At 71.1% G+C, this 57,671-nt stretch carries 42 protein-coding genes (2 of these 42 only partly in view); 19 read left to right on the top strand and 23 right to left on the bottom strand.

All coding sequences use genetic code 11. The features are described from left to right. The 4 genes from ACFV2X_RS12330 to ACFV2X_RS12315 form a co-directional block, all read right to left on the bottom strand. A protein-coding gene (locus tag ACFV2X_RS12330) for a hypothetical protein (protein ID WP_385614832.1) crosses the window boundary here: on the bottom strand, nucleotides 1–1,069 show its start. It extends 1,541 nt beyond the left edge of the window; the window shows 1,069 of its 2,610 coding nt (coding positions 1–1,069); it begins with the start codon at nucleotides 1,067–1,069; its stop codon lies off the left edge, out of view. Nucleotides 1,070–1,139: 70 nt separating this feature from the next. After that, nucleotides 1,140–2,900, bottom strand: a complete 1,761-nt coding sequence (locus ACFV2X_RS12325) for an AAA family ATPase (RefSeq protein ID WP_385615069.1) — start codon at nucleotides 2,898–2,900, stop codon at nucleotides 1,140–1,142. A 139-nt stretch (nucleotides 2,901–3,039) separates the two neighbouring features. Next, nucleotides 3,040–4,509, bottom strand: coding sequence for a hypothetical protein (locus ACFV2X_RS12320; protein ID WP_385614830.1), 1,470 nt, complete (start codon nucleotides 4,507–4,509; stop codon nucleotides 3,040–3,042). A 228-nt stretch (nucleotides 4,510–4,737) separates the two neighbouring features. Next, nucleotides 4,738–6,240 (bottom strand): glutamate synthase subunit beta, encoded by a 1,503-nt coding sequence (locus ACFV2X_RS12315; RefSeq protein ID WP_385614828.1) that lies wholly within the window; start codon nucleotides 6,238–6,240, stop codon nucleotides 4,738–4,740. A gap of 223 nt (nucleotides 6,241–6,463) precedes the next feature. Between ACFV2X_RS12315 and ACFV2X_RS12310 the strand changes: the two genes are divergently transcribed. The 3 genes from ACFV2X_RS12310 to ACFV2X_RS12300 are packed head-to-tail and all read left to right on the top strand — an operon-like array spanning nucleotide 6,464 to nucleotide 8,462. After that, the gene (locus tag ACFV2X_RS12310; protein ID WP_385614825.1) at nucleotides 6,464–6,895 is read left to right on the top strand and encodes a septal ring lytic transglycosylase RlpA family protein; all 432 of its coding nucleotides are present in this window, start codon (nucleotides 6,464–6,466) and stop codon (nucleotides 6,893–6,895) included. A gap of 14 nt (nucleotides 6,896–6,909) precedes the next feature. Further along, entirely contained in the window at nucleotides 6,910–7,566 is a 657-nt protein-coding gene (locus ACFV2X_RS12305) for a cell wall protein (RefSeq protein WP_385614822.1), read from the top strand. Further along, nucleotides 7,563–8,462, top strand: a complete 900-nt coding sequence (locus ACFV2X_RS12300; protein WP_385614819.1) for a MauE/DoxX family redox-associated membrane protein — start codon at nucleotides 7,563–7,565, stop codon at nucleotides 8,460–8,462. Before ACFV2X_RS12305 ends, ACFV2X_RS12300 begins: the two co-directional genes overlap by 4 nt. Here ACFV2X_RS12300 and ACFV2X_RS12295 read toward each other — a convergent pair. Next, a complete protein-coding gene (locus ACFV2X_RS12295; RefSeq protein WP_385614816.1) occupies nucleotides 8,459–11,899 on the bottom strand; it encodes a SpoIIE family protein phosphatase in 3,441 nt (1,146 codons plus the stop codon). The two genes, ACFV2X_RS12300 and ACFV2X_RS12295, sit on opposite strands and share 4 nt — an antisense overlap. Before the next feature lie 195 nt (nucleotides 11,900–12,094). Between ACFV2X_RS12295 and ACFV2X_RS12290 the strand changes: the two genes are divergently transcribed. Continuing rightward, entirely contained in the window at nucleotides 12,095–12,841 is a 747-nt protein-coding gene (locus tag ACFV2X_RS12290) for a ribonuclease BN (protein ID WP_385615066.1), read from the top strand. A 125-nt stretch (nucleotides 12,842–12,966) separates the two neighbouring features. Beyond that, a complete protein-coding gene (locus ACFV2X_RS12285) occupies nucleotides 12,967–13,464 on the top strand; it encodes a hypothetical protein (protein ID WP_385614814.1) in 498 nt (165 codons plus the stop codon). A gap of 63 nt (nucleotides 13,465–13,527) precedes the next feature. Here the strand turns inward: ACFV2X_RS12285 and ACFV2X_RS12280 are convergent, their stop codons facing one another. From ACFV2X_RS12280 to stsA, 5 genes are all read right to left on the bottom strand, one after another. After that, nucleotides 13,528–14,337 (bottom strand): ABC transporter permease, encoded by an 810-nt coding sequence (locus ACFV2X_RS12280; protein ID WP_385614811.1) that lies wholly within the window; start codon nucleotides 14,335–14,337, stop codon nucleotides 13,528–13,530. Then, nucleotides 14,327–15,277 carry an ABC transporter ATP-binding protein gene (locus tag ACFV2X_RS12275; RefSeq protein WP_385614808.1) on the bottom strand — a complete coding sequence of 317 codons (951 nt, stop codon included), beginning with the start codon at nucleotides 15,275–15,277 and terminating at the stop codon, nucleotides 14,327–14,329. The genes ACFV2X_RS12280 and ACFV2X_RS12275 overlap by 11 nt, the downstream gene beginning before the upstream one ends. Next, nucleotides 15,274–15,624: a PqqD family protein gene (locus ACFV2X_RS12270; protein WP_385614805.1), complete on the bottom strand. Its 351-nt coding sequence runs from the start codon at nucleotides 15,622–15,624 to the stop codon at nucleotides 15,274–15,276. The genes ACFV2X_RS12275 and ACFV2X_RS12270 overlap by 4 nt, the downstream gene beginning before the upstream one ends. Nucleotides 15,625–15,636: 12 nt before the next feature. Then, nucleotides 15,637–17,055 carry a StsB family radical SAM/SPASM domain sactipeptide maturase gene (stsB, locus tag ACFV2X_RS12265; protein ID WP_385614803.1) on the bottom strand — a complete coding sequence of 473 codons (1,419 nt, stop codon included), beginning with the start codon at nucleotides 17,053–17,055 and terminating at the stop codon, nucleotides 15,637–15,639. 84 nt (nucleotides 17,056–17,139) lie between these two features. Then, a complete protein-coding gene (stsA, locus tag ACFV2X_RS12260) occupies nucleotides 17,140–17,277 on the bottom strand; it encodes a StsA family sactipeptide RiPP (protein WP_370656695.1) in 138 nt (45 codons plus the stop codon). 393 nt (nucleotides 17,278–17,670) lie between these two features. Here stsA and ACFV2X_RS12255 point away from each other — a divergent pair, with 393 nt between their 5' ends. From ACFV2X_RS12255 to ACFV2X_RS12230, 6 genes are all read left to right on the top strand, one after another. Further along, the gene (locus ACFV2X_RS12255) at nucleotides 17,671–18,432 is read left to right on the top strand and encodes a Mut7-C RNAse domain-containing protein (RefSeq protein ID WP_385614800.1); all 762 of its coding nucleotides are present in this window, start codon (nucleotides 17,671–17,673) and stop codon (nucleotides 18,430–18,432) included. Nucleotides 18,433–18,634: 202 nt separating this feature from the next. Next, the gene (locus ACFV2X_RS12250; RefSeq protein ID WP_385614798.1) at nucleotides 18,635–19,804 is read left to right on the top strand and encodes an acetyl-CoA carboxylase biotin carboxylase subunit family protein; all 1,170 of its coding nucleotides are present in this window, start codon (nucleotides 18,635–18,637) and stop codon (nucleotides 19,802–19,804) included. A 286-nt stretch (nucleotides 19,805–20,090) separates the two neighbouring features. Then, entirely contained in the window at nucleotides 20,091–22,835 is a 2,745-nt protein-coding gene (locus tag ACFV2X_RS12245) for an alpha/beta fold hydrolase (protein WP_385614795.1), read from the top strand. Nucleotides 22,836–22,897: 62 nt separating this feature from the next. After that, nucleotides 22,898–23,848: an NAD-dependent epimerase/dehydratase family protein gene (locus ACFV2X_RS12240; protein ID WP_385614792.1), complete on the top strand. Its 951-nt coding sequence runs from the start codon at nucleotides 22,898–22,900 to the stop codon at nucleotides 23,846–23,848. A gap of 23 nt (nucleotides 23,849–23,871) precedes the next feature. After that, nucleotides 23,872–25,851: an aminotransferase class I/II-fold pyridoxal phosphate-dependent enzyme gene (locus tag ACFV2X_RS12235; RefSeq protein WP_385614790.1), complete on the top strand. Its 1,980-nt coding sequence runs from the start codon at nucleotides 23,872–23,874 to the stop codon at nucleotides 25,849–25,851. Between the two features lie 30 nt (nucleotides 25,852–25,881). Next, on the top strand, nucleotides 25,882–26,310 hold the full coding sequence (locus ACFV2X_RS12230) for a hypothetical protein (protein WP_385614788.1): 429 nt from the start codon (nucleotides 25,882–25,884) through the stop codon (nucleotides 26,308–26,310). 54 nt (nucleotides 26,311–26,364) lie between these two features. Here ACFV2X_RS12230 and ACFV2X_RS12225 read toward each other — a convergent pair whose 3' ends face one another. Then, nucleotides 26,365–28,146, bottom strand: coding sequence for a carbamoyltransferase (locus ACFV2X_RS12225; RefSeq protein ID WP_385614786.1), 1,782 nt, complete (start codon nucleotides 28,144–28,146; stop codon nucleotides 26,365–26,367). A 445-nt stretch (nucleotides 28,147–28,591) separates the two neighbouring features. Between ACFV2X_RS12225 and ACFV2X_RS12220 the strand changes: the two genes are divergently transcribed. From ACFV2X_RS12220 to ACFV2X_RS12205, 4 genes are all read left to right on the top strand, one after another. Further along, nucleotides 28,592–31,192, top strand: coding sequence for a beta-L-arabinofuranosidase domain-containing protein (locus ACFV2X_RS12220; RefSeq protein ID WP_385614783.1), 2,601 nt, complete (start codon nucleotides 28,592–28,594; stop codon nucleotides 31,190–31,192). 59 nt (nucleotides 31,193–31,251) lie between these two features. Next, the gene (locus ACFV2X_RS12215) at nucleotides 31,252–34,656 is read left to right on the top strand and encodes a glycosylhydrolase-like jelly roll fold domain-containing protein (RefSeq protein WP_385614781.1); all 3,405 of its coding nucleotides are present in this window, start codon (nucleotides 31,252–31,254) and stop codon (nucleotides 34,654–34,656) included. Nucleotides 34,657–34,768: 112 nt separating this feature from the next. Next, nucleotides 34,769–38,269, top strand: a complete 3,501-nt coding sequence (locus tag ACFV2X_RS12210) for a family 78 glycoside hydrolase catalytic domain (RefSeq protein WP_385614778.1) — start codon at nucleotides 34,769–34,771, stop codon at nucleotides 38,267–38,269. An 11-nt stretch (nucleotides 38,270–38,280) separates the two neighbouring features. After that, nucleotides 38,281–41,229, top strand: a complete 2,949-nt coding sequence (locus tag ACFV2X_RS12205) for a glycosyl hydrolase (RefSeq protein WP_385614775.1) — start codon at nucleotides 38,281–38,283, stop codon at nucleotides 41,227–41,229. Nucleotides 41,230–41,262: 33 nt separating this feature from the next. On the opposite strand, the gene ACFV2X_RS12200 is transcribed toward ACFV2X_RS12205, so the two are convergent. After that, entirely contained in the window at nucleotides 41,263–42,426 is a 1,164-nt protein-coding gene (locus tag ACFV2X_RS12200) for a PP2C family protein-serine/threonine phosphatase (RefSeq protein WP_385614772.1), read from the bottom strand. 150 nt (nucleotides 42,427–42,576) lie between these two features. Here ACFV2X_RS12200 and ACFV2X_RS12195 point away from each other — a divergent pair, with 150 nt between their 5' ends. After that, on the top strand, nucleotides 42,577–43,365 hold the full coding sequence (locus tag ACFV2X_RS12195) for an Fpg/Nei family DNA glycosylase (RefSeq protein ID WP_385614769.1): 789 nt from the start codon (nucleotides 42,577–42,579) through the stop codon (nucleotides 43,363–43,365). A gap of 28 nt (nucleotides 43,366–43,393) precedes the next feature. Here the strand turns inward: ACFV2X_RS12195 and ACFV2X_RS12190 are convergent, their stop codons facing one another. The 6 genes from ACFV2X_RS12190 to ACFV2X_RS12165 all read right to left on the bottom strand — a co-directional run bounded on the left by ACFV2X_RS12190 (nucleotide 43,394) and on the right by ACFV2X_RS12165 (nucleotide 49,812). After that, nucleotides 43,394–45,250, bottom strand: a complete 1,857-nt coding sequence (locus ACFV2X_RS12190) for a transglycosylase domain-containing protein (protein WP_385614766.1) — start codon at nucleotides 45,248–45,250, stop codon at nucleotides 43,394–43,396. Between the two features lie 148 nt (nucleotides 45,251–45,398). Next, complete coding sequence (locus tag ACFV2X_RS12185; RefSeq protein ID WP_385614763.1) at nucleotides 45,399–46,682, bottom strand: sensor histidine kinase; 1,284 nt, start codon at nucleotides 46,680–46,682, stop codon at nucleotides 45,399–45,401. Nucleotides 46,683–46,684: 2 nt separating this feature from the next. Continuing rightward, nucleotides 46,685–47,521, bottom strand: a complete 837-nt coding sequence (cseB, locus tag ACFV2X_RS12180) for a two-component system response regulator CseB (protein WP_385614760.1) — start codon at nucleotides 47,519–47,521, stop codon at nucleotides 46,685–46,687. Further along, nucleotides 47,518–48,231: a hypothetical protein gene (locus ACFV2X_RS12175; RefSeq protein WP_385614757.1), complete on the bottom strand. Its 714-nt coding sequence runs from the start codon at nucleotides 48,229–48,231 to the stop codon at nucleotides 47,518–47,520. The genes cseB and ACFV2X_RS12175 overlap by 4 nt, the downstream gene beginning before the upstream one ends. A 64-nt stretch (nucleotides 48,232–48,295) precedes the next feature. Beyond that, complete coding sequence (locus ACFV2X_RS12170) at nucleotides 48,296–49,267, bottom strand: CU044_5270 family protein (protein ID WP_385614754.1); 972 nt, start codon at nucleotides 49,265–49,267, stop codon at nucleotides 48,296–48,298. Continuing rightward, on the bottom strand, nucleotides 49,264–49,812 hold the full coding sequence (locus ACFV2X_RS12165; RefSeq protein WP_385614751.1) for an RNA polymerase sigma factor: 549 nt from the start codon (nucleotides 49,810–49,812) through the stop codon (nucleotides 49,264–49,266). The genes ACFV2X_RS12170 and ACFV2X_RS12165 overlap by 4 nt, the downstream gene beginning before the upstream one ends. A gap of 105 nt (nucleotides 49,813–49,917) precedes the next feature. On the opposite strand from ACFV2X_RS12165, the gene ctaD reads away from it, so the two are divergent. After that, nucleotides 49,918–51,579, top strand: coding sequence for a cytochrome c oxidase subunit I (ctaD, locus tag ACFV2X_RS12160; protein ID WP_385614748.1), 1,662 nt, complete (start codon nucleotides 49,918–49,920; stop codon nucleotides 51,577–51,579). Beyond that, nucleotides 51,576–51,917 carry a hypothetical protein gene (locus ACFV2X_RS12155; RefSeq protein WP_385614746.1) on the top strand — a complete coding sequence of 114 codons (342 nt, stop codon included), beginning with the start codon at nucleotides 51,576–51,578 and terminating at the stop codon, nucleotides 51,915–51,917. Before ctaD ends, ACFV2X_RS12155 begins: the two co-directional genes overlap by 4 nt. Nucleotides 51,918–51,991: 74 nt before the next feature. Here the strand turns inward: ACFV2X_RS12155 and ACFV2X_RS12150 are convergent, their stop codons facing one another. The 5 genes from ACFV2X_RS12150 to ACFV2X_RS12130 all read right to left on the bottom strand — a co-directional run bounded on the left by ACFV2X_RS12150 (nucleotide 51,992) and on the right by ACFV2X_RS12130 (nucleotide 57,013). Continuing rightward, nucleotides 51,992–52,648, bottom strand: coding sequence for a LuxR C-terminal-related transcriptional regulator (locus ACFV2X_RS12150; RefSeq protein WP_385614743.1), 657 nt, complete (start codon nucleotides 52,646–52,648; stop codon nucleotides 51,992–51,994). 160 nt (nucleotides 52,649–52,808) lie between these two features. Beyond that, a complete protein-coding gene (locus ACFV2X_RS12145) occupies nucleotides 52,809–53,564 on the bottom strand; it encodes a lysophospholipid acyltransferase family protein (RefSeq protein WP_385614740.1) in 756 nt (251 codons plus the stop codon). Between the two features lie 110 nt (nucleotides 53,565–53,674). Further along, on the bottom strand, nucleotides 53,675–54,430 hold the full coding sequence (locus ACFV2X_RS12140) for a GNAT family N-acetyltransferase (RefSeq protein ID WP_385614737.1): 756 nt from the start codon (nucleotides 54,428–54,430) through the stop codon (nucleotides 53,675–53,677). 194 nt (nucleotides 54,431–54,624) lie between these two features. Next, nucleotides 54,625–55,278 (bottom strand): peptide deformylase, encoded by a 654-nt coding sequence (locus ACFV2X_RS12135; RefSeq protein ID WP_385614734.1) that lies wholly within the window; start codon nucleotides 55,276–55,278, stop codon nucleotides 54,625–54,627. A gap of 226 nt (nucleotides 55,279–55,504) precedes the next feature. Then, nucleotides 55,505–57,013 (bottom strand): aminopeptidase P family protein, encoded by a 1,509-nt coding sequence (locus ACFV2X_RS12130; RefSeq protein WP_385614731.1) that lies wholly within the window; start codon nucleotides 57,011–57,013, stop codon nucleotides 55,505–55,507. Nucleotides 57,014–57,290: 277 nt separating this feature from the next. Between ACFV2X_RS12130 and ACFV2X_RS12125 the strand changes: the two genes are divergently transcribed. Then, nucleotides 57,291–57,671, top strand: the start of a protein-coding gene (locus tag ACFV2X_RS12125) for an MFS transporter (protein WP_385614728.1). The gene runs 813 nt beyond the window's last position; 381 of the gene's 1,194 nt are visible here — the first part of the coding sequence; its start codon is at nucleotides 57,291–57,293; its stop codon lies off the right edge, out of view.

Below are 57,671 nucleotides of genomic sequence, written 5' to 3'. Positions count from 1 at the left end.
TGATCTCGGTCAGCACCCGTTCGATCGGATAGACCTCCTCCTGGAAGCCCCGGCGCAGCAGCTTGGACAGGTCGAAACGGGAGTAGGAGTCGCTCCAGTCGGGGACCGTCAGCAGTCGCCACGGCAGCGGGGAGGTGTCGGGGAGATGGCGGGGGGCCTTCTTGTAGGCCTCCAGCACAAGCTCTTCCGAGCAGTCCTGGCTGGCCGCCAGGACGAGAAGCGCGCCGTTCGGCAGGGGGTCGCGCTGGTGCTCGGCCAGCAGCAGATCCCAGTCCGCGCCGTCCAGCGGGACATAGTCGCGCGCCCATGTCACCTCGCGCAGCCGGGCCACCAGCTCCGGCCCGGACAGGGCCGGGGCCTTCGCCGTAGGGGCGGGGGCGGAGTCGGCGGGGGCGGTGTCGGCGGGGGCCTCGGCGTCCTGGGGGACCGAGGCGGTCTCCAGCACCGCCGCCGGGTCCGGCGCGGCCACCGCCCGGCGCACCAGCTCCGCCACCGCCGGGCGCAGCACGGGCAGTTCGGCGAGCTCGGCGAGCTCGGTCACACCGCCGTAGGTGAGTACGGCCCGGCAGGCCGCCAACTGTTCGTTCGCGTCCGCTTTGTAGCCGACGGACTTCAGGGCGTGGCGCACGACGCGGGGGAAGGGCGCGCGCAGCGCCGGGCGGAGCTCGTCCGGACCGCTGGTGTTCAGCAGATACTCCACCAGCCCGTCCGGCTCATGCCAGTCGGGGTCGTCCAGATTCCGCTTCGCGCCCTCCAACACCGCGGCGCGCAGTTTCCGGCGGTCGCCGTACCCCCGGTAGAGCCGTGGGCCCAGCGCTGTGTAGCCCAGCGCGGCAAGGCGCAGCAGCACCGGTTCGCGCTCGTGCGTCAGCGGGCACCCGGACAGAGCCCAGATCATTTCGCCGTCGCCGGTGGCGAACATCTCGTCCACCAGATAGTCGGGCAGCGGTTCCCGCCCGGCCACCAGTGCCATGGCCTCCTCGCGCAGCCGGGCCATCAGGTCCGGGGCGAGTGCGGGGCCGGCCAGCCGGAACGTGGCCGAGAGCAGGGAATCGTCGAGGGTCGCCACGCCGGGTGTTCTCCGATCGTCGAGAAGAGTGCAGGGGGAGCAAGAAGGGGGAGGGGCGGGAAGAGGAGGCTCAGGGGGTCGCGGACAACTCGGCCATCCTGGACAGCGCGCCGATCCAGAACCGCTGCCGCTCCGGGGTCTGCCCCACCAGATGGGCGGCGCGCAGCTTCGGCGGCATATGGCGCAACAGTCGCGCGACCACCTCGGCATGGCGCTTCAGCTGCGAGACCTCAGCGTTGGCGAACACCTGGTGCACCAGGTCGGTGTCATTGGTGCCCTCGGACGAGCTCTCACAGGCCGCGGCCAGCCTGGCCTCCCACTCCGCCACATCGCGCGCCAACTCCTTCAGTCCGATGACCTTCTGCCCCAGGCTCTCCGACAGCCGCGCCTCGAGCTGGGACAGCGGCACCGGGGCGTACTCCCCGTCGCCGAGGTAGATCAGCCCGGTCTCCAACGGCTGCCCGGCCAGATGCAGCTTGATCAGCCGCTCCAGGGTCCGCTTGGTGATCCACTCCCGGCCCTCGTCGTCGATATCGCTCTTCCACCACTCCAGCGCCGTCTCGGCCACCTCGCCATAGGTGTCGATCAGCCACTGATTGGCCGGGATGTCCTGCGGGCTCGCCTCGTAGCTGACCGTGAAACGGCTGGCCTGCGCCACGTTGTTGCTGCTGACCAGCAGTTTGCGGCCGAGGTGGTACGGCGGGTTCTGCAGCGCTATCTGGGCGCACAGCCCCGGAATCGGCCGGCCGGCCAGCGACCACTCCTGGGTGATCTCCATCAGCTTGGCGAAGGTGGCCTTGTCCTTGGGCCGGTTGTACTCGTCCCAGACGATCACCTTGGACTCGGGCCCCATGAGCGAGCGGCTGAGCAACGTGTCCAAGGTGCCGTCGGGCGTCGGGATCGGCACACACAGGTCCTCGACATTGGTCACCGGCAGCGAGAAATAGACCGGGTCGCGCCCCGTCTCCTCCCGGACCACCGCCTTGGTGATCTCCGTCTTGCCGCAGCCGGGCGGGCCCTGGAGCAGCACGGACCAGTTCTCCCGGACGGCGGTGCGCAAAATGGCGCGCACCGGATCCGCGATCGTCGCCGGGTTCGGGCAGCCGACGGCCGCCGCGATGCCGTCCAGGATCTCCGCCGTGCGGTCGGGGCCCGGCTTGCCGTCCGACTTCATATCGCGCAGGCGCAGCCGCTGACCGCCGACCAGCGGCAGCGCCCAGGACAAGGGAAACCCGGCGCGGGCGCAGTCCAGCACATGCTGGAGGGTGCGCGGCGACAGCAGCGAGCGCAGCCGCGGGGTCAGCCCGGCCCAGAGCCGGAACACCTCGGTCAGGTCCCAGTTTTCGTAGCGCTCGGCCAGGTTCTGCCGCCAGGCGGTGTCATTGGCGGTCACCCGCAGGGTGACCATGCGGTCCAGCACGGCCAGATCGCTGCGCCGGGCGCTGGTCTCGGCCAGTGACTCGTTGTCGGCGAGGAAGACGCCGACGCAGCCGAGCTTGCGCAGATCGTGCTCGCCGAGCGTCCAGTTGCAGGCGATCTGCATCAGCTGGGACTGAATGGTCTCGCCGGCCTGCAGCGAGTCGTCGATCAGCAGCACAAAGGGCTTACCGGGGGTGAGCTGACGCATGATCAGCTGGGTGAGGACCAGCTCACCGCTGTGCTCGTCCCGCACCGGAGCGTTGACCAGCAGATCGTCCGGGGTCAGATTGGCCGCCGGGACCAGGATCACCTCGGTGCCGGGGTGCGCCTCGGGGACGTAGGAGAGAAACGTCGACGTCTTGCCGATGCCGTGCTCGCCGAAGACCTGCCCGGTCTGCCCCATGGCGATCATCGCGCTGATGAACTGCTCCAGACGGGCGCCGCTGCCCGGCCCGGTCCGCCGCGCCGTCTTCTGCGTGCTGCTCACAGTGGTCTGTTCCCTCGTTGTGTGTCTGTCGATGTCCGAAACGGCTCGCCGGCGAGCCCGGCCGTCAGCTGTCACCGGTGACCACCCGGTGGCAGGCCATCGGCGGATCGTGCCGCTCCGGCCAGTCGTCCCCGCCGTCCGTGATCAGCCAGATCCACCGGTCGGGGTGGGCCGGGGTGACCTTGGGCGCATAGCCGTCGGTGACCATGATCACCGCGTCGGCGCGCTCCTCGAACCGCCGCCCGTTCACCTCGAGTCGGCCCTCGACATAGTCGACGACCAGCTGGAAGTTCGTCCCGCCGCCGCCGAGCACCCGCTCCCCGGGGACAAAGGGCATCACGGCGCCGTCGAAGCTCAGCCAGTGGCTCTCCACCCCGTCGGTCCGGCCCACCAGCGAGGTGATCCAGTCGACCACCTGCTGCGGCATCGAACCCGAGGTGTCCAGCGCGACCACCACCACCTTGGTGCGCTCCGCGCCCCGCCGGGAGAGCGTCGGGTCATGGCCCAGCGCCAGCAGCACGGCCCCCTGCTTCTTCGGATAGACCAGCCGCTCGCCCTCGCGCAGCTTGGAGGCCAGCACATCGGAGAGCCAGCGCCGCCACCACTCCACCCGCCGGGTCCGCGGGGTCTCACCGCGCAGCGCGGCCAGGCCCATCCGGCCCCACATGCGCTCCAGTCGTTTGCCGCCCCCGGCGGTGCGGTCCGCCAGGGCCAGCATCTCCTCCCGGGCGATGCCCTCGCCGCGCAGCGCCGCCCGCATCGCCTCGCTCAAGGTGGCGTCGACGATGGAGGACAGCGTCTCCTCGTCCATCGGCAGGCCGCGGCCCGCCCCTTGGCCCTGCTCGGCCCCGGCCAACCGCATATGGATGCACACCGCGGGCGGTACGGGCGGCCGGCGCATCCGCTTGAGCTCCCCGTACACCCCCAGGTCGGTGTCGACGAAATCCCGGTAGGACAGCGGCGTCAGGCCCTGCTCGGACAGATCGGCCACATACTGCCGGTGCACCTCGCGCGGGTCGACGCCCACCGGCTCGCGGCGGGTGCCCCCGAGGCCGTCCGGCACCTCCTGGGCGGGCAGCTCCGTACGCCCGAGACGGACCATGGCCACATGGTTGATCGCCACCTCGGCGGCCAACTCGAAGACCGGGTCGGCGCGCAGCTCCTCGTCCACGTACAGATGGCGGTGGATCAGATGGCGCGCCTCGTGGAACAGCACGAACCGCACTCCGCTCGGCCCGATCCGGACGAAAAACTCCGGGTTGTAGAGCAGCAGGCAGCTACCGTCGCCCACGGCCACCACCGCCGCGGTGTCCACCGCCGCGGTGGCGATCTGATGGTGGCACTTGGCGTACAGCCACGACCCCACCACGCTGTCCTTGACCCCGAAGTCCAGCAGCGCCGCCTCCTTGAGCCGACGGCCCTCCTCCGTCACCGCCGGATCCGCCACCTGACACTCCAGCAGCGCCCGGCGGTCGCGCAGGTCGATCACCCCCCGCGCCGCGGCATGCCGGCTCTCCCCCGTCACCCGTGCCACTGGCCCCCCATTTGTCCCGCACTGTTCCCGCATGCCGCTTTTCCGCATGCCGCGTTCCGGCGCGACCCTGCACGGCCCCGCTGCCAAGAACGTTATCCACCGGGTCTGACAGCGCCGCCCCGGGTTCGCCGCCCCGGGTTCGCCGCCCCGGGTTCGCCGCCCCGGGTCCGCCGCCCCGGGTCCGCCGCGCCGGATCCCGCCGGACCGGATTCCGCCGGGCCGCCGCGCTCAGACCACCATCGGCCGGTCGGCCGGGGTGACGGGGGCCGGGAGGGCCGTGGAGCCCGCGAGATAGCGGTCCACGGCCGCGGCGGCGGAGCGGCCCTCCGCGATGGCCCATACGATCAGCGACTGGCCGCGGCCCGCGTCACCCGCCACGAAGACGCCCTCGCAGCCGGTTGCGAACCCCTCGTCCCGGGCGATATTGCCCCGGACGTCGAGCTCCAGGCCGAGCTGGTCGATCAGGCCGCCGTCCCGCTCGGGACCCGAGAAGCCCAGCGCCAGCAGGACCATGTCCGCCCGCAGCACCCGCTCCGAGCCCGGTTCGGGCCGACCGTCCGCGTCGACCCCGACCAGCCGCAGCGCCCGGACAGCGCCCGTCGCGCCTCCCGGGCCAGGGGGTGCCCCCTCGAAGCGGATCGTGGCGGCCGAGAACAGCCGCGCGTCCACATCGGCGTCCGGGGACGCGCCCAGTTCCTGAGCCTCCTCATGGGCGGCGGACATCCGGTAGATCTTCGGGTGGACCGGCCAGGGCTGGTCCTCGGGCCGATCGGTCCCGGGCCGGACGTGGATGTCCAGCTGGGTGACGGAGGCGGCGCCCTGGCGCAGCACGGTGCCCAGGCAGTCCGCGCCCGTGTCCCCGCCACCGACGATCACCACATGTCTGCCCTCGGCCGTGATCGGCGGCCGGGTGAAGTCGCCCTCCTGGACCCGGTTGGCCAGCGGCAGATACTCCATCGCCTGATGTATCCCGGCCAACTCCCGCCCCGGCACCGACAGCTCCCGCCACGCCGTCGCCCCGACCGCGATGACCAGCGCGTCGTAACGGGCCCGCAGCTCGGCGGCGTCCACGTCGGTGCCCACACCCACGCCCGTACGGAACTTGGTGCCCTCCGCGCGCATCTGCGCCAGCCGGCGGTCGAGGTGGCGCTTCTCCATCTTGAACTCGGGGATGCCGTAGCGCAGCAGACCCCCCACCCGGTCGGCCCGCTCGTACACCGCCACCGTGTGTCCGGCGCGGGTCAGCTGCTGGGCCGCGGCCAGGCCCGCCGGGCCCGAGCCGATGACCGCGACGGTCTTCCCGGACAGCCGCTCCGGTGGCTTCGGGGTCACATAGCCGCTCTCCCACGCCCGGTCCACTATCGCCCGCTCGACGTTCTCTATCGTCACCGCGGGCTGGTTGATGGCCAGCACGCATCCGCTCTCGCAGGGCGCCGGGCACAGCCGGCCGGTGAACTCCGGGAAGTTGTTGGTCGCGTGCAGCCGCTCGCTCGCCCGCCGCCAGTCGTCGCGCGAGACCAGCTCGTTCCACTCGGGGATCAGGTTTCCCAGCGGGCAGCCCGCGTGGCAGAACGGGATGCCGCAGTCCATGCAGCGCCCGGCCTGCGCGCCGACGATCGGCAGCAGACCGCCCGGCACCTGTACCTCGTTCCAGTCCCGCACCCGCTCGGCCACCGGGCGGCGCGACGGAAGTCGGCGAGGTGTGGAGAGAAAGCCTTTCGGGTCGGCCATGGCGGCATTCCTTACCCGTGTCTGTCCGTGTCACGGACCGGCCGCGTGGTGGCGGGCGCACCGTGGCACACCACGCCTTTCCCCACTGTACGTCCGGCCGCAAGGGCGCCCATGCGGCCGCCACCTGCGGCCACCGCGCAGTCGGCGCATGCGCGATCGCCGCCCGGTGATGTTCCCCGCACGCTGGAGGAGACGCGCGGAGAGAGACGAAGGGAGCGGCGTCATGGCCTGTGGATCTCGCGGATCGACGCCCCTGTGGGCCGGCGAGGCCAGCTGGTTCTGCTGCGGCAACTCCTGGGGCCCGTGCGCGAGCACGGGTGGCGGCTCCTGTGGCACCTGCCGGTCCGGCGAGCCGCAGGCCGCGTGGCCGCACGCCTCGCGGGAGTGCTGGGAGATCACCCGGCCGGACCTGTGCGGGGAGGACATACCGAAACGTGGCTGTGGCAGCGTACTGACCGTCCGCCACCAGTGCTCCGACGCGTCGGTGTGTGTGACGATCACCGACTGCGGCCCGCGCACCAAGAGCTTCTGCTCCGAGAAGACCTGCTGCGACGGGGTCTGCCGGACCAACCGGGTCATCGACCTCACGCCTGCGGCCTTCTCCGCCCTCGGCAGCCTCAGCTCCGGCACCCTGCCGGTGCTGATCGACGAGTGACGGAGGACCCGGCCATGACCCCGCCCCGACCGGCCCCCGGCCGCCTCAAACACCCCGCGGACCACGGCAGACGGCGGTTTCTGACCACCGTGGCCCTGGGCGGCGCCACCATCGTCGGCGCGACCTCGCTGGGCGCCGTCGACGCCGACGCCGCCTTCACCGCGCCCCTTGAACCCCTGGACCCGGCCGTCGCCCGGAGCGCCTTCGTGGAGGGCCGGATCCAGCGGATCGACGGCAGTGTGCTGGACATCGCCGGATCCCACGGCGACCGGGCGCGGGTACGGCTGACCAACGCCACCAGCGTCTGGAAGGCGGGGGTCGCCACCGCCGAGGAGATCGAGGCCGGTGACGGACTCTACGCCCGTGGTGTCCCGATGCCCGATGGCACCGTCGCGGCCGACGCGGTGTGGGTGAACATCGTCAACCTCTACGCCACCGTCCGCGGCATCGAACAGGACCGGCTCCATCTGACGCACGGAACGCACCGGATCGTCGGCCATCTGTCCCCGGCCACCACCAGCGCCTCGTACGCGCGCACCGCGCCCACCTCCGATCTGTCCCGGCTGCGGGTCGGCGACGGCGCCCAGGTGCTCGGCGCGTGGCGGCCCGCGGACGGGGCCGTGGACATCGTCCGGGTCTCGGTCGGGCCGCCACCGGGGAGAGTACGGTGATCGCCCCGCCCGCCGGAGCGGCCCCGCTGCTGACCGCCGGGCTGCTCGGCTGGACCGGCGTGGCCAAGCTGTGGCGGCGCCGCCCGACCCGCCCGGCGCCGCCCGCCGCGCTCGTCCGGCTGTTGCGCGGCGCCCGCCCGGCCGCGCTCGCCCTACGGCTGCTCGGCGTACTGGAACTGCTGCTCGCCATCGCGCTGCTCACGCTGCCCGGGACCGTGGCCCCGGGGGTGGCGGCAGCCGTCCTCGGCGTGGGCTTCACCGGCTATCTGGCCTACGCCCACCGGGCCGCCCCGGGCTCGTCCTGCGGCTGTACGGGGAGCGGTACGGCCCCCGTCACCTGGCGCGCCTTCGCCCGCGCCATCGCCCTGGCCGCGGGTGGCGCGGTGGCGGCCGTGGCGGCGACGGCGGGGGAGCCCTGGTGGGCGGCGGTGGCGCGGCGGCCGGTCGGGTCGCTGTGCCTGGTCGGCGGCGGCGCGATCGGGCTCGTGGCGCTTTCGGCCGACGGCCGTGCGGGGTGGTGGTGGCGCGGCGTTCGGGCGCTTGGCCTTCGGCGGCGGGGCGCCGGGCCGCCGCTCGCCGGGCCCGTGGACGGCGGTGTGGTTCCGGTGGCCGCCACGGTCGAGCTGCTGGAGCGCTCGCTGGCCTGGCGGGCGGCGGCCCCGGTGGTGCGGTCCGCGCTGCTCGACCACTGGGACGACGGTGGCTGGCGCGTCCTCCAGTACTCCGGGATGCACGGCGGGGGCCCGGGCGCCAGACCGGTCTTCGTGCTCTTCGCCGTGGACGCCGCGGCCAGCCTGGACACGGTGGCCGAGCCCGCGGTCCGCGTCGGTGTCGTCGACGCGGACACCGGAGAGCCGGTGGCGGCCCCCACCCGGCCGCCGCGAATGCCCGGTTAGGGCCCGGCCGACGCGGCGAGCAGGGCGGTGTCGTCGTCGACGCGCCCGGGAGCGTGGAGCAGGCCCATGGACCGGTCGATGATCCGCTGCGGATCGAGCCGCTCCGACTCGGACAGCCCCGCGCAGGTCGCCCGCAGGGCCGCCAGCCCTGCGTCGACCGAGAGCCTGCTGTTCTCCACCAGACCGTCGGTGTACAGCAGTAGCCCGGCGCCGGCCGGCAGCCGCGTCGCGTGGTTCTCGGGCGCCCCCTGCACCAGCCCCAGCGGGGCGCCCGGCCGGGTCTGCAGAAAGTCGGTGGCCTCGCCCGCCACCACCAGCGGCGGAAGGTGTCCGCCCGACGCCCACCGCAGCCGGCGGGTCCGCGGCTCGTACACCGCGTACAGACACGTCGCGAAGTGTTCGACGTCCAGCGACCGCAGATACGCGTCCAGCTTGGCGAGGAGCGTGCCCGGGGCGGCGCGGTCGAGCGCGAAGCCGCGCAGGGCGGGCCGCAGCCGGCCCATCACGGTCGCGGCGTCCACGTCGTGGCCCATCACATCGCCGATCGCCAGCCCCATGACCCCACCGGGCAGCGCGATCACGTCGTACCAGTCGCCGCCGATCTCCGTACCGGTGGTGCTGGCCCGGTAGTAGGACGCGGTGCGCAGTCCGGGCACCTGGGGCAGGCGCTGGGGCAGCAGCGCCCGCTGCAGGGTCAGCGCCAGCCGGCGCTCGTTGCGGAACCGGGCGGCGTTGTCGTACGCGAGGGCCAGCCTGCCGACGAGGGATTCGAGGTGGTTCCGGTCCCCCTCGTGGTACGCCGGTCCGCGCCTGGCGACGGCCAGCGCCCCGAGCGTCCGGCCGTGGGCGACCAGCGGCATGGACAGCACGGTGTCGGGCGGGGGCGGCCCGGGACTTTCGGCGCCGAGGCTTGTCGCGAGGGCGTGCTCCAAGTCCATCGGTCCGACCGTCCGCTTGCCCGCGACGAACACGGACTGATCCGCCCGCGGGTCGGTGAAGCGGATCCGGATCTCGTCGGCGAGGGCCGGAATCAGCACCTCCTTCGCGGTCTCCAGCACCTGCGGCGGGTCGAGGCTGTCGGAGAACAGCATGCTCGCCTGGGCGAGGGAGGTGAGCGCGGCCGCGTGGCGGCGGCTGGCGGTGAGCACCTGCTCGCGCAGCCGCGACAGCTCCAGGTTGGCGCGCACCCGGGCGAGCAGTTGGCGGGCGGAGAAGGGTTTGGCGAGATAGTCGTCCGCGCCCGCCCGCAGGCCCTGCACCGTCGCCTCCTCCCCGGCCCTGGCGGTCAGCAGGATGATCGGCAGGCGGGTGGTCCGCGGATCCGCGCGCAGCGCCCGTACGAGCGCGAATCCGTCCAGCCGCGGCATCATCACATCGGTCAGCACCAGGTCGACCGGGCGTGACAGGGCGGTATCCAGGGCCGCCCGGCCGTCCCCGACCAGCAGCACCTCGTGGTCCGGGCCGAGCAGTTCCTTGAGGTAGCCGCGCACATCGGCGTTGTCGTCGGCGACCAGCAGCAGCGGCCGGCGGGCGCCGTCGCCCTCCGGCGAAGCCACCGGGGTCCGCTCCTCGGCGGGGACCGGGGCGGCGGCAGTGTCCTTGGCGTTGTCCGCGGTCAGGTCCGCGTCGCTGCGCAGCCAGTGCAGCGCCTCCCCGGCATAGGCGGCGGTGCGCTCCTGCCGGGTGGCCCCGTCATGACCGAGAGAGCCGGCGCCGGTGGTGCCCGCCGCCAGATGGGCGGTGCCGAACGGCACCTCTACGGTGAACGTGCTGCCCTCGCCCGGCCTGCTGCTCACCGAGACGGTGCCCGCGTGCAGCTCGACCAGGTCCTTGACGAGCGCGAGGCCGATGCCACTGCCCTCGTACGAGCGCGAACGCGCCCCGCGCACCTGGTGAAACCGGTCGAAGAGATACGGCAGCTCCTCCGGGGGCACCCCGGTGCCGGTGTCCGCCACGGTCAGCCGCGCCCGCTCCCCGGCGGCGGCCAGCCGCACCGTGACCCCGCCCGCGAAGGTGAACTTCAGCGCGTTGCTGAGCAGATTGAGGACGATCTTCTCCCACATCTCCCGGTCCACATGCACCGGCCCGGGCAGCGGGGGACACTCCACCCGCAGGCTGAGCCCCGCCAGGTCGAAGGCGGAGCGGAACACGGCCGCCAGCTCCGCCGTGACATGCGAAAGATCCACCGGCTCGAAGTGGCCCCTCAGCCGCCCGGCCTCCGCCCGGGAGACATCGAGCAGCGTGTTGACCAGCTTCAACAGACGCAGCGCGCTGCGCTCGGCGAGTTCGAGCTGTCTGCGTCGCTCGGGCCGGTCCTCCACCGAGAGGGCCTGCTGCACCGGCCCCAGCAGCAGGGTCAGCGGGGTGCGGAACTCATGGCTGACGTTGGCGAAGAACGTCGTCTTGGCGCGGTCCAGCTCGGCCAGCGCCTCCGCGCGCAGACGGTGCTCCTGCTGGGTGTGCGCCGCCGCCAGCACCGCGCTGACACCGCGGGCGAGCACATCGTAGAAGTCCTGGTAGGAGGCGTTGACGGGCAGCTTGGGGTTGATCCCCATGATGAGTACGCCCGCCACCTCGTCCGAGCGGAGCAGCGGATGGGCCAGTGCCTTCTCCCCCGGCCACCCGAGCAGTGAACCCGGCAGCCAGGCCGGGGCGGCGCCCTCGACCACCGCGGCCAGCCGCGCCGCGAGCCCGCCTTCCGCGGCGGGCTCCGCCAGCCGTAGGTCCTCGGCCGGCCCGGCGGCGTCCGCCGCCACGGCCGTGGCGGCGGCCAGCCGCAGCCTTCCGGGCCCTGGCGCCAGATAGACCGCGGTGAACGGCACGTCCTCCTCGCGGTGGCCGTCCAGCACCTCCGCGACCGTACGGGCGACGTCCTGCGGGGTGAGCAGCCCGGCCGTCCTGGAGCCGAGGGCGGCCAGCAGCCGCAGCCGCCGCTCGCTGAGCACCCGGGCCGTGGTCTCGGTCACGACGCACAGCACCCCGCCCACCGAGCCGTCCGGCAGCGGCATCGGCTGGAAGGAGATGTCGTAATAGGACTGCTCCAGGAAGCCGCGCCGGATGAGCTGGAACGCCATGTCATTGACCAGGATCGGCTTGCGGCCGTCCACCACGGAGTGGAACAGCGGCCCCGTGGTCGTCTCCCAGTTCTCCGGGAACACCTCGCCGCACGGCTCGCCCAGCGCCCCCGGGTGCTTGCTGCCGATGAGGGCGGCGTAGCTCGCGTTGTACAGCATCCGGAGTTCGGGGCCCCAGAACAGCGCCATCGGCTGTTCGGAGCCGAGAGTGATCCGCAGGGCCTCGGTCAGCCGGGCAGGCCACGTGTCCGTCCGCCCCAGCGGGGTCGCCGCCCAGTCGATGCCGCTCATCAGGCTGCCCAGCGAACCGCCCGCGGCGAACAGCTCCTCCACCGTCGAGTGCTGCCTCTCGGGCCCGTTCATGGAGTCGGCTCTCCTCAGTCACAGTGTGGCACAGCGGTGCCGCGATGAATCGTTGGTACGGTCTGCTGAGTGCGCGGGCCCACACCGCGGGACGACGGATCACCGCGAGACGACGAACCGCCGCGCGGCAGACGGGCGCGGCGGGACCACGATCCCCTCTGCAAACGGCTGCACGAGGCCTTCCACGCCTCCCCGATGGGGCGCGGATGGCGGCGCGGCAGCGAGTTCGAACTGCTCCACCGCGCCATGGGTTTCGCCGCGCTCGGATTCCTCACCCTCGTACCACTGCTCATCGTGGTCGCCGCGGCCGACCCGGTGAACCGGCAGGGGTTCGCCCAGTGGCTGGCCGAAGGGCTCGGGGTGTCCGACGGGTCGCGGGACGAGGTGCGGCGGCTGTTCGCGCCGCCGCGGCAGGCACTGGAGACCACCACGGCGTTCGGTCTGGCGACGCTGTGCGTGTTCGGCCTCCGGTTCGGGGCTGCGGTGCAGACCGGCTACGAGAAGGTGTGGGAGCTGCCCCCGGGCCGCTGGCACACCATCTGGCGCCATCTGGTGTGGCTCGCGGTGCTCATCGGCTACCTCCTGTTGTCCTCGCACCTGGGGCCGGGGTGGCGGCTGGGGATCGGGATCGTGGGGACGGTGACGTTCTTCTGGTGGTCGCAGCACGTGCTGCTCGGCGGGCGGATCGGCTGGGGCGCCCTGCTGCCCGGAGCGCTGGCGACCGGGATCGGGCTGTTCGGCCTGCGGATCTTCTCCCGGCTGGTGTTCTCCCCGCTGATCGCCTCGAGCGCCGTCTCGTACGGGCCGGTCGGCACGGTCCTGGTCGTCCAGTCCTGGCTGGTCGGCGTCGGCTTCGTGGTCTTCGGCGGGGCACTCCTCGGCAGGCTGCTGCACGAGGAGTGGGTGCTGATGACAAACCGGCGCCGGCACGGGAAGGGCTGACCGTACGGGGCGCCGGTCACACGGATGGCCAGGATCTGTCGCGGAGTCACGATCTTGATCGGATCCTCTCCTTATATGACACATGGGCATTGTTGGCCCTGTGCTTTGCAGAGGAGATAAGCGTCATGCATCACCTGAAGCGTGCCGGCCTCAGCGCGGCCACCGGGCTTACCGCCCTTCTGGCCTGCGCCGCCCCGGCATCGGCCGTGGGGGACGACAACCATGACCCGTCCCATCGAGAGACCGTCTTCAACCTGATCACACAGCCGGTCGACCAGAGCTTCCTGGACCTCGATGGCCTCGGGCCGAGCCAGGGCGACGAGCTCATCATCAGCGGAAACGTGCTGCAGGGCAGCCAACAGGTGGGCACGTTCAGCGAGGTGTGCACGATCACCCGGGTCGCGCCCCCCGACGAGAGCGACCTGCTGTGCGAGGGCACTCTCGTGCTGCCGCAGGGCCAGATCACCTTCCAGGGGCGGTTCACGATCATGGCCGGCGGCCCCTCGGACGTCACGTTGGCCATCACGGGAGGTACGGGCGTCTACCGCACCGCACACGGCTTCATCCAGGCCGTCAACCCGGGCGCCGCCCAGACGGAGATCGTCGTCCACCTCATCCCCTGACCAGCGGAAACACATGCGTATGGCGGACCCGGGCGGGGAGCACGCGGCCCGGGTCCGCCGGTGTCAGATCTCGCGGGCGCGAGCCATCAAGGAGCGTCCGATGAGGGCGCAGGCGACGGCCGCGATGGCGAGCAGCGTCAGCATCCAGGGCCAGGCCGCGCCGAACCCATTGAGCGCTCCGTCGCGGATGCAGCGGATCCCGTACGTCACCGGATTGGCCCAGGACAGCCAGCGCAGCACCGGGGCCATCTGCGGCGCGGGATAGAACGAGGGGCTGGCGAACAGGAGCGTTGGCGCGAGCACGTTGATGGTCACCGTGAAGCGCTGGAAATCCTTGAACAAGGTGGCGAGCAGCAGATACAGACCGTTGAACGCCATCGACGCGACGGTGATCCCGCACAGGATCGCCGCCCAGTGGCTCGGCGGCCAGCGGAAGGTGAACACCAGGAGGGAAACCCCCAGCGCGGCCAGGCTCTGCGCGAGGATCAGCAGCGTACTGACGATGAGCTTTCCCGCCACATAGCTGCCGCGCCGCAACGGATAGGACCACAGTTCCACGTCCATCCGTCCCAGGCGCTCCTGGAAGAGGGAGGTGCCCGCGGTGGTGGCCGCCGCGAGCATCGAGGAGAGCAGCAGGGCGGGGACGGCGAATTCCGGATAGCTGACGAGACGGCCCTCGTACCGCACGTCCCCGATCAGACGGGACAGGGAGGTGGCGAAGAGAAGCAGGTACACGGCGCTCGGGGTGATGGCGAGCAGCAGGTTGGTGCGGTTGCGGGTGAGCAGCAGATACTCGCGGTACATCGTCGCCGCGATGTCGCCGCGCAGCAGCGTCGGTCCCGTGGCCGGTCCCGATACGAGGTCAGCCGTCATGTCCGGCCCCCACGAGGGTCAAAAAGGCGTCCTCCAGTGACGGGGTGCGGTACTCGACCGTCCCGATGCCGATCCCCAGCGTCTCCGCACGGGTCAGCAGCGCGGGGAGGCGGGCCCGCATGCCCTGGCCCCTGACCTCGACCTCACCCTCGCCGGCCGTCACCCGCAGTGGTGGCTGAGCCCGGCCGAGCAGGGCCAGCAACGCGTCGGTGTCCTGTGGGCGCTCCGGGCGCACCAATGCCACCTGGCCGCCGAACCGCTCGGCGAGTTCGCGCGGGGCCGCGAACTCGACCAGCCTGCCCTGGTCGACCACCAGGACCCGCCGGCAGTTGCGCTCCACCTCCTCCACGTAATGACTGGTCCACAGCATCGTGGTGCCATGTTGGCGGCGCAGTTCGTGCAGCAGCGACCACACCTGGCGGCGGCCGCCCACATCCAGCCCGGCGGAGGGCTCGTCGAGCAGCAGCAGCGGCGGATCGCCGAGCAGCGCCCGAATGACCTGGAGGCGCCTTCGCTCCCCTCCGGAGAGGGTGAAGGTGAGCTGGCCGGTCTTGCCGTCCAGGCCGAAGGCGGTGAGCAGATCGTCCACCTGCCGCCGGACGTCGCGCCAGCGCAGCCCCTTGTATCTGGCGGCGGTCCGCAGATTGTCGAGGGCGGGCAGCATCATGTCGAACGGGCCGCTCTGGTGGACGACGCCGATCCCGCGTTTCACCGACCCCGTGGGCCCCGCGGGGTCGACCCCGAACACCTCGACGGCGCCCCGGGTGGGGACGGTGGCCCCGCAGATCATCTTGATGAGTGTGGTCTTCCCGGCCCCGTTCGGGCCCAGCAGGCCGATGACCTCGCCCGGTTCGATGGCGAACGACAGATGGCTCACCGCGTCGTGTGCCATGCCGTCGTACCGTTTGACCAGCTCGTGCGCATGGACCGCGGGCGTCATGCCGACGGGCCCGCGGGCCCGGACGGGGCGACGCCGTCGGTCACGTCGGCCATGTCGGCCATGTCGGCCGAGTCGGTCAGCAGAAGTCCCTGCCCCGCCAGCGTGTCCAGGAACTCGCGAACATCCCGCACGACCACGGCCGCCTGCCCGGTGTCCTCGGCGGCGTACCGCTGCGCCATCTGGGACGCGATGCCGGCCGCGTCGGCGGAATTTCCTTCGGACACGAGAAGCCATAACTCGGCACCCGTGCTGTTGAGGGTCTGGAACTCGCCTGAATGGCCGTCGTAGAGCCGCACTTCGCCGTCGTCGGCCATCCAGACGACGTCGGGGGCGATCCGATAGCGCATGGACGTATCCCTTCAGTTGACGAGGGGGAGGAGCCGACGGCCGGGGGTCTTCCAGTCCTCGTACACCGGGTGGACCGTGTCGTCCCGGACCAGGTGGGGCTGGAGCAACTGGTCCTGGTGCTCGGTGAGTTCGCGTCCGGACACCCCGGCGGCCCGCCACCAGTTGGAGATCATGGAGTGGCGCAGCATCCGGCACAGATGGCGGCCGTTGCGGTGCACATCGCCGCTCTCGGCCATGTGGTACGCCCGGCAGCCACCGCCGCAGGCCGCCCGGATGTAGCAGCGGCGGCAGTCCTTCAGGTTCTCGCCGCTGAATACGCTGTTGCCGCGCATATCGGCCAGCACCGGGGCCGCGAAGAGTTCGGTCAGCCGGTGCTCCCGTACATTGCCCGCCTTGTGTACCGGCTCGGTGACGAGTTTGCACGGATACACATCGCCCAGTGAATTTATATAGATCTCATTGCCGCCCATGCCGCAGTTTCCCCTGATGGTACAGGGCTTGCTGGCCTTGGGGCCGTCGGGGAGCAGCTTGTCGGCCATCGGATTGGTCCAGAAGAATGTCTGGATCTTCTGGAAGTCCCGCCATCCGAATTCATATCCGTCGGTCGCCGCGCGGCCGAGGTCCGAGTGGTACATGAGGCGCACCCGGCGGACCTTGAGATCGTCCACGAATTCGCAGACCTTCTCCAGGGCGTCCACGTTCTCCGGTGTCACCACGTGATTGATGACGGGGACGACACCCGCCTCGTTGAGCAGCCCCAGACCCTTGCCGGTCCGGGCGAACGTGCCCTTGCCTCGGGTCCGCTCGTGTATCTCCGCGGTGCCGCCGTCCACGCTCACGGTCACCGTGCCGAAGATCTCCGAGATCTGCCGTGCGATCTCCGCCGTGCGGATCATCGTGCCATTAGTGATCATGTTGACGGTCAGTCCGCGCTCGCGGGCGTGCGATGCGACCAGGAACAGGTCCTTGCGCAGCATCGGTTCGCCGCCCGTGAAGATCATCTGCCGTACGCCCATGTCCGCAGCCTGGTCGACGAGGTCGAGCGATTCCTCGGTGGACAACTCCCCGGGCAGGCACTTCTCCGATGAGGCATAACAGTACGGGCAGCGCAGATTGCAGCCGTCGGTGATCGCGTAATAGACGGTGGTGAGGCTCGGCTCGGGCTGGCGTACCGCCGGGCGATGGCCGGGCAGATAGACGATCCACTTGAGCACGAGCTTGGCCAGGACGCGCTCCACCTCGGCGGATCCGCTGTCGGACGACGGGGGCTCCTGGCCGCGGCTGAGCGCTTTCAGCACGGCGGATTCCGGTTCGGTGAGCACACACCAGGCGGCCAGTTCGGGGTTGGCGACCAGCCGCCTTTCCGAGTGCCGGAAATAGACGAGATCTTCGGGAACGATCAGGTCGGACCACTGTTCCAGTAGCTTCATCCTGCACCTCCCATGAGCAGGCGGGGCGCCGGCCGCGCGCCGGGCCCCGCCTGCCGGCTGACGGGGACTGCCGACAGCCGTCGGTCAGATCTCGAGTCTCGGCTCGGACTCCGCGTTACCGGACCCGGCGCCGGCACCGCCCGAACAGTCGCAGGAGCACGGCTGGTCGATGTCGAACTCGATCGGAAGCATTTCCGGCTTCACCCAGACAGGACTTTCCATGATTCGTCCTTTCTCGCGATTGGCGCTTGCGGATACCCGCTCCCGGACAGGCCGGCCCTGATTTTCGGGCGCGCTGGACGATGGGGGCATGGCGTATTCCCATCGCAAGGGCGGGCATGGGTTGTGCGGCAGATCGGCCGAACCCTCACAGCATTGGGGCGGTCGGTCGTAAGTGTCAACAGGAACAAAGCGATCCGGATGGCCGGCGATCGGGGTGCCCGAGCGGGCACTCTATTCGCGCCATTTTCCTTCCAGGGATTTAATGGCGCCCGAGAGGCCCTTGTGCTCCGCGTCCCGATCATTTCTGTATTTCGCCGGCGAGTGACAGGAAGCGACGGAAGTGACGGGAGTTATTGGATTTTCTTCCGGCCCGCGGCCTGGCATGCTGGCCATGTGAACGGACCGGAGATCCATGTCAGCCTGGCCCCCGAACTGCGGATGTTCGCCGTCCCCGAGCGACGCCGGGACCGGACCGCCGTCCGCACCGACGGGGCGTCCACGCTCGGACACGTCGTCGAGTCGCTGGGCGTTCCGCTCACCGAGGTCGGCGGGCTGATCGTGGACGGCCGCGAGACTCCGGTGTCGCATGTGCCGCGCGCGGGGGAGTCCGTTGAGGTGCGCGCGGTCGCGCGGCCGCAGCGGGTGCCGGGCGCGCCGCTGCGCTTTCTGCTCGATGTTCACTTGGGCACGCTCGCGCGACGGCTGCGGCTGCTGGGCGTGGACGCGGCGTACGAGAGCGAGGACATCGGCGACCCCGCTCTGGCCGCGCTCTCCGCCGCTCAGCGGCGGGTGTTGCTCTCCCGGGACCGGGGGCTGCTGCGCCGGCGCGAGCTGTGGGCCGGGGCGTTCGTCTACAGCGACCGCCCCGACGATCAACTGCGCGATGTGCTCGGCCGGTTCAGCCCGCAGCTCGCCCCCTGGACGCGGTGCACCGCGTGCAACGGCCCGCTCGAGGACGCCGACAAGGACGCCGTCCGCGAGCGCCTGGAGCACGGCACGCGGCGCACCTATGACGTCTTCGCCCAGTGCACGGCCTGTGAGCGCGTGTACTGGCGCGGCGCGCACCACGCCCGGCTGGAGGAGATCGTCCGGCAGGCGATGGGGGAGTTCGGCGCCCCCATTGACGACAGGCCCTCGCCTGCGCGTTTCGGTTGAGGTCGGCAAAATGCAACCACCGTATGAACCCGGGCAGGAATGGACTAAACGATTCCATTCCCACCCATGGTCCAACTTGTGACTTGTGTCACAGCCCATCGGCAAAGGATCACAACTCTGTATCCCTGTGCGACGATGCCACGGTGTTGGCCTCGACGAAGTGACTAAGCGTTTTGGTCGGCCATCATACGGGGAGGCAAGAATGTCGACGGTAATTGTTATCGGATATAGACCCGATCTCGACCAGGCTCTGCGGCGCCGAGGCTTGGATCCCTTCTATATAGCGCAGGAACCGGCGATTCCCCCGAAGGATCGACGATTCAAGCGTGTCATCGACATCGAGAACGTCCAGGAAGTATTGCGAGCGGTGCTCTCCGTGCCCATCGATGATGTGGTAGCGGCGCTGAGCGTCCATGAAATGGGCGTATTTGCGGCAATCTATCTGCGACAGCAGCTGAGTCTTCCCGGTAATACAGATTCAAAGACAGCCCTCTATTTCCGGGACAAGTACCTTCAGAAGAGCAAGCTGCCGCCTCATATCAGTCGGGCTCGCTGCCGGTACGTGTCACAGGACACCTCGTTCGCGGATCTCGCCGACGACCTGGGGAGCGTCTTCGTGGTCAAGCCGGCGACCGGCGCCGGCTCGCTCCGTACCAGCATCGTCCGTTCCCCGGAGGAGTATTCACGAGCCCTGGAGCCGTTCCCGGGCCACTCGGACGTCCAGATCGTCGCCGAATCCTTCATAGACGCCCCGGAAGTTTATATCGACGGCGTCTGGGAGAACGGCGATCTCCGATGGTCGTCCATGAGCAATTACCACGTATCACCGCTGACGGCCGCGCAAGGCGGCATCATGGCCGCCTACCTGCTGGACAAAAGGCGGCATTCAACACTGTTCCATGAGTCGGAGACACTCGCCGGCCAGGTACTCACCAGCCTGAACGCACCTGATTGCGTATTCCATTTGGAGATCTTCACCACGGAGGCGGGGCTGACTTTCGGCGAGTGCGCCATCCGCATTCCAGGAGGGCTGACCCCTCAGATGACCCAGTTGACATTCGGCGTCGACCTATTCGACGTCGAAATCAGCCTCGCGCTCGGGGAAGGGGCATCTCAAGAACTGAGCAAAAACAGGACGCCGGATCGATTCCACGGCTGCATTCTGCTGCGCCCCGGCAAGGACGGCAAGCTGACACAGGCGGACTTCGAACGCAACTTCGTTTTCGATGAGATTGATTACAATTCATCTCCTGATGCGCCGATCGGGCCATACGGCCTCGTCGGCAAGGCAATCGTATCCGACCAGGACGAGCTGAAACTGCAGAAAAAGATCGAGGACATCGTGCGCTTCAACGAGACCGGGTCCACCTGATCCGCCGGCCCCCGGAGCGAGCCGTCGGCCCGGAACGTCCGGCGCCCATGAGATCACCTCGCCGCGCTCCTCTGCGCCGCGGGCGCCACGCCGCGTCCGGCCCCGGCCACATTCACCTGTGACGCACCACCTGTGACCCGCCCAAGATCCGTGACATCCCCAGGGTCCCCATAACCATCCGTCCGTGATGGGAATTCAGCGCCGGGCCCCGTGTCGTTCGCGACACGCCGCGCCCGAGCCTCTGCCCCCTCTTGTTTTCCGTGACTTCCGATCGGAGGACTTCCCCATGCCGGATCGACTTCCTGCTGCGACGCTCCCTCAGCTGCTTGAACGTGCCGCGTCCGACGCCGCGCGCGGCGTTACCTTCATTGGTGGTCCGTTCCTGTCGTACGCCGGGTTGCGGGAGTGCGCCTGCCGGATTTCCCAAGGGCTGCGCGACTACGGCACCGCCCCGGGCGACCGGGTGCTGATCGAGGCCAATGATCCGGAGAATTTCTTCCGCGCCTTCTGGGGGTGTGTGCTCGCCGGTGTCGTGCCGTGCCCGATCGCACCGCCGGCCGACCCCTCCCGATGGCGCGCGCAACTGGAGCATCTGCGCACCCTCTTGGGCGACCCGCTGATGGTCGTCTCCAAGGCGGCCCATGGAGACCTGCCCGATATCGGCCTGCGGACCGTGACAGTCGAGGAGTTGAGCCATGCCTCGGCCGAGCACGATCAGCTCCATACGCCCGCACCGGACGATCTCGCCCTGCTGATGCTCACCTCCGGATCCACCGGATCGAGCAAGGCGGTCAGGCTCACCCACGCCAATCTGCTGGCGGCTCAGGCCGGTAAGGCGGGGGCGCTGGAACTGGGGCCCGACGACAAGTCGTTGAACTGGATCTCGGCCGATCACATCGCCGCGATCGAGGCGCATCTGCTGCCGATGTTCAATGGAGCCGATCAGGTCATGACAACTCCGGCCACGGTGCTGGCGGACCCCGTGGAGTTTCTGAGGCTCGTCGCGGCTCATCGGGTGCGCGTGACCTTCACCCCCAACTTCCTGTTCGGACAGATCAACCAGGCCCTCTCCGGGCGGCAGCCCTCGCCGGAGGAGCTGGATCTGTCAGGGGTGCGGCACATCATCTCCGGTGGCGAGGCCACCGTGACCGCCACCGTACGGACATTCCTGGGTACGCTCGCCCGCTACGGGTTGCGCGAGGACGTGATAGTGCCCGCGTTCGGCATGACCGAGACATGCGCGGGCTCCATCTTCAACCGCGGCTTCGCCACCCAGGACCTCGAGACGGAGTTCCCCCCGCTGGGCCGCCCGGTGCGGGGCCTGCGGATCCGTATCACGGGCGGCGACGGCGCGGTGCTGGCCTCCACCGACGAGCCCGCGTCGGCCGAGCCGGGCGAGGTGCAGCTGCGCGGCACGATGGTCTCCGCCGGCTACTTCGGCAATGAGGAGGCCACCGCCCAGGCCTTCACCCCCGACGGCTGGTTCCGCACCGGCGACCTGGGATACCTCGACTCCGAGGGGCGGTTGATGCTGGTCGGCCGCACCAAGGACTCCATCATCGTCAGCGGTGTCAACTATTACAGCCACGACCTGGAAGCGGTCCTCGACGAGCTGGACGGGGTGAAGCGCGGGCAGGTCGCGGCCTTCCCGATCCGGCCGGAGGGGGCCGACTCCGAACAGCTCGCCGTCGCCTTCGTACCGGCGGGCGACCCCGCCGACGATACGGCCGTCTACCGGGCCATCGTGTCGATCCGCAGCTCCACGGTGATGCACTGGGGGTTCCGCCCGCAGTTGATCCTCCCCGTCGCCGAGGCCGACCTCCCCCGCGGCAACCTCGGCAAGATCCAACGGTCGCGGCTGCGCGCGGCCGTCGAAGACGGGAGCCTGGACGCGGCGGCCCGCCGGTCGGACGAGGTCAGCACCCGGTTCCTCGGCGGCTATGTGGCGCCAGAGGGCGACGTCGAGACCGCGCTGGCCGCTATCTACGCCCGCGTACTGAACACCGAGAAGGTGCCGGCGACCGCCAGCTTCTTCGATCTGGGCGGGACCTCGCTGGACGTGCTGCGGCTCAAACTGGAGACGCAGCTCGAATTCGGCATCGACGATCTGCCCATGTCGACGCTGCTGCAGGCCCCGACCGTACGAGCGCTGGCCGGCCGCCTGCGGGGCGGGCAGGGCGACGATGCCGTCGGGGACTCCGCCTACGATCCGCTGGTGCCGCTGCAGGTCACCGGGGACGGGACGCCCCTGTTCTGCGTCCATCCCGGCCTGGGGGAGGTGCTGGTGTTCATCAACCTCGCCAAGTACTTCACCGGCGAGCGGCCGTTCTACGCGCTGCGGGCACGCGGGTTCGGCCAGGGCGAGACCCACTTCGGATCGTTCGACGAAATGGTGTCCACCTATGTGGAGGCCATCCGGCGAGTGCAGCCCAGCGGCCCGTACGCCGTCGCGGGGTACTCCTACGGCGGGGCGGTGGCCTTCGAGATCGCCAAGCGGTTGGAGGCCGACGGCGACCCGGTCGACTTCGTGGGGGTCTTCAACCTGCCGCCGCGGATCTCCGGCCGCATGAACGAGATCAGCTTCACCGACGGCGCCATCAACCTGGCGCTGTTCCTGGAGTTGATCAACGCCGCCGATATCGAGGAGCTGACCGCCACGCTCCGCCCGCTGCCCGAGCCCGATCAGCTGGCCTATCTCATCGACCACGCCCCGAAGCGCCGGCTGACCGAACTGGACCTCACTCTTGAGCGGTTCACCGCCTGGGTCGACCTGGCCCAGAGCATGGTGCACCTTGGCCGCGACTACGAGCCGTCGGGCTCGGTCGGGCAGGTCAAGGTCTTCTACTGCACCCCGCTGCGCGGTACCAAACAGGAGTGGCTGGACGACCAGCTGAGCCACTGGGACGAGTTCACTCGCGACGCCAACACCTTTATCGAGGTCGACGGGGAGCACTACACCTTGATGAGTCCGCAGCATGTGCACACGTTCCAGGCGACCTTGCGGCAGGAACTGGCCCGCGCGCTCGGCTGAGGACCGGCACTCGGCTGAGGACCGGCAGAGGCAACCGCTCATACGACCAGGAGCCGCTGAACATGCAAGGCAAGAAGATTCTCATCACCGGTGGAACCGGACAGGTCGCCAGGCCCGTCGCCGGGGCACTCGCCTCCGGCAACGAGGTGTGGTGCCTGGGCCGGTTCGGCGACGCGGACGCCCGTAAGGCCCTCGAAGAACTGGGCGCCCGCACCGTCACCTGGGACATGGCCACCGATGATCTGGAGGGCCTGCCCCGCGACTTCACCCACGTGCTGCACTCGGCGGTGCACCGGGGCGACGGCCATGACTTCGAGGAGACCACGCGCATCAACGCCGTGGGCACCGCACGGCTGATGACCCACTGCTCCGCGGCCGAGTCGTTCCTGTACGTGTCGTCCGGCGTGGTCTACAACCGGGCCGATCGGACCCATCGATACCAGGAGAGCGACCCGCTGGGCGGGGCGGCGCCGTGGCTGCCGACGTACCCCGTCGCCAAGATCACCGCCGAAGGGGTGGTGCGCGGCCTGGCCGAAACGCTCGGGTTGCCGACGGTGATAGCCCGCCTCAACATCGCCTACGGTCCGTACGGTCACGGCGGCGTGCCCATGATCCTGTTCAGGGAGATGCGCAGGGGACAGGCGTGCGCGGTGCCCCGCGAAGGGCAGAACTACTGCAACCTGCTGCACACCGATGACGTCGTCCGCCAAGTGCCGCTGCTGTGGGGCGTCGCGCAGGCGCCCGCGCGGGTGGTGAACTGGGGCGGCGACGAGGAGGTCGGCATCACCGACCTGCTGGAGTACATGTCCGAGCTCACCGGAGTGCCGGTGCGGCTGGACCGCGGCGACTACAGCAGGGAAACGGCGATCTTCGACCACGACGTCCGCCGCGGCCTGATCGGCGACTGCTCCATCGGGTGGAAGACCGGTATCGCCCGCACCCTGTCCGACCTGTTCGAGGAGTACCGCGGCCGCATCGACGAGCACATCGCCGCACACGGAACATCCAAGTGACGAAGAGGAGTGGGGATTCGAGCATGCGCAGGTCCGCAGATATCGACGCGCTTGAGCAGGTGCTGTGCGCAGCCCTCGGCTCCCGCGCGCCTGTGTGCTCTTTGGCTCGACTGGGCCAGGGCGTCCGCGCGTTCGCCGGTCTGGACCCCGCGGTGCTCGACCGCCCCACCCTCGTCGCCGGCGGGGCCCCGTACCATCCGACGAGCCCCGCCCCCACCGCCCACGCCTTCGGAGAACTGCTCCGCCGCGCCGAGGCGCTGGAGGTGTCCCAGATCCTCGTGCCCAATGTGCGCCGCAGTGATGACACCGGCCCGCTGCGGGCGGCAGGGCTCGTCCCCGTCGCCGCCGAAAGCGAGTGCGTCGTCCGGCTGCCCAGGGAGCCGGCGGCGGGCGCTTTGGACGATGTCCTGCGGGAGCGCCTTGGCGCCCAGCAACTCGGCGAACTGCGGGGCCGCCACGAGGAGGTGTCCCGTGACGTCACCTGGGAGCACATCCCGCTGAGTGACCTCGACGGGAAGCCCTGGGCGCGGGATGCCTTCGTGGAGCTCCATCAGCGCCAGGCCGAGCGCGACGAAGGCCACGACAGCCTCTACAACGCCGACGCCCTCGACGTACTGGCACAGGGAGCGCTCGCGGACCGCACCGAGATGTTCGTGTGCCGCAGAGAGAACACCGTGGCCGGGGCCGGGCTCATCACGAGGTCCCACAACGGCAGGGGGCTCTACGTCCTCACGCAGGCCCTCGACCACGACGATCCCGATGCGCGCCGCGACTTCTCCCTGGCGTCCGCGTACCGGCTGTACCTCCACGCCCGACACTCCGGCCTGGACTGGGTCCACCTCGGCCGGGGGGAGGCGCACCACATGCGGCGCCTCGGGGCGGACCTTTTCGTCCCCCTCGACCACTGGCTCCGCGCTCCCGGCCTCGCGGCCCCGGAGAAGGCGGAGGAGCAGGCGCTGTCGGAGTTCGCGACGCCCCCCGTCGCGGCGGTCCCGGTCCCGGGTCCGGCCCGCTTCCGAGCTGTGCCACGGTTCGACCAGATCGACCTGTCGAGTAACACCAACCCGTTTCTGGGTACCGATGGCAACTATCCCGACCTGGACACGGCAGAGCTTGCCCACACATATCTGACGACCATCTCGAAGCTGCCCGGTCACGACGGCGTCGATGCGCTGACCGCGGAACACCTGCTGTTCACCAGCGGGGCGGTGGACGGCGTCCTGCTGCTCCTGGCGGCGCTGGCCTCGCCGGGCGAGGGCGTCTGTGTCACGCCCCCCACCTTCCCGCTCTACAGCCACTTCGCCCGCGTCCTGCGCCTGCCCGTCACCGAGGTGCCGCTGGGTGGCGACGATCTGTCCCAGGTCGACACCGAGCGGATCCTGGCGGCGGATCCGCGGGTGACCTTCCTGTGCGATCCGGGCAACCCCTCCGGCACCAGGATCGATCCCGCACAGGTGCATGCCCTGGTGACACGCGGCCGTGGACTGGTGGTGATCGACGAGGCCTATGTCGAATTCAGCGAGAAGCCCTCGTATGCCGGGTTGGTTGCCCAGTACGACAACCTCATCGTGCTCAGGACGCTCTCCAAGGCATGGGGCCTGGCCGGAGCGCGCTGCGGGATCGCCCTGGCCGACCCCGGCCTCATCGAGGCACTGCGGCGGGTGCAGGTGCCCTTCGGGTTCACCAACGCATCGCAGCGCGCCGCACGGGACCGGCTGACCAACTCCCAACCGGTGCTCGACGGCATCCGGCGCATCCGCGCCGAGCGTGATCGGATGGCCGGGGTACTGGCCGACCACCCCGCCGTGGAGCGGGTGTTCCCCTCGGAGACCAACTTCCTGCTGGTCCGGTTTCACAAGCACGAACGCGTCGTGGATCAGCTCAGCGGTGCGGGAATTCTCGTCGCCGACGTAGGGCGTCTCGTCCCCGATACCTGCCGCATCACCATCGGCGATCAGCATGCGAACGCCGCCCTGCTCGAAGCACTCTCCTCCGCTCTCTGAGCCATATCGTTCAGCCGAAAGGATCCGGTCGTGGGTAGCGATTCTCCCTCCCATTCCCCTCTTTCCAGCACGGTCGTCGCCGAAGGGTTCGATCGATGGAGCCCCGCGCTGAAAACAGATTTCGACAACAACGCCCATAACGGCCGCGTTGGTCAGTCGCTGTTGAAAGAGACCGATTCGCTGCGCATCTGGGAGACTCATCTCCAGCCGGGAGAGCGGATTTCTGTCCATCGGCATGTCCTGCCCTACCACTGGATCGCTCTCACAGACGGCCAAGCCCGTCAGCACAACAGTGATGGCAGTACGCGGGAGATTTCCTATGTCCGCGGCCAGACGCGGTATTTTGATGTCGCGGCAGAGCGATACCACCTGCATGATCTGAAGAACATCGGCGATGAGGTTCTGTCGTTCTTGACCATCGAGACAAAGGGTGGGCCCAACGAGCCCATTCAGCTCTGAAGAGGATTGAGACGTACCGGCCCGCAGGGCGAAACCGCCCTGCGGGCCGACGGTTCAGCCTTCCTTCTTGGTGATCACGAACCGGTCGATCACCAGGTAGTCGATCTCGGTGGCGAGGAAGCACTCCAGCGCGTCCCGCGGTGAGCAGACGATGGGCTCACCGGCCACATTGAACGAGGTGTTGAGGAGGCAGGGCACCTCCGTACGCGCCGTGAAGGCCCGCAACAGCCGTGCGAGCTCGGGGTTCCGCCGCTCGTCGACCGTCTGGATCCGCGCCGTGCCGTCCACATGACAGGCGCCGGGGATCCGCTCCTGGTACTCCTTCCGCACCGGGAAGACGAAGGTCATATACGGGGATGAGGTCTTCTTGCCCAGCTCGAAGACGCGCGGAGCCTCGGATTCAAGGACGACGGGCGCGAACGGGCGGAAGGGCTCCCGGTGTTTCACCCGGAGATTGATGATGTCCTTGATGTCGGGGAAGGCCGGGTTGGCGAGGATGCTGCGGTTGCCCAGGGCGCGCGGGCCGAACTCGGCGCGGCCCTGGAACCAGCCCACGACGCATCTCCCGGCGAGCAGCTCCGCCGTCCGCTCGGCGACCGCGGCGGCGTCGGGCTCCTCCTGCCATTCGACGCGATCCGCGTACTCCGCCAGCGCGTCCAGGACCTGCGTCTCGTCGTACGAGGGCCCCAGATAAGGGGTGGTGACCGCGTCGGCGGGCCGGTTCCTGAGGCCGGCGGTGTACACGGCCGCGCCGATGGCGACGCCCGGGTCGCTGGCCCCGAAGCTGACCTCCATCCCGGTGAACGACGACCTCTCCAGCATCTTCGTATTGGCCACGCAGTTGAGCGCCAGACCGCCCTCGAAGAGCAGGGTGTCCAGGTCGGAGGCCGCGGTCAGCGTCCGCAGCTGATGAGCGGTGATGGCCTCGACCATGTGCTGGGCAAGACCGGCGACCTTGACCCGGAAGTCGAACTGCTCGCGCTTCTCGCTGTCGCCGCCGAAGAGGCTGTCGAACAGCGCGTAGTAGGCCCCGATGTCCATGGGGATGGAGATGGTGTACGAGCCGTCCTCATGCAACCGCACCACGCGTTCGAGCAGCGGATTGTGCTGCGGCGGCGGGCCGTACGCGGCCAGGCCCATCACCTTGTACTCGTCGTTGTTGGGCACGAACCCCAGATAGCGGGTGATCCGCCCGTAGGCCACGCCGAGTGAACTGGTCATGGGCACGGTGCCGCCCTCGAACAGGCTGACCACGCCGTTCCGCAGCTCGCCCATGACGGCGGACAGGGTCTCCGCCCGGCCGTCGCTCACCAGGAAGGCGGCGTCGCCTCCGCCGGCCAGGTAGGCGCCGCACATGAGATGGGCCAGATGGTGGGGCACCAGGGTGAGCTTGTTGGGATCCAGCTCATAGCCCGTGCGCTGGACGAAGTCGCTGTACACCGCCTCACGGCTGAACATGCCGGTGTAGACCTCACCCGCGCTGCGCAGGGCGTCGAACTTGGCCGTGACCGGCAGGTCGGAGTCACATATCTGCGAAATCATCTCCTCGGCCACGGTGGGCGAAAAGCGCCAGGGGAAAGCGAAAACGTCCACCTGGTCGAGGTCGACACCGGCGGAGTCCAGGCACCACTTGATTGCCTGGGCCGGGAAATCGGAGGTCTTCTTGACCCGGCTCAGCCGCTCCTCCTCGACTGCCGCAACCAACTCGCCGTCGATCACCAGAGCCGCCGCGGCGTCATGACCCACCAAAAGATTACGGCCGACACCGGTCGCGCCGTAGAGACGTCCGAAAAGCTCCGCGCCTCTGCTGAATCCGTTGTAACCGAGCACGATCACTGGCTCTCAGCCTCCCAAACACGACAGTAGCCAAAGCCAGAACAGGCTACTCGGCCCGCATACATGAGGGATAGGCGTGATGCGTAAACAGATGGTGGTTTGATTTCCCGGGCGACGGCGCCTCCGGGAGAAATTCGCACTGAATGCCGTACCGCTCAATATCCGACACACGGGGAGGATTTCCCGTGCCGGGACCGCCGCCCGGGCGCGAGGCCCGAGGTCCGGTGGGCGGACCGGTCCACTGAGCGGACCGTCGGCTGGTCCGTCGACCGGTCTGTCGGCCAGTGTCGGTGCCATGGCTGAATCGTGTCAACTTCTTTGGGTGGCACAACCCTTGACGCACGGCCGCGTACGCCCATAGCTTCCTGGCCATCAAATCGAAACGTTTCAACTTCGGGCAGGTCACGACTCGGGGACCGCCCTGCCCCCGAAGGAGACGCACGCCATGACCGGATCCGGATCAGTCGCAGGGCCCCGTATGAGCCGCAGACGGGCGCTGGCCGCGGGTGGCGCGGCCACCGCCGCGTGGGCCATGGGGCTGCCCACTCCCGCCTTCGCCGACGCCCCCGACCCCGCTTCCCCCGACCCCGCCTCCACCGACGTCGGGGCCGCCCCCGCCCGGTTGGCGCCCTTCCCGCTCTCCGCCGTACGGCTGCTGGAGAGCCCGTTCCTGGCCAATATGCGGCGCACCCTGTCCTATCTGCGCTTCGTCGACGCGGAGCGGCTGCTGCACACCTTCCGGCTGAACGTCCAACTGCCCTCCACCGCCCAGCCGTGCGGCGGCTGGGAGGCGCCGAACGTGCTGCTGCGCGGCCACAGCACCGGGCATCTGCTCTCCGCGCTGGCCTTCGCCCATGCGAACACCGGCGAGCAGACGTACGCGGACAAGGCGCGCGGAATCCTGGCGGCGCTCGCCGAGTGTCAGGCGGCCTCGCCCGGTGCGGGTTACCGGACGGGCTATCTGTCCGCGTTTCCCGAGCGGATCTTCGACGACCTCGAGGCGGGCGGCAAGCCGTGGGCCCCGTACTACACCATCCACAAGATCATGGCCGGGCTGCTCGACCAGCACCGGCTCAGCGGAAACCACCAGGCCCTTGAGGTGTTGCGTGGGATGGCCGCCTGGGTCGACTCCCGCACCGCCCCGCTCGACGAGGCCACCATGCAGCGGCTCCTCGGTGTGGAGTTCGGCGGTATGAACGAGGTGTTGGCGGGGCTGTACCTGGTCACCGGCGACCCCGTCCATCTGCGGACCGCGCGCCGCTTCGACCACCAGTCGCTCTACGGCCCGCTGGACGAGGGGCGCGACGAGCTCGACGGGCGCCACGCCAACACCGAGATCGCCAAGATCGTGGGCGCGGCCGAGGAGTACCGGGCCACCGGGGACCCGCGCTATCTGCGGATCGCCCGGAACTTCTGGGACATCGTGGTGCGCGACCACTCGTATGTCATCGGCGGCAACTCCAACCAGGAGTTCTTCGGCCCGCCAGGGCAGATCGTCAGCAGGCTGTCGGAGGACACCTGCGAGAACTGCAACAGCTACAACATGCTCAAGATCGGCCGTCAGCTGTTCCTCCACGAGCCGGGCAGGGCGGCGTACATGGACCACTACGAGTGGACCCTGTACAACCAGCTGCTCGGCGAGCAGGACCCCGACTCCGACCACGGCTTCGTCACGTACTACACCGGTCTGTGGGCCGGGTCGCGCCGGCAGCCCAAGGGCGGCCTCGGCTCGGCGCCGGGCAGCTACAGCGGCGACTACGACAACTTCTCCTGCGACCACGGCACCGGGATGGAGACCCACACCAAGTTCGCGGACACCATCTACTTCCGCGACGAGGACGCCGGCGCCCTGTACGTCAACCTCTTCATCCCCTCCGAAGTGACATGGGCCGAGCGCGGATTCCGGCTGGTCCAGCGGTCCGGCTACCCCGACACCGACACCGTCCGGCTGACCGTCACCGAAGGCGGCGGGCGGCTCGCGCTCAAGGTGCGGGTGCCCGGCTGGCTGGCGGACGCAGGGCCTCGGGCCCGGGTGCTGGTGGGCGGGCACCGCCCCGTGGACACCGCCGCCACTCCGGTGCCGGGCCGCTATCTGACCCTCGACCGGCGCTGGCGCACCGGTGACACCGTCGAGCTGACCTTCCCGCGCGAGCTGGTGTGGCGCCCGGCGCCGGACAACCCGCATATCAAGGCGGTGTCGTACGGCCCGCTGGTGCTGGCCGGCGCATACGGGGAGCAGGACCTGAACACCATCCCGGACATCGAGCCGTCCTCAGTGCGGCGGATGGCGGGGCGTGGCGGGCCGGAGTTCACCGCGGTGGCCGAGGGGGAGAAGGTGCCGCTGCTGCCCTTCCACCGGGTGCACCACCAGAACTACAACGTCTACTTCGCCGTTCCGCCGCGCGGCCCCGGGCGGCGCGAGATCGCCCACTTCCCGCTGGCCGAGGGCGCCGGGGCGGTCAGCGCGGAAGCGCTGCGCCGCTTCCCGGACGCCCGGCTGGCCGGCGGCGCCACCTGGACCACCGCGGGGCGGCGGGCGGTGGCGCTGGACGGGAAGGACGGCCATATCGCGCTGCCACCGGGGCTGCTGACGGGCCTGCCCCAACTCACCCTCTCGGTACGAGTGTTCCTGGACAGTGTGGTCAACTCCGCCCGCGTCTTCGACCTCGGCTTCCACAAGAACACCTATCTGTTCCTCACTCCGCGCACCGGGGCCGGCAAGGCCCGCGCGGCGTGGAAGATCGCGGGCATGGAGGCGGAGGACTTCATCGACGCTTCGGCCGCCCTGGAGCCGGGCCGGTGGACCCATCTGGTGCTCACCCTCGGCGGCGGCAGCGGCGTGCTGTACGTGGACGGCGCGGAGGCCGGGCGCAACGACGCGGTGGTGTCCGGACCGCTGCTGCTCGGCGCGACCACCCGCAACTACCTCGGCCGCTCCCAGAACCCCACCCACCCCTATCTGCACGGCGCCGTGGCCGACTTCCGCGTCCTGGGGCGCGCCCTGACCGCCGCCGAGGTCGCCGCGCTGCACCGCACCGACGGCTGACCCGTACCCCCGAACCTCCACCCCCGCCCGCACACCCCTGTCCCTACGGGAGCACCCCCATGCCTGAAACCGGCACCCCAGAGCCCGAAAGACCGATCCGACCGACCAGGCGCCACTTCGTCATGGCCTCCGGGGCGGTCGTCGCCGCACTCGGCACCGGCCTGCCCGCGGCCCACGCGGAGCCCGCGGCCGGCTTCCCCGCCGCCCACTTCACCGACCCCCGCCGCGACAGCCGCCCCACGGTCTACTGGTACTGGAACGGACCGGTCACCCATGAGCTGATCGACCGGCAGCTGGCCGAGTTGCGCGACAAGGGGATGTACGAGGTCGTCGTCTTCCCCTTCGACAACGCCGAGATGAGCCCGGTGTTCTTCAGCGAGGACTGGTTCGACGTGGTCGGACACGTCCTGGCCGTCGCCGAGCGCACCGGGATGCGGGTGTGGGTGTTCAACGACAACCACTTCCCCAGTGGCCGCGCCGCCGGGCTGATCGTGAACGGCGGCACGGTCGGGACCCGCCACTACCCCGCCCGCCCCGAGCTGCGGCTGAAAGCGCTGTGGCGGTCCACCACCGTGGTGGAGGGCCCGGCCACCGTCGATCTGTACGACACCACGGGCGTCGGCGTCGAGAGCGGCCGGCTGGTGGCGGACGCCGCGGTGCTCGGCGGCGCGGCCGTGCTGCGCCGCGGGGCCAGCTGGGACGACTGTACGGTCACCGGCAGCGCCAAGGCCGAGACGGCCGCCGCGGGTCTGCTGCTGCGCGCCTCCGCCACCGGAGACGACGGCTATCTGGTCGAGTTCGATCAGACCGGGGTGGTCACCATCTCCCGGCGCAGCGGCGGCGAGCGCACCGAACTCGCCCGCAGCACCCGCACGGACGGTTTCAACCGGACCAAGTTCCACACTCTGCGGGTGGCCGTCAGCGGCGCCACGCTCACCGTCCGGCTGGACGACAAGGACAAGGGCACGGTCACCGATGACGCCCACCCGGCGGGCAGCGTCGGTGTGCACGCCACCGGCACCCAGCGCGCCCTGTGGGAGGACCTGACCGTCACCGCGGCCGACGGCACGGTCCTCTACCGCGAGGACTTCGCCGACCCGTCCACCCCCGGCGAGTTCGCCACCCGCCGCACGCCCCAGGCCGCCGCGCCGGTGGCGGCCGTCGCCCGCCCGGTCGGCGCCGACGACGCCACGCGGCTGGTCGAGCTCACCGAGCGGCTGCGGACCACCCGCCGCTGGGAGGTGCCCGCGGGGCGGTGGCAGATCGATGTGTTCGGCGGGACCGTCCTGGCCGACGACACCCAGGGCTACAGCCGCGCCTACATCGACCTGCTCGACGAGGAACCCATCGAGCTGCTGCTTGACATGGTGCCCGGCGAGTACCACCGCAGATTCGGCCGCTACTTCGGCAGCGTCGTGCCCGGCTTCTGGGACGACGAGCCGTTCTTCGCCTCCGCCGAGCCGCACTTCAAACGCTTGCCCTGGTCGCCCACGCTGGAGGCGGCCCTGCGGGCGGTCGGCGCCGAGCCCGGCCGGGCGTACGCCGCGCTGTTCGACGACGGCCTCGGCCGGGAGGGCCGGGTGCTGCGCGGGCGCTTCTGGCAGGCGGTGTCCGACCGGTTCGCGCTCGCCTTCCGCAAACAGGCCCGCTGGTACGCCGAGCGGCGCGTCGCGCTGATCACCAACCCGCTCTACGACGAGACCGCCCCCGCCAAGCGCATCGCCTCCACCGGCGATCTGCACAAGATCAACCAGTGGGCGCAGATCCCCGGCGGGGACATCATCACCGCCGAGTACGAGGCGGGCAAGCCCACCATGATCCCGCGCAACCCGGCCAGCGCCGCCCACCAGGCGGGCCGCGAGCGGGTGTTGCTGGAGGCGTTCGGCAACATGGGCTGGCAGGTCGCGCCCGCCTTCGCGCACGCACTGCTGGGCGCGGCCGCCGCCCGGGGCGTCAATCTGACCGTGCTGCACGCGCTGTGGACCGATGAGACACGGGTCTACTTCCCGCCGCCGTTCGGCCCGCGTGCCCCCTGGTGGTGGGCGATGCGCCCGCTGGCGGACTGGACCGGGCGGGTGATGGAGTCCGTCCGCGGCACCTCCGCCGCCCGCACCGCCCTGATCCAGCCGCAGCGCGCCGCCGAGCAGTGGCGCGGCACTGATCAGGGCACCGCGCTGGACACCGCGTTCGGCGCCGCCGCCCGCGCGCTGGAGAGCGCCCAGACCGACTTCGACCTCGTCCATGAGGGTGCCCTGTCCGGCGACCGGGGCCTGCGGGACCACGCCAGGGCCGACGGCGGCACCCTGGCCGTCGGCCACGCCCGCTACGAGGTGGCGGTCCTGCCGAACACCCCGGTCCTGGACGCCGCCACCGCCCGTACCCTCGCCGAGTTCGCCCGCGGCGGCGGCACGGTCATCGCCGTCGGCGAACTGCCCGACCAGGAGGCGGGCGGCGACGACGCCGCGCTGCGCCGCGCCCTGCGGGCCCTGTTCCCCGAGCGGGCCCCGGGCAGCCGCCGGGTCGGCCGGGGCCGGGCCGTGCGGGTCGCGGACCCCGCCGGGCTCGGCGAGGCGGCCCGTGCCGCGGGCACTGCGGCAGCCGTGCTCGATCCCCCCGCCACCTCGGTGCTGGTGCTGCGCACCACCTCCGGCCGGGACACGGCCTTCCTGCTCAACAACGAGAGCGCGGAAACCGTCGTCACCGACGCGGTGTTCCCGGTCGGTGGGGCACCGGAGCTGCGCGACCCGGCCACCGGCGCGGTCACCCCCGCCCCCGTCCACGACGCGGCCGGCCGGCCCGGCGCCGAGGCCACCCGGGTGCCGGTGCGCCTGCGCCCGTACGAGACGCTGGCCGTGGTGTTCCGCGCGGGCGCCACGACCCGCCCCCATCTGACCCGGGCGGACCTCCAGGTCACCGCCGTGACCGCCGAGGGCGGCCGGTTGCTGGCGAAGGCGCTGGCCGACGCCCCCGGCCGGTACGCGTTCAGCGGCACCGACGGGCGACACACCTACGGTGGCGAGGCCGAGGTCACCGATCCGCTGCGGGCGATCCCGCTGGACGGCGACTGGACCGTGGCCCTGGAGCGGGACGGTGCCGAGCCCGTCGTACGGCCGCTCGGCAGCTGGACCGGCCTGGACCCGCGCTTCTCCGGCAGCGCCACCTACACCAAGGACATCACCCTCACCCGGGCGGACCTGGACGGCCGCCGCGTCCACCTCGACCTCGGCGAGGTGCGCGAGGTGGCCCGGGTGACGGTGGGCGGCGCCGCGCTGCCGCCCGCGCTGTGGGCCCCGTACACCGTGGACGTCACCGACCAACTGCGCCCCGGCGTCAACACGATCGCCGTCCGCGTCGCCAACACCCTCGCCAACGAGCGCGGCAAGGCGCTGCCGTCCGGGCTGCTGGGGCCGGTGGCGCTGCGTCCGGTGCGCCCGGTGACGGTCCGTCTCATCCGCACCGTCTGACCCGGGCCCGGCCGCGGCCCGCCCCGCGCCCGCCTGATGCCCGTTTCGCGTTCGAGCGTGCCCGACTTCCGCCCGTTTCCCTGCCGGGCCCCCGACCACTCATGGAGAACCCATGGACCGAACCCTCCGACCCCCGCGGCCACCGCTGCTCCGCAGACCAAGCGACCCCGAGGAAGTAGAGGCACGCCCCCACGCCGCCTGGCACGGCACCTCGCTGCGTTGTCGGAGTCGCCCGAGTAGGCCCACTACGAGGGCGATCCTCCGCCTTGCGACGCTCCCCCAGCTACCGCTGGGAGGTGCCCCCTCCATCAGACGACGCGGGAACCCACCCCTACTTCCCCGGGGCCGCTTCGCCCGGCTCGCCACCACCGCCCTCGCGGCCCTCGCCGCCCTGGCCACCACCCTGTCCTCGGCGGCCCCCGCCGAGGCGAGCGAGGCCGGCCGCCCCACCGCGCTGCGCACCGGGGCCCTGCGGCAGGCGCTCGGCATCGACGACACCACGCCCGAGCTCAGCTGGCGGCCGACCACCACCGGCCGGGACACCGTGCAGCGCGCCTACCGCGTACAGGCCGCCACCAGCGCGGCCCGGCTCGACGCGGGCCGCCCCGACCTGTGGGACTCGGGCAAGGTCGGCTCCGCCGCGCCGCGGGCCGGCTACGCGGGCGACCGGCTCGGGCCACGCACCCGCGTGTACTGGCGGGTCAAGGTGTGGGCCGGCGGCGGCGCGGGCCGGGCGTCCGGCTGGAGCGCCCCGTCCGTCTTCGAGACCGGGCTGACCTCGCCGAAGGACTGGTCCGCGCAGTGGATCGGCCACCCCGACTGGCAGCTGAGCGGCCGTCGGGTCACGCCCGTGGCCGTCGATCTGCCCAGGACCACCGCCCGCTATGTACGGCTCGACGTCACCCGGCTCGGACTGCCGCTCGCCGAAGGCGACTTCCCCGCCCTCACCCGTCGGCTCCAGCTGGCCGAGGTCGAGGTGCGCGACTCCGCCGACCCCGAAGGCCCCGACCTCGCCAAGGGCGCGGTGGTCACCGCCTCGGAGAGCAACACCGTACGCAAGACCTGGGAGCCCGCCCTCGCCGTGGACGGACTCACCAACAGCGGGGCGCAGACCGCCGCCGGATACGCGAGCAAACCGCACCCCGACGCCGATGTGTCCGCCACGCCGATCACCCTCACCCTGGACCTCAAGCAGACCGCCCGCTTCGACCGGGTGCTGCTCTACCCGCGCGCCGACGTCCTCACCGCCGACGGCCGGGTGCCGGGCTTCCCCGTCGACTACACCGTCGCCACCGCGGACGCGGCCACCGGCCCGTTCACCGAGGCCGCCCGCGTCAGCGGGCAGACGCCGCCGAAGCCGTACCTCCCGGCCGGACTCCCGCTGTTCGCCAAGGACTTCACCGTCCCGAAGGACATCCGCTCCGCCCGCCTCTACCTGACCGGCCTCGGCGTGTACGACGCCCGGATCAACGGCCGCCCGGTGGGGGACGCCGTACTGGAGCCCGCCAACACCGACTTCGCCGACCGTGTGCAGTACGCCACCTACGACGTGACCAAGCGGCTGCGGCGCGGTGCCAACACCATCGGCGTCGAACTGGGCAACGGCATGGCCAACGTCGTGAGCACCGCCGACCGCTACCGCAAGCTCTACGGCAACCTCAGCGACCCCAAACTGCTCGCACAGCTGGAGATCACCCTCGCCGACGGCACCGTTCGGCGCATCGCCAGCGGCCCCGACTGGCGTACCACGCTCGGCGCCACCACCTCCGCCAACTGGTACGGGGGAGAGGACTACGACGCCCGCCGGGAGCTCCCGCACTGGGACCGGCCCGGCGGCGACCGCACCGGCTGGCGCGCCGCCACCGCCGTCGCCGCGCCCGGCACCGCCACCGACCCGGCCCAGGTCAGCGCCCGCGAGACCGAGCCGATCCGGGTGACCGAGACGCTGAAGGGCACCGAGGTCGCGAACTCCCCGCAGGGCAGCCGGGTGTTCGACCTCGGGCGCAACATCGCCGGATGGCCCGAGATCACCGTGCGCGCGCCCGAGGGCACCGCGGTACGCGTCTACCCGGCCGAAAGCCTCAAGGACGGCCACGCCCACCAGTCCATCAGCAACGTCGGCGCGCCGCTGTGGGACAGCTACACCACGGCCGGCACCGGGGCGCGGACCTGGCATCCGCGCTTCAGTTACCACGGCTTCCGCTATCTGGAGCTCAAGGGCCTGCCCGAGGGCGCCGAGGTGTCCGTACGCGGCCTTGTCCTGCACACCGACAACGCCTCCGCGGGGGAGTTCACCAGCGGAAGCGAGCTGCTGAACGGCATCCACTCGCTCATCCGGGGCGCCATCCAGGGCAACATGATGAGCGTCCTCACCGACTGCCCCAGCCGCGAAAAGCTCGGCTGGCTGGAGCAGGACCAGCTGGTCTTCCCCGCCCTGGCCGCCAACTACGACATGCGGTCCCAACTGCGCAAGATCGTCCGGGACATGGCCGACGCACAGACCCCGGACGGCCTGATCCCCAGCACCGTGCCGGACTACACCCTGCTGCCGGGCGCCTACCGCAACGACGCCAACTGGGGCGGGGCGTTCGTCCTCGTTCCCTGGCAGCTGTACACCACCTACGGCGACCAGGAGACGCTGCGCACCTACTACCCGAGGATGAAGGAGTACGCGGCCTTCCTCGAGCGGCAGGTCACCGACGGCATCCTCGACTACGGCCTGGGCGACTGGATCACCCCAGACCGCACCTTCCCGCGCGCCGTCGCGGGCACCTACGGCTACTGGCGGGTGGTCGACGCGCTCGGCCGGATCGCCGGAGTGCTCGGCGAGCGCGAGGACGCCGCCGCGTACCGGGAGAAGGCCGACGCCTCCGTCGCCGCCCTGAACGCGAAGTACTACGACGCCACCACCGGCACCTTCGGCGGCGGCGGACACGGCGCGGAAGCGCTCGCGCTGGACATGGGGGCCGTGCCCGACGGACAGCGGCAGCGGCTGCTCGACCACTTCGTGCACAGCGTCGAGCAGGCCGGCGACCATCTGGTGCTCGGCGAGATCTCGCTGCCCGCCGCCTTCCGGGTGCTCTCCGCCGCCGGGCGCGACGACGTCGTCTACCGGATCGCCACCAGGACCGACAGCCCGAGCTACGGCTACCAGGTCCAGCACGGCAACACCACGCTCGGCGAGACCTGGGACGGCGGCTCCGGCCAGTCCCAGAACCACTTCATGCTCGGCGTGATCGACGGCTGGTTCACCGGCTCCCTCGCCGGGATCCGGCAGACCGACGACTCGATCGGCTACCGCAGGCTGCTCTTCGCGCCCGCCGTCGTCGGCGATCTGACCTCGGTGGCGGCCTCGTACACCACGCCGTACGGCCCGGCCCGCAGCTCCTGGCGGCGCGACGGCTCCGCGTACCGGCTGACCGTGACGGTGCCCGCCGGGACCACCGCCGAGGTGCGGGTGCCCGTCACCTCCGGGGCCGTGGGCGCGCCGGACGGGGCGCGGCCGCTGCGCACGGACGACGGTGTGCGGGTGTACGAAGTGCCCTCCGGGACCTGGACCTTCACGTCCGTATACCAGCCCGTATCCGAGCCGCGGACCGGGAGCGACGCATGAGAGACGGACGCGTGAGAGACAACAGAGGCGGCCCGCGCCGCCGGACGCTGCTCGGCCTGGGCGCCGCGGCCGGGGCGGCGGTCCTCCCGACGACCGCGGCTCCCGCCGCCGTCGCGCGCGAGACAGCCCCGCGGCCCGGCTTCGCCGCCACGTTCGCCTCGCCGGGCCGCGCCGTGCGGCCCAAGTTCCGCTGGTGGTGGCCGGACGGCCTGGTGGACCCGGCCGAGCTGGCCAGGGAGGTCGACCAGATCGCCGATGCCGGATTCGGCGGGGTGGAGATCGCGGCCGTCACCCACAGCCTGAGCGAGCCCATCGACGCCGAGCGCTACGGCTGGGGGACCGCGGCCTGGGTCGCCGGGCTTGAGAGCGCCCTGCGCCAAGCCGACCGGCGCGGCCTCACCGTCGATGTCACCATCGGCCCGGCCTGGCCCGCCGCCGTGCCCACCGTCACCCCGGACAGCGAGGCGGCGGCCCACGAGCTGGCCCACGGCCTGAACACCTTCCAGGGCTCCTACGCGGGCCCGGTGCCGCCGCCGGTGGTGCCCGCGGCCGAGGGCGTGACCGACCGGCGGCTGCTGTGGGTGCAGGCGGCCCGCATCGGCGCGGCCGCCGCGGCCCCGGCGCCGCTGCAGCTGGACCGGGACTCGGTGACCGACCTGACCGCGCTGGTCCGCGACGGCGCCCTCCAGTGGACCGCGCCCGACGACGGACAGTGGGCGCTGATCTCGTACTGGGAGCGCGGCTCCGGGCAGCGGCCCGAGGGCCCCGCCCACACCTCCCCGCTCGCCCATGTCGTCGACCACTTCAGCGCCGCCGGCACCCGCGCGGTCACCGACTTCTGGGAGCGCCGCGTCCTCACCCGCCGGGTCCGCGAACTGCTGCGCCGGGCCGGGGGCGCGCTGTTCGAGGACTCCCTGGAGATCGAGACCGACGCCACCTTGTGGACCCCCGGCCTGGCGGACGAGTTCGAGCGGCGCATCGGCCACCCCCTGCTGCCGTATCTGGCCGCGGTGATCGAGAAGGACGAGAAATACGTCTTCGCCTTCGACGCCGCCACCAACAAGGCCGTGCGCCGCGACTATATGCAGGTCATCACCGATCTGTATCTGGAACACCACCTGCTGCCGCTGCGCGACTGGGCCCATTCGCTGGGCCTCGCCCTGCGCGTCCAGCCGTACGGCCTGGAGACCGACGCGATCCACAGCGCCTCGCTCCTGGACATCCCCGAAGGCGAATCGCTCGGCTTCAAGAATCTCGACGACTTCCGCTGTCTGGCCGGTGGCCGGGACATGGGCGGCGGGCGGGTGCTGTCGAACGAGGCGGGCGCCACGGCGGGCGGTGCGTACGCCACCACCTGGGACGCCACGCTGCGCAAGCTGGTCACCCAGTACTGCGCGGGCGTCAACCAGGCGGTGCTGCACGGCTTCGGCTACGCGACCGCGCCCGGCGCCGCCTGGCCGGGCTTCGCCGCCTTCTCCCCGTACCACGGCGGCCCCGGATACGGCGAGGCGTGGGGGCCGCGCACCCCGGCCTGGCGCCATGTGTCCGACGTGGCCGGATACCTCGGCCGGGTCCAGGGCGTGCTCCAGTCCGGCACCCACCGGGTGGACGTGGCCGTGCTGCGCCAGAAGGGGTACGCGGGCTCCGGGCTCGGCGCGCCCTGGTTCACCCCGGACGGGGTGCCGCTCGGCTGGACGCACACCTTCCTCAGCCCGCGCTCGCTCGGCCTGCCGAGCGCCGTGGTGCGGGACGGGCGGCTGGCGCCCGACGGGCCCGCCTTCAAGGTGCTGGTGCTGGAGGGCGACGTCATGATCGGGCGGGAGCACACCCTGGAGCTGGAGGTCACCCGCAGGCTGATCGAGCTGGCCGAGGACGGGCTGCCGATGATCGTGGTGGGGGACTGGTCGGACGGGCATGTGCCCGGGCTGCCGCACGAGGGCGACGACGAGCGGCTTCGTGCCCTGATCACCCGGCTGCTCGCCGTCCCCGGGGTGCGGCGCGCCGCCGACCGGCCCGATATCCCCGCGGCCCTGGCCGAGCTGGGCATCGAGCCCGACGTGGCGTACGCGGCGCGCTCGCCGCTGCTGCACGCCCACCGGGCGGGGCGGGACGTGGCCTACCACTTCTTCGCCAACGGCTCGGCGACCGCGGCGGTGGACCACGAGGTGGCCATCGCCACGCCGTGGGCCAAGGCCGCCCCGTACGCGCTCGACGCCTGGACCGGCGAGGTGGCGCCCCTCGCCGTCCACCGCGACGACGACGGCGGCCGGGTCACGCTGCGGATCACCCTGGCGCCCGGGGCCACCGCCCTGGTCGCGCTCGCGCGCGGCGCCGGGCCGCTCCACGCGCTGAGCACCGACGCCCAGTCGGCGCGGATCGCGGACGGTGTGCTGGAGGTGCTCGACACCCGGCCCGGGGCCCGCGAGACCGTGCTGAGCGACGGTCGGAAGGTCGTCGCGCGCATCGGCGAGCTGCCCGCGCCGCTCACCTTGGACCGCTGGTCGCTGCGGGTGGCCGACTGGCGTCCTGGCCGCACGCCCGACCGCCATGTGACGGTGGACCACCGACTGGACCTCGACGCCCTCGCGGCCTGGCCGGACCTCCCCGGTCTGGAGGACGTCTCCGGCGTCGGGCGCTACCGCGCCACCGTACGGCTGGGGCGCGGCTGGACCGGAGCCACCGGCGCCCGGCTGGAGCTTGGGGAGGTCTTCGACACCTACCGGGTCACCGTCAACGGCACCGCGCTGGGCCCGGTGGACCAGGTCACCGGCGTGGTGGACCTCGGGGGCCTGCTGCGGCGCGGGGAGAACACGATCGAGGTCGAGGTGGCCACCACGCTGCTGAACCGGTTGCGGACCGTACGCCCGGCGGAGTTCGGGGCGGCCAAGCGGCAGCGGTACGGCCTGATCGGGTCGGTCCGCCTGGTGCCCTACGGACGGGCGGTGGTGCCCGCCGACTGAGCCGTCACCGGCCCGAGCCCGCCCGGGCCGGGTCTACGGGTCGCCGGGCAGGACGATCCCGGGGGCCGTTTCGGTCCGTTCGATGAGGATCATCGCCGCGTCGTCGGTCAGATGCCCGTCGGCGTGCCGGACCAGCGCCTGGCGCAGCCGGTCCAGGTACTCCTCCGGGGTGGCGCCGTCCAGTATCTCCAGGGTCTCCGGCAGCGGGAAGAACTCGTGGGAGCGGTTGCGCGCCTCCAGCACCCCGTCGGTGTGCAGCAGCAGCCGCTCGCCCGCGGTGAACGGGTAGGTCTCGGTGGCGATGGGCGGGCCGGTGAGGAACTCCTCCAGGCCGAGCGGGGGCAGCGGGCGGGTGGGGTCGAGGGTCCGTACGCAGCCGCCCTGGACGATCAGCGGCGGCGGATGGCCGCGGTTGATCAGCTGGATCGTCGCATCGTCCGGCACCTGCGCCAGCAGTACGGTGACGAACTGCTCGGCCTGCTCCTCCCAGTGCCGCGGATCGGCCGTCCGGTCAAGCAGCGCGTACTCCCGCTGCAGCGCGGCCGCGCAGCGGTGCATGACCTCGGCCAGGTCGCGTTCGTAGTGCACCGCCTCGCGGAAGGCGCCCAGCACCGCGGCGGCCGACCGCACGGCCGCCAGCCCCTTGCCCCGTACGTCCCCGACGATCAGACGCACCCCGAACCGGGTGGTCATCGCCTCGTACAGATCGCCGCCGATCTGCGCGCCCCGCTCGGCCGCCAGATACACGCTGGCGGCCATCACCATGCCCATCCGGGTGGGCAGCGGCCGCAGCACCACGTTCTGCGAGACCTCGGCGATCCGCCGCACCTGCGTCAGCTCACGCGTTCTGCGGACCCGTACGGCGCTGCTCACCACGCTCGCGATCGCCACCAGCAGCAGCGCGGCCATGTTCGCGTACACCTGCTGGGTGCCCCAGGCGTGGTTGACCGTCGCGGTGGTCGAGCTCACCAGGAGGGCAAGACCGGCCACGGAACTGGTGCCCAGCGGCCCCATGGTCACCGCGGCCAGCGCCGGGGCCGGGGACAGCAGGGGGCCCGTGTACACCGTGTGCACCGGTGACAGCTCGATCGCGACCACGGCCACCAGGGCCACGAAGGGCAGGCACCGGGCAATCACGAAGAGCTTACGGCTGTGGCCGTCGGCTCCTCGGTCCGCTGAAGAGCGGAGGAATCGCATAACCGGCTACTTTAATCGGATTACGGCACATTAAGGAGTTAACGGGCGGTAAAAGCAGTGAATCATGGGAGGCGGGTGGTGTGCGGCGGCCCCTTGTCGTGTCCTGCGTCTTGAGGGGTGCGGTCGGCCATTCGGGCGTAATGTAGCGCTATGCCTGAACTGCCGGATGTGGAGGGTTTTCGGCGGGTATTGGCCTCCTGTGCGGAGGGCCGCCGGGTGGAGGGCGTCGAGGTGGGCGACGCCGGGGTGCTGCGCGGGGTGACATCTCAGCGGCTGCGGCGGGAGCTGACCGGCCGCCGCTTCGACGCACCGGAGCGGCATGGCAAATGGCTGATCGCCCGCACCGACGGTCCCACCGTACTCCTGCACTTCGGGATGACCGGAGATCTGACCTGCCATGAGCACGATGACCCGCCCCATCCGCACGACCGCGTCACCATCGTCCTCGACGACGGCCATGACCTCCGCTACCGGGACCAGCGCAAACTGCGCGGCCTGTGGCTGGCCGCCACCGACGCCGACCTCGACCGGATCCTGGGCGACCAGGGCCCGGACGCGCTGTCCGTGAGCCGCGCCGAACTCGACGAACGGCTGGCGGGGCGGCACGGACGGGTCAAGGCGACCCTCACCGACCAGTCCGTCGTCGCCGGGCTCGGAAATCTCCTCGGCGATGAGATCCTGTGGCGCGCCGGCATCAACCCGGCGCGGCGGACCGACGAGCTGACCCCCGAGGAACGCGCCCGGCTGGAGCGCGCGATGCGCGGTGTGCTGCTCACCTCGGTCCAGGCCGGGCACGTGCCCACCAGCCCCTCCTGGCTCACCGGCCGCCGCGACGACCCCGACCCGCACTGCCCGCGGTGCGGCAGCCCGCTGCGGCGCAGCCGGATGGCCGGGCGGACCACCGCCTGGTGCCCGCACTGCCAGCCGGGCGGGTCATGACCGGCCGGCCGGCAGTGCGGGCACGGGTTCAGCGCCGGAACACCGGATCCGGCACCGCCACCGCGGGAAACGCCTCCTCCAGGTCGAACCCGGACGCGGGCGTACCGCGCAGCGCCTCCCGCGTATAGGTGCTCCAGACCTTCTCGGGGACCTCCGTCCCGGTGTCCTTCAGCCGGATCTGCTTCCGGCTCTTCGCGCCCTCCCCGAAGAAGGCGACCGTCGTGACCAGGTCGGGGGTGTAGCCGACGTACCAGGACGCCTTCTTGTCGTCGGAGGTGCCGGAGATGCCCGCGGCGGGCCGGGCGAGGGAGCGCGCCGCCCGTGGTCCCTCGTCGTTCTTCACGAGGTCGGCGGTGAGGAAGTCGGCGGTCGCGCGGGTGACCGCCTGGTCGCCGACGGCTCCCGGCGGCCCGGCCGTCTCGTCACCGCGCCGGGCGGACTTCACGATGGTCGGTGTGACGCGCTTGCCGTGGCTGTCGATCGTGGCGTAAACGCCGGCCATCCGCAGCGGGCTCGCGCCCGCCAGGCCCAGCGTGACCGTCGTCGGGTCGGTGAGGCCGGTGATGTCCCGGGGCAGGCCGAGGGCCACCGCGATGTCCTTCACCTCCGTCCGGCCACCCTTTCGCCCCTGCTTGTTCTCCATCGCGGTGGCGGTCACCAGCGGCAGAAAGACGGGCCCCACCTGGTAGTCGGCGCGGGTGGCGTTGCTGAGGTAGTGCTTGGTGTAGTCCCGGCCGCCGTACAGCGCCAGCAGCCGGCCGCTCCCGGGGTCCACCGAGGCCGCCGCGCCCTGTGTGTCCGCGTCGCGCAGCGCCGGTTTCACCGCGCGCTCCAGGGCCCGCTGCTTGTCCGGGTCGATGTTGAGGGTGATCGTCCAGCCGCCCGCGGCCAGCTCCTGGTCGCTGACTCCGGCCGCGATGAGTTCGTTCCGTGCCGCGTCCACCAGATAACCGGCCTGTCCGCCCAGGCCCTGGGCGGGCTGCGGGGCGACCGGCACCGGGAAGCGCAGGGCCCGCCGCTCGCCCGCGTCCAGCCAGCCCATGTCGACCATGTTGTCCAGGACGTAGTTCCAGCGCCGGGTCACCAGCCGCTGCGCCGTGGGGGTCGCGACCGCCCAGTCGTACTGGCTGGGGGCCTGCACCAGCGCCGCGAGATAGGCGCCCTCGGCGACCGTCAGCTTCTCGACGTCCTTGTCGTAGTACGCCCGGGCCGCGGCCTGGACGCCGTAGGCCACCCGCCCGAAGTAGCTGGTGTTCAGATAGCCCGCGAGGATGTCGTCCTTGGAGTTCCGCTGGTCCACCTTGAGGGAGATGATCAGCTCCTTCACCTTGCGGGTGACGGTCTGCTCCTGGCTGAGGTAGTAGTTCTTGACGTACTGCTGAGTGATCGTCGAGCCGCCCTGGGTGCCCTTCCCGGTCACGGTGTTGACCAGGCCGCGCACGACGCCCACCGGATCGATGCCCGGGTCGTCGTAGAAGGTCTTGTTCTCGGCCGCGACAAACGCGTGCTGCACGGCTTTGGGCACCCTGCTCAAGGGGACCGACTCGCGGTTGATGTCGCCCGTGCGGGCCAGCACCGTTCCGTCGCTGTACTTGTAGACGTTGGCCTCGGCCTTCGCCAGGGCGTTGGCCTTGGGGATGTCGATGAGGTAGTAGAGGAGCGCGAAGGCCCCGACCAGCAGCGCGCACAGCGCGACGAAGTAGGCCAGGAGCCTGCGCCAGGTGAAGAAGCGCCGCAGACCGGTCCGCTTGACCCCGCCCTTCCCTCGCGCGCCCCTTCCCCGTAGTCCCCGTATCCCCCGTCTCGCTCTCCTTCTCGTACGGACCCCGGCCGTCTCCTCGCCGGCCGTCGCGCCGTCCGGCTCGCGCCGAGTGCGTAACGCCATACGCGGACCTGTCATACCGGGAGCACCTCCGTCGAGCCCCGCGAGATATTCGCGGGCGGCGCCATCCTCGACAGCGAAGATCTTCAAAACCGCAAAGCCCGGTATCGGCCCCGGCTCGGCCGGGCCTCGAATACCGCTCGGCGGTGTATCAGTCGTGTATCGGTGCGTGTATCGGTGCCTGTATCGGTGCCGCTTCGGGGCCCGCGGGGAGGCGCAGCGTGGCCGCCGCCCCGCCGTCCGCCGCGTTGCGGAAGGCCAGCTCGGCGCCGATGACCTCCGCCTGGCCCAGCGCGATGGTCAGCCCCAGACCGTGGCCCCGGCCGCGCTCCCGCGCCCCGGTACGGAACCGCTGCGGACCGTCCCGCAGCAGGTCGTCCGGGTAGCCGGGGCCGTGGTCGCGTACGGTCACGGTCCTGCGGTCCGGGTCGACCGTCACCTCGACCGGGGTGCGGCCGTGCCGATGGGCGTTGACGACCAGATTGGCCACGATCCGCTCCATCCGCCGCGGGTCCGTCCACACCGTCGGCCCGTCCCCGGCGCCCTCTTCCGTACCTTGGGCGGTGCGCAGCCGTACGTCCAGGGCGGTGCGGTCGACGGCCTCGGTCACCAGGAGCCCGAGGGGACAGGGCGACAGATCGGCCCGCTCCGCGCCGGCGTCCAGCCGGGAGATCTCCAGCAGGTCCTCGACCAGCGTGCTCAGCACCCGTACCCGGTCCCGTACATACCCGGTGGCCTCGCCCGGCGGCAGCAGTTCGGCGGCGGTCACCAGACCCATCAGCGGGGTGCGCAGCTCATGCGCCACATCGGCGGTGAACCGCTGCTCGCGGAGCAGCCGTTCCTGGAGCGCTGCCGCCATCGAGTCGACGGCCCCGGAGATCTCGGCGATCTCGTCGTGCGGGCGGGCACCGGCCGAGATACGGGCGTCCAGGTCACCGGCCGCGATCCGGCGCGCGGTCGCCGCCGCGGCGCGCAGCCGCCGGCTCATCCGCCCGGCGGTCACCACCCCGAGCGGCAGCACCACGGCGGTGGCGATCAGACCGGCCAGCACGATGTTGGTGTCGAGCGCGCTGATGTCCCGCATGGAGGTGTCCAGGTCCACGCGGACCGACAGGACCCGGTCGTCGGCGGGTCTGGCGGCCCACATCGCGGGCCCACCGGGCCCGGTGGTGAACTTGGTGCCCTGGTGCCCCTTGCGTACCAGGGAGCGCAGCCCGCCCGGGAGCCCGGGAGCGTCCAGCGCGGCCCCGGAGCCCTCGACCCCGCCGGTGCGGGCGTAGACGACGGCCGCCCGCTCCAGCGTGGTGCGGGCGGCGTCCCGCGCCTGTGACAGCTCGCGCTCCTGTGAGGCGCGGTGCACCAGCACGCCGACCGCCGCGGCCACCGCACAGGCGGCCGCCGCCACCAGAGCGGCTATCCGCCATCTCAGCGCCATCGTCAGCGCCGCAGCTTGTAGCCGAAGCCGCGGACCGTCTCGATCCGTTCCGCGCCTATCTTCGCCCGCAGCCGCTGGACATGGAGGTCGACCACGCGGGTGTCCCCGTGCCAGGCGTGGTCCCACACCCGGCTGAGCAGCGTACGGCGTTCCAGTACGACGCCGGGCGAGGCCGCGAACTCCAGCAGCATCCGCAGCTCGGTCGGCGTCAGGGCCAGGAGCCGGCCCGCGCGGCGCACTTCCATTCCGCGGGGGTCGATGGTCAGATCGCCGAAGGCGAGCGTCGCCGGCTCGTCCTCCTCGGCCGTCTCGCACTCCGCTCCGCCGGGCGCACTCCGCTGGACGGGGGCGAAGGAGGCGCGGCGCAGCAGGGAGCGGATACGGGCCACCAGCACCGCGCTCTCACATGGCTTGACCACATAGTCGTCGGCCCCCGCCTCCAGGCCGGAGACCACGTCCAAGGCGTCGCCGCGGGCGGACATCATCAGGATCGGGGCCAGGCTCAGCTCGCGGACCCTGCGGCACAGCCCGATGCCGTCCAGTTCGGGGAGCATGACGTCCAGCAGCAGCAGGTCGGGCCGGCGCTCGCGGAAGAGCTCCAGGCCGGTGAGACCGTCCCCCGCGGTGGACACGGTGAAGCCGTACCGCTCCAGGAGCATCCGGACCGTATTGCGGATCACCTCGTCGTCCTCGACGAGGAGAACGTGGGCCTCGGTGGTGGGGCCGGGCACGACGGGGCCGGGCACGACGGGGCCCGGTACGGCGGGGCCCGGTACGGCGGGGCCCGGTACGACGGGGCCCGGTTCAGCGGCCGCGGGCGGCGGGAAGGCAGAGGTCATGGCGTCCTCTTCGGCTCGGCGGACTCGGCCGGCACACCGCCGGGGACGGTCTCCGCGACGTCCGGGGTGCTGGAGGCGCCGCGCGGCGTGACGGAGGCCATGACCTCGCCGTTCCAGCGGAAGCGCACGGTGAACCGGCCGTCGACGCCGGTCGACGTGATGATCAGGTCGCGGCCGTACGTCTCGCCGGTGACGCCCAGTTGGCCCCAGTAGATCAGCACCGGTCTGATGGTTCGGCCCGTCGCCCGGTACACCTGGACCAGCGTCCGCTGGAACTTGGGCAGATCGACCGCGGCCACCAGCTCGTCCCGGCCGTCACCGGTCAGATCGCGCAGCACCGGCTTGCGCAGCGGGCAGTGGGCATCCGGACACCCGGTCAGTGACTCCTGGATCACCTTCGGCACATTGGGGTCCTTGTCCAGCAGCCGCTTGGGGGACAGCCCCGCCAGCCCGTCGGCGGGCGCGGACACGCCCTCGACGGGCAGATAGCGGACGAAGCCGGGGGCCGGACCCACCTGTTCGGGCGTGGACGGCGGCGTGAAGCCGGGCCACAGCGGTACGGCGCTGGTGGGCGGGGACAGCCGGGGCGCGGCGCCGTCGTCCTGGGCACCGGTCCCCGACGCGCAGCCCGCGATGCCCACGGCCGCGCCGGCGGCGACGAGAGCGGGCAGCAGGAGCCGCGCCCGCCGCTGTGAGGGAGAGGAGTGCATAGGCCGATCACCCTATGACACCCCTGCGCCGCACGGATGTTGTGCGGCTGCGTCGAAGTGACGCTTACGACAACCAGGCCGTGTACGAGAACACATCACCCGCCTTGAGCCGGTACTCGGGGTCGTCGCGGGTGCAGGTCTCCTCCATGTCGAGCACCCTTCCGTCGTCCGGGTCGAGGACGACCATCTGCTGCAACCCGCCGGTGGTGCGCACGAACGCCTGCCCCTCCCGGCCCATCCGGTCGGTGACCCGGCCGGCCGGGCGCAGGCCCGCGTCACGGGAGAGCAGGGTGGCCAGGTTCGCGATCTCGCGCGGGCCGGGAGTCCACACCCGGAGGAAGTCCTGGACCGCGCCCAGCAGTTCGTCCGGGTCGCGGTCCGCGCCCGGGTGCCAGACGGCGAGATAGTCGCGCAGCGCGGCGGCACCGGGCGGCGGCGGCTCGAAGTAGCTCTGGTTCGCGCCGTCGATGCCCGGCGGGTAGTTCTCCCGGCGCACCACCTTGCCGTCGTGGACCGTACGGGGCGGATCGCCGTCGTCGATGACCGGGCGCCCCGGGTGGCGGGGGTCGGTGGCGACCACGAGCAGCGAGCCGCTGCCGTCCGTGTTCCAGCGGGTCAGCGTCTCCTGGGGGACCGTCACCGCGTCCTTGCCCGACTCCAGGCCCATCGACCAGTCCTGGACATGGCTGCCGCGCACCGACTTCCCGGGCTCGGCCGCCGCCGCGGCGCGGGCCCGGCGGGCGATCTCCGCGAGCGATACATCGGCGGCGGAGGCGTGCGGCCGCAGCGCCACCGGGGCGGCCACGGCCGGGGAGGCGGCCGGGCCCGAGACGGTCAGGGCGATGGCGGCCACCGCCCCCGCCGTCGCCGTGGCCACGCCCATGACGACCCGCCGTACGGTACGGCGGCGCCGGGCCCCGGACACCAGCTGCCGCAGCCGCCGCTCGCCCTCGAAGCCCAGCGGCCGGTCCCGCCACCGCTCGGCGTCGGCGGGGACGGGGTCGGCGCCGCGGAGCAGGTCGAGTTCGTCGGTCATTTCCGTTCATCCTTCGTGCTCGTCCGCGCCGGTACCGGGACGGCCCCGCGCACCGTGTCGATCTGCGCCCGCAGCCGCTGCCGGGCCCGGTGCAGCCGCATGGCCGCGGCCGACCGGCCGCACCCCAGGACGGTGGCCAGCTCCTCGACGGTCAGCTCCTCCCACGCCGTCAGCTTCAGCACCTCCTGGTCGGCCTCGGTGAGCCGGTCCAGCGCCTCCAGCACCCAGGAGCCCGGCTGCTCGGCGTCCGGGCTCGGCACGGTGCGCCGACCCCCCGTCACCTCGTGATGGCCGAGCTTGGCGAGCAGCCTGCGGTACCGGCCGCGTCCACGTACGGCGTTGGCCAGGCAGTTGCGCGCCACCCCGTACAGCCAGGGCAGAGGCGACTGGGGCAGCTCGCGGCGGCGCCGCCAGGCGACGGTGAACACCTCCGCGACGACTTCCTCGACCTCGCTGGGCCGGCCGTCCAGCCGTCGGGCCACGAAGCGGCTCACCGCCCAGTAATGCTCACGGTAGGCGGTGTCGAAGGCTTCGTCGGGGCTCATGCCCGGTAGGTGTCCGGCATGCCTTCGATCATCACACCCCCATGAAGTTTTCTTTTTTCCGCCTCCCCCGTGACGGTCGGGAGGGGTGCCGGACACCTACCGGGCATGAGTAACAACAGTGTTGTCGCGGCACCGGCGCCCGTGCCCACGCGCCGCCCGAGCCCCGGTTCCGCGGCCGTACGGTGGCTGACGACCACCGATCACAAGACGATCGGGACGCTCTACCTCGTCACGTCGTTCGCGTTCTTCTGCATCGGCGGGATCCTGGCGCTGTTCATGCGCGCCGAGCTGGCCCGCCCGGGCCACCAGATCATGTCGAACGAGCAGTTCAACCAGGCGCTCACGATGCATGGCACGATCATGCTGCTGATGTTCGCCACACCGCTGTTCGCCGGCTTCGCGAACTGGATCATGCCGCTGCAGATCGGCGCGCCTGATGTGGCGTTCCCGCGGCTGAACATGTTCGCCTACTGGCTGTACCTGTTCGGCTCGCTGATCGCCGTGGGCGGGTTCCTCACCCCGCAGGGCGCGGCCGACTTCGGCTGGTTCGCGTACTCGCCGCTGTCGGACGCGGTCCGCTCGCCGGGCGTGGGCGCCGACATGTGGATCATGGGTCTGGCCTTCTCCGGCTTCGGCACCATCCTCGGCTCGGTCAACTTCATCACCACCATCATCTGCATGCGCGCCCCGGGCATGACGATGTTCCGCATGCCGATCTTCACCTGGAACGTGCTGCTCACCGGTGTGCTGGTGCTGCTGGCCTTCCCGGTCCTGGCCGCCGCGCTGTTCGCCCTGGAGGCGGACCGCCAGTTCGGGGCCCATATCTTCGACGCGGCCAACGGAGGGGCGCTGCTGTGGCAGCACCTGTTCTGGTTCTTCGGCCACCCCGAGGTGTACATCATCGCGCTGCCGTTCTTCGGGATCATCTCCGAGGTCATTCCGGTCTTCTCGCGCAAGCCGATGTTCGGCTACGTCTCCCTGATCGGCGCGACGATCTCGATCGCGGGCCTCTCGGTGACCGTGTGGGCACACCACATGTATGTCACGGGCGGTGTGCTGCTGCCGTTCTTCTCCTTCATGACGTTCCTGATCGCGGTGCCGACCGGTATCAAGTTCTTCAACTGGATCGGCACGATGTGGAAGGGGTCGCTGAGCTTCGAGACCCCGATGCTGTGGGCGGTCGGCTTCCTGATCACGTTTGTCTTCGGCGGGCTGACCGGTGTCATCCTGGCCTCGCCGCCGATGGACTTCCATGTCTCGGACACCTACTTCGTGGTGGCCCACTTCCACTACGTGATCTTCGGTACGGTCGTGTTCGCGATGTTCGCCGGATTCCACTTCTGGTGGCCGAAGTTCACCGGCAAGATGCTGGACGAGCGCCTGGGCAAGATCACCTTCTGGACGCTGTTCATCGGCTTCCACGGCACCTTCCTCGTCCAGCACTGGCTGGGGACGGAAGGAATGCTCCGCAGGATCCCGGACTATCTCGCCGCCGACGGCTTCACCACGCTGAACACCGTCTCGACGATCTTCTCCTTCGTGCTCGGCCTGTCGATCCTGCCGTTCTTCTACAACGTCTGGAAGACCGCCAAGTACGGCAAGAAGATCGAGGTCGACGACCCGTGGGGCTACGGCCGCTCGCTGGAGTGGGCGACCTCCTGCCCGCCACCGCGGCACAACTTCACCTCGCTGCCCCGGATCCGCTCCGAATCCCCGGCGTTCGATCTGCACCACCCCGGGGCCGCCGAGCGCGAGTCGGTGATATGAGCGCCCTGCGCCCCGGCGATATCGCCATGGGCATCAGCCAACTGGATGGCTATCTGCTGCTCCAGGCGGAACGCGAGCGGGCCTGCGACCGCGCGCGCCGGTTCGTGGACCGGCTGGACTGGCTGACCGTCGCCCAGCGCGAGGAGGTCGAACGCCTCTACGCGCAGGACCAGTGGGACCTCACCGAACAGAACCTGCGCAAGGTGGCGCGGCGCGCCGAGGAACTGCGCGCGGAGTACCAGGGGATCTACCGTCGGCTGCGGCTCCGGTTGCTGGTGGCCGCCCTGCTCGGCGGGGTCGCGCTGACCGTCGTCGCCACCACGCTCGCGGCGGGGTAGCGGCGGCGGGTACGTGGGGAGGGCCGAGCCCTCCCCCTCGGCGGCACGCCCCCTGCCGTGCCGCCGGGAGGGGGCTATTTGACGAAGTCCGGGAGCACTCTGGCCGGCCAGGTGCCGACCGTCAGCATGCCCGCCGAGTAGGCGCGGGACACCAGGGCCGCGCGGTTGGGCGCCTTGAGCTTCCGCAGCATCGAGCTCACGTGGTATTCGATGCCCTGCCTGCTCAGATAGAGCTTGGAGGCCAGCTGTACGGTCGAGGCGCCGGTGGCCACCCCTTCGAGTATCTGGGCCTCCAGAGGGGAGAGCAACAGCCGCCGCAGCGTGGTGGCTTCGTCGAGGACCGCCTCGTCGTCCGGTTTGACCAGTACGACGATGGCGGACAGCTGATCCGAGGGGCCCTCGATGGCCGTACCGGTCAGATCGCCGGAGAACACCTGGCCGTCCGTGCGGCATCCGACGACGCGCTCGGTGAACCGGGTGCGCCGCCCGTCGTGCAGACGCGAGAAGTGTTCCCGCAGTACGGCAGGGGCGCTGGGGTGCAGCAGATCGAACAAATCGCGGCCGCACAGCTCCGCCGACGAACCGCCGAAGTGGCGGAAGAAGTCGTCGTCACCCGCGAGGATCCGCAGGTCGGAGGTGAGGGTGGCCATACCGGTGGCGTACCGGCCGCCCTCTTGGGAGGCTTTGGGGCGATCGGGGGTGACCTGGGCGGTGTGGGGGTGGGCAGCCAAGGGTAGTCACCACTTTCTGTCGTATCGGCAACGGCTGTGGATTCTGGTGACGGGTGTTTAGATCCGCTTCAAGGTGTATACCAATGTTGCGCCCCATTGCCACTGACCGTTTCCGAAAGACTTGCGCCCGTTTCTGCCCGAGTGGAGTTTTGCCTGGGGTTCAGCCGTGTGTGGACAACTCCGCGCCGCATACGGCCGCCTGGGCCCGCGCGGCGAGGCTCCGCCGGTCGTCCACGCCCGGCAGGGCCGACAGCGGCTGGTGTATCCGCATCCGCACGGTCAGCCCGGTGGCGCGCAGCACCCGCCGTACGGAGCTGCCGAAGTCGTCCTCGCCGACGAAGGCGGCCACCGTGGTCGGCGCTCCATGCTGAAGATAGTCCAGGGTCACCGGCCGGATCGGCGCCCCGGCGTCGATCGCCGCCTGGAAGGTGGCCTGCCGGAAGTTGCCGCCCGTTCCGGCACACCAGGTGACACCCTGCGGGAAGACCATGACCGAACGGCCGGAACGCAACTGCCCGGACATCATCGCGACGGTGTCCGGCAGCCCGCGCAGCGTGGATCGGTCGATGAACAGCGTCCCCGCCCGCCGCACCAGCGAGCCGGCCACCGGCCACTCCCCGACCTCGCGCTTGGCCAGCATGGTCACCGGCTCCACGGCGAGCAGGGAGATGATGTCCAGCCACGAGATGTGGTTGGCGACGACCAGTGTGCCCGTACGGCCCGGTACGCTCAGCGGCCCGCCGTGCACCTCCAGCCGGATGTCCAGGGCGTCCAGCATCGCCGCGGCGCGGGCCCGCAGCGTGTCGGGCTCGGCGAGCCGTTTGCCGCGCAGCAGCGCGCCCGCCGCCACCCGGGCGAAGGACGCGGCGCGCCCGGCCACGCGCGAGGCCGGCACCCGGGCGGCGGCGTGCGCCACACAGCGGGTGGTACTACACGGTGACCAGGCGGTCCACGGGGACCCGGCGGCCCCCGTATCCCGTATAGCTCCCGGCGCCCCCGCATGCGAGGGCGCCGGTACCGGCAGGGTCATCGGGACTCGCCCAGGAAGTAGCGCCGATAGCGGTCGTTCATCTTCTCCGTGTCCAGCAGCACGAAGAAGTCGGCGTCGTCGAAGTCCCGCTCGTGCTGCGGCGCCCCGCACATCCAGGCCCCGACCCGCAGATAGCCGCGCAACAGCGGCGGCAGCGCGGCGTAGCCCGGTTCGGCGACCAGCGCCCGGGTGGGCATCCACGGGTCGCGCGGGAGCACCCGCACATCGGCGGGCGCGGCGTGCCGGGTGGTGCCCAGTAGCCAGGCGTCCGCCGCGGCCTGCCCGCCGTCGGCCAGCGGGACCGAGGCGCAGCCCGCGAGATAGCGGTGGCCGGACAGCAGCACGTACCGGGCCAGCCCGGCCCACATCAGATTGATCACCGCACCCGAGCGGTGGTCGGGGTGGACACAGGCCCGGCCCGCCTCGACCATCGAGAGGCGTATCTCGTCCGGGAGTCCGCGCAGATCGAACTCGGTTTCCGAGTACAGCCGCTCGCTGCGCCCGGGCGGCAGCAGCCGGTAGGTGCCGACCACGGTGTCCGTCGAGGTGTCCGTGACGATCAGATGGTCCATGACCTCGTCGAACTCGTCCACGTCCCGGTCGCCTACGGTGTGCAGCCGGGCTCCCTTTTCCTGCCCGAAGACCTGGTAGCGCAGCCGCTGGGCGGCGTGGATCTGCTCTTCGGTGTCCGCGATCGAGGTGACGTAGGAGCGGGCGTCCGCCGGAACCGAAGTTGTCGAGAGCACATGCATTCCTGTTCTCCGTTCAGGGGAGTCGAGCACCAGCGAAGGCTTGGAATGGCTTCGCAAGTGTTGCCCCGGCACGAGAACGCGGCAGTGTCCGGACGGTGATTCGACGACTGCCGGACGATGACGAACGTGTGCCGCCACGGGCGCCACATGTGATGTCCACCCGGGGGACGCCCACGCGTCGTCGGAGACGGGGTTTACCGCTCGGCCGGGCCCGGCAGCGGGAAGCCGAGCGCGCGGGCCGCGTCGGCGGGGGTGGGCTGGGACCACAGCTCGGCGACGGAGCGCGCCGAGGCGAGCGAGCGGGTCTCGGCCCGGTCGAGGTAGAGCGTGCCGTCGAGGTGGTCGGTCTCATGCTGGACGATACGCGCGGGCCACCCCGCGAACTCCTCGTCGAGCTCACGCCCCCGCTCGTCCTGGCCCCGCAGCCGGATCCGCTCGGGGCGGGCGACCACGGCCTGCCACCCGGGCACGCTGAGACAGCCCTCGAAGAACGCCGCCCGGCGGCCGGGGTCGCCCACCGGCTCGTACGAGGTGTTGACGAGCACCCGGAAGGGCAGCGGCACCCGCCCGCGCGCCTCCCGCATCTCCGCGCTCACCTCGGCCGGGTCCTCGATGACCGCGATCCGCAGCGGAATGCCGATCTGCGGGGCGGCCAGGCCGACCCCCGGGGCGGCCTGCATGGTCTCCCGCATGGCCCGCACCAGCCGGTCCAGTTGCCCGGCGGACAGCTGCCCCTCGTACGGAAGGGCGGGTCGGCGCAGGACCGGGACTCCCGCCGCGACGATCGGCAACGGGTGGGGGCCGGCGAGGAGTTCGTCGATGAGCTCGGGCAGCGGGGCGGTCGGCATGGGGACAGCCTGGCAAGGGCCGGGCCGCCGCGGCAAACCGAATGTGGTGGAAGGCTGAACAATACGGGGCCCGGGTCCGTACTCCCCGGCAGAGCCTCCGGGGAACCCACGCCTCCGGAGGCTCGCCCGGGTCGCGCCGACCCGGGCCGGCTGCCGCTCCGCGGTGACTCTCCCCGTTGTGCGCCGCGGGGCGGCAGCCTCGCACCCCAGACGGTGGGGAGCGGCGTCAGGCCTTCAGACCGGCCATCCATGCCTCGACCTCGTCCGCCTGCCGGGGCAGGCCGGCCGACAGGTTCTCGGTGCCGTCGTCGGTGACGAGGATGTCGTCCTCGATCCGCACCCCGATACCGCGGTACTCCTCGGGCACGGTCAGATCGTCGGGCTGGAAGTACAGCCCGGGCTCGACGGTGAGCACCATCCCGGGCTCCAGCGTGCCGTCGACGTACATCTCGGTACGGGCCGCGGCGCAGTCGTGGACGTCGAGGCCGAGCATGTGGCCGGTGCCGTGCAGGGTCCAGCGGCGCTGCATACCGAGTTCGAGGGCCTTGTCCACCGACAGGTCGCCGAGCAGGCCCCAGTCCACCAGGCGCTCGGTGAGCACCCGCTGGGCGGCCTCGTGGAAGTCGCGGTAGCCGGCGCCGGGCTTGACGGCGGCGATTCCGGCCTCCTGCGCGTCGTACACCGCGTCGTAGATCTTGCGCTGGATCGGGGTGAAGCGGCCGTCGATGGGCAGGGTGCGGGTCACATCCGCGGTGTAGAGGTTGCGGGTCTCCACGCCCGCGTCGAGCAGCAGCAGTTCACCGGGGCGGACCGGGCCGTCGTTGCGCACCCAGTGGATGGTGGTGGCGTGCGGGCCGGCGGCGCAGATGGAGGCGTAGCCGACGTGGTTGCCCTCGACGCGGGCGCGCAGGAAGAACGTGCCCTCGACATAGCGCTCGGAGGTGGCCTCGGCCGCTTCGAGGACCTTGACCACGTCCTCGAAGCCGCGCGCGGTGGCCTCGCAGGCGAAGCGCAGTTCGGCGATCTCGAACTCGTCCTTCACCCGTCGCATCTCGGAGAGGAAGACGCGGAACTCCTCGTCGCGCTCGGCGGTCACCTTGTCGTGCAACGCGGTCTCGACACCGGCGTCGTAGCCGCGCAGCACCCGGACCGGGCCGGTGGCCCCCTTCAGCCCGTCGGCCAGCTTGCGGACGTCCTCGCAGGGCAGGCCGAGAAGCATCTCGTTCTCGGTGAGGCTGTTGCGCCGGCCGTCCCACAGCTCGCCCTGCGCCGAGAGCCAGAACTCGCCGTTCTCACGGTCGGAGCGGGGCAGCAGATACGCGGTGGCCGCATGGCCGCCCTCGCTCCGTGGCTCCAGCACCAGAACGCCGTCAGCGCATTCAGCGGGCCGGTCGCCGGTCAGATAGACGTAGTCGGAGGAGGGGCGGAAGGGGTAGTCCGTGTCGTTGGCGCGGACCTTCAGCCGGCCGGCCGGAATCACCAGGCGCTCGCCGGGGAAACGGGCGGAGAGCGCGGCGCGACGGCGGGCGGTGTGCGCGGCCTGCGGGATGGGCTCGAGGTCGTGTCGCTCGGTGTCGGCCCAGCCCTGCTTCATGTTCTCGGCGAGCTCGTCGCTCACGCCTCGCCCCAGGCCGTTCTTGCGCTGCCGTAAGGTCTCGGACTGCTCGCCCTCCGGGCCCTCCGGGGCCTGGAGCTCCCGCTCGGGCCCCTGGCTCTCGGACGTCCGCTCGGTCACGACTGCCTCCTCGGTCGAATCGGTTACGGCCGCCTCCCCATGGCCAACCGGGCGACGGCCCGCCTATTATGACGATTCGCTGTATTGAGCGGGCGGAACGGGGGAACAGGGTTCGACACGGTCGGTGCGGAACAATTCGTTCCTGAACCTGTGGCGTTCCTTGAGTTTCCCGGATCGAGATCGTCAGTAATTTTCGGAATGGCCGTTTCACACTGACGGGGGCAGGGTGTCCGAAAGCACAGCGAGCTTGAATTCTGGGCTCGGGTCCTATTTCCGATTGCTACGGGCGTCCGGCGCCGCCGCGCTGGCGTTCTGGGGGATGGTCGGCCGATTCCCCATCGCCATGCGGTCCCTGAGCTGCGTGATGCTGATCTCCTCGGTCACCGGGTCGCTGGCGGACGCCGGGACGGTGGCCGCGGCCATGCTCGTCTCGCAGGGCGTGGCCAGCCCGGTGCTGGGGCGGCTGGCCGACCGGCTCAGCCAGCGGCGGGTGCTGCTCACCGCGTGCCTGGCGCATGCGGTGGGGATGGCGCTGCTGCTGGTGTCGATCCTGCTGGAGGCCCCGCTGTGGCTGCTGATCGTCCCGGCGGTGGCCACCGGATGCGCCTCGGTCTCGTTCACCTCGTTCATGCGGGCGCGGTGGGCGGCGATGGCCGAC

Source organism: Streptomyces sp. NPDC059679 (assembly GCF_042734105.1).
GTDB lineage: Bacteria > Actinomycetota > Actinomycetes > Streptomycetales > Streptomycetaceae > Streptomyces.
This window is presented reverse-complemented; position numbering and strand designations above follow the sequence as displayed.

What these genes read in the sequence shown, in the direction of transcription:
- ACFV2X_RS12185 (WP_385614763.1), bottom strand. Translation starts at nt 46,682, where the DNA reads ATGGCGCTGAGATGGCGGATAGCCGCTCTGGTGGCGGCGGCCGCCTGT.
- ACFV2X_RS12135 (WP_385614734.1), bottom strand. Translation starts at nt 55,278, where the DNA reads ATGCCGACCGCCCCGCTGCCCGAGCTCATCGACGAACTCCTCGCCGGC.
- ACFV2X_RS12290 (WP_385615066.1), top strand. Translation starts at nt 12,095, where the DNA reads ATGGGGCGCGGATGGCGGCGCGGCAGCGAGTTCGAACTGCTCCACCGC.
- ACFV2X_RS12170 (WP_385614754.1), bottom strand. Translation starts at nt 49,267, where the DNA reads ATGACCGACGAACTCGACCTGCTCCGCGGCGCCGACCCCGTCCCCGCC.
- stsB (WP_385614803.1), bottom strand. Translation starts at nt 17,055, where the DNA reads ATGAAGCTACTGGAACAGTGGTCCGACCTGATCGTTCCCGAAGATCTC.
- ACFV2X_RS12215 (WP_385614781.1), top strand. Translation starts at nt 31,252, where the DNA reads ATGCCTGAAACCGGCACCCCAGAGCCCGAAAGACCGATCCGACCGACC.
- ACFV2X_RS12325 (WP_385615069.1), bottom strand. Translation starts at nt 2,900, where the DNA reads ATGATCGCCATGGGGCAGACCGGGCAGGTCTTCGGCGAGCACGGCATC.
- cseB (WP_385614760.1), bottom strand. Translation starts at nt 47,521, where the DNA reads ATGACCTCTGCCTTCCCGCCGCCCGCGGCCGCTGAACCGGGCCCCGTC.
- ACFV2X_RS12200 (WP_385614772.1), bottom strand. Translation starts at nt 42,426, where the DNA reads ATGCGATTCCTCCGCTCTTCAGCGGACCGAGGAGCCGACGGCCACAGC.
- stsA (WP_370656695.1), bottom strand. Translation starts at nt 17,277, where the DNA reads ATGGAAAGTCCTGTCTGGGTGAAGCCGGAAATGCTTCCGATCGAGTTC.
- ACFV2X_RS12140 (WP_385614737.1), bottom strand. Translation starts at nt 54,430, where the DNA reads ATGCATGTGCTCTCGACAACTTCGGTTCCGGCGGACGCCCGCTCCTAC.
- ACFV2X_RS12175 (WP_385614757.1), bottom strand. Translation starts at nt 48,231, where the DNA reads ATGCACTCCTCTCCCTCACAGCGGCGGGCGCGGCTCCTGCTGCCCGCT.
- ACFV2X_RS12165 (WP_385614751.1), bottom strand. Translation starts at nt 49,812, where the DNA reads ATGAGCCCCGACGAAGCCTTCGACACCGCCTACCGTGAGCATTACTGG.
- ACFV2X_RS12220 (WP_385614783.1), top strand. Translation starts at nt 28,592, where the DNA reads ATGACCGGATCCGGATCAGTCGCAGGGCCCCGTATGAGCCGCAGACGG.
- ACFV2X_RS12305 (WP_385614822.1), top strand. Translation starts at nt 6,910, where the DNA reads ATGACCCCGCCCCGACCGGCCCCCGGCCGCCTCAAACACCCCGCGGAC.
- ACFV2X_RS12275 (WP_385614808.1), bottom strand. Translation starts at nt 15,277, where the DNA reads ATGACGCCCGCGGTCCATGCGCACGAGCTGGTCAAACGGTACGACGGC.
- ACFV2X_RS12210 (WP_385614778.1), top strand. Translation starts at nt 34,769, where the DNA reads ATGGACCGAACCCTCCGACCCCCGCGGCCACCGCTGCTCCGCAGACCA.
- ACFV2X_RS12315 (WP_385614828.1), bottom strand. Translation starts at nt 6,240, where the DNA reads ATGGCCGACCCGAAAGGCTTTCTCTCCACACCTCGCCGACTTCCGTCG.
- ACFV2X_RS12240 (WP_385614792.1), top strand. Translation starts at nt 22,898, where the DNA reads ATGCAAGGCAAGAAGATTCTCATCACCGGTGGAACCGGACAGGTCGCC.
- ACFV2X_RS12190 (WP_385614766.1), bottom strand. Translation starts at nt 45,250, where the DNA reads ATGGCGTTACGCACTCGGCGCGAGCCGGACGGCGCGACGGCCGGCGAG.
- ACFV2X_RS12285 (WP_385614814.1), top strand. Translation starts at nt 12,967, where the DNA reads ATGCATCACCTGAAGCGTGCCGGCCTCAGCGCGGCCACCGGGCTTACC.
- ACFV2X_RS12245 (WP_385614795.1), top strand. Translation starts at nt 20,091, where the DNA reads ATGCCGGATCGACTTCCTGCTGCGACGCTCCCTCAGCTGCTTGAACGT.
- ACFV2X_RS12250 (WP_385614798.1), top strand. Translation starts at nt 18,635, where the DNA reads ATGTCGACGGTAATTGTTATCGGATATAGACCCGATCTCGACCAGGCT.
- ACFV2X_RS12270 (WP_385614805.1), bottom strand. Translation starts at nt 15,624, where the DNA reads ATGCGCTATCGGATCGCCCCCGACGTCGTCTGGATGGCCGACGACGGC.
- ACFV2X_RS12310 (WP_385614825.1), top strand. Translation starts at nt 6,464, where the DNA reads ATGGCCTGTGGATCTCGCGGATCGACGCCCCTGTGGGCCGGCGAGGCC.
- ACFV2X_RS12295 (WP_385614816.1), bottom strand. Translation starts at nt 11,899, where the DNA reads ATGAACGGGCCCGAGAGGCAGCACTCGACGGTGGAGGAGCTGTTCGCC.
- ACFV2X_RS12235 (WP_385614790.1), top strand. Translation starts at nt 23,872, where the DNA reads ATGCGCAGGTCCGCAGATATCGACGCGCTTGAGCAGGTGCTGTGCGCA.
- ctaD (WP_385614748.1), top strand. Translation starts at nt 49,918, where the DNA reads ATGAGTAACAACAGTGTTGTCGCGGCACCGGCGCCCGTGCCCACGCGC.
- ACFV2X_RS12155 (WP_385614746.1), top strand. Translation starts at nt 51,576, where the DNA reads ATGAGCGCCCTGCGCCCCGGCGATATCGCCATGGGCATCAGCCAACTG.
- ACFV2X_RS12195 (WP_385614769.1), top strand. Translation starts at nt 42,577, where the DNA reads ATGCCTGAACTGCCGGATGTGGAGGGTTTTCGGCGGGTATTGGCCTCC.
- ACFV2X_RS12280 (WP_385614811.1), bottom strand. Translation starts at nt 14,337, where the DNA reads ATGACGGCTGACCTCGTATCGGGACCGGCCACGGGACCGACGCTGCTG.